The sequence below is a fragment of the Oceaniglobus indicus genome (assembly GCF_002751875.1).
Lineage (GTDB): Bacteria > Pseudomonadota > Alphaproteobacteria > Rhodobacterales > Rhodobacteraceae > Oceaniglobus > Oceaniglobus indicus.
In genome coordinates, this window is record NZ_NMZM01000014.1 from 1 (window position 1) to 41,736 (window position 41,736).

Annotated in this window: 48 protein-coding genes and 1 pseudogene; 38 read left to right on the forward strand and 11 right to left on the reverse strand. The window is 60.6% G+C overall.

Annotation, left to right across the window (positions count from 1 at the left end; all coding sequences use genetic code 11):
* The 3 genes from CFP68_RS16665 to CFP68_RS16675 form a co-directional block, all read left to right on the forward strand.
* Positions 1–553, forward strand: a 553-nt coding sequence (locus CFP68_RS16665; protein WP_099828090.1) for a DUF736 family protein, incomplete at its 5' end; no start/stop codon positions are given.
* A 155-nt stretch (positions 554–708) separates the two neighbouring features.
* Entirely contained in the window at positions 709–1,245 is a 537-nt protein-coding gene (locus CFP68_RS16670; RefSeq protein ID WP_241524140.1) for a hypothetical protein, read from the forward strand.
* Positions 1,246–1,393: 148 nt separating this feature from the next.
* Entirely contained in the window at positions 1,394–1,975 is a 582-nt protein-coding gene (locus CFP68_RS16675) for a rhomboid family intramembrane serine protease (RefSeq protein WP_099828107.1), read from the forward strand.
* A gap of 213 nt (positions 1,976–2,188) precedes the next feature.
* On the opposite strand, the gene CFP68_RS16680 is transcribed toward CFP68_RS16675, so the two are convergent.
* Entirely contained in the window at positions 2,189–2,539 is a 351-nt protein-coding gene (locus CFP68_RS16680) for an ArsR/SmtB family transcription factor (protein ID WP_014132722.1), read from the reverse strand.
* 63 nt (positions 2,540–2,602) lie between these two features.
* On the opposite strand from CFP68_RS16680, the gene CFP68_RS16685 reads away from it, so the two are divergent.
* From CFP68_RS16685 to CFP68_RS16695, 3 genes and pseudogenes are all read left to right on the forward strand, one after another.
* On the forward strand, positions 2,603–3,454 hold the full coding sequence (locus CFP68_RS16685) for a cation diffusion facilitator family transporter (RefSeq protein ID WP_038068544.1): 852 nt from the start codon (positions 2,603–2,605) through the stop codon (positions 3,452–3,454).
* Between the two features lie 172 nt (positions 3,455–3,626).
* Positions 3,627–4,136: pseudogene (locus tag CFP68_RS16690) on the forward strand (tyrosine-type recombinase/integrase); the annotation flags it as partial.
* A gap of 60 nt (positions 4,137–4,196) precedes the next feature.
* Positions 4,197–5,813, forward strand: coding sequence for an ISL3 family transposase (locus tag CFP68_RS16695; RefSeq protein WP_420915830.1), 1,617 nt, complete (start codon positions 4,197–4,199; stop codon positions 5,811–5,813).
* A gap of 144 nt (positions 5,814–5,957) precedes the next feature.
* Here CFP68_RS16695 and CFP68_RS16705 read toward each other — a convergent pair whose 3' ends face one another.
* The 5 genes from CFP68_RS16705 to CFP68_RS16725 form a co-directional block, all read right to left on the reverse strand.
* A complete protein-coding gene (locus CFP68_RS16705; protein WP_027240785.1) occupies positions 5,958–6,875 on the reverse strand; it encodes a cation diffusion facilitator family transporter in 918 nt (305 codons plus the stop codon).
* Complete coding sequence (locus tag CFP68_RS16710; RefSeq protein WP_027240784.1) at positions 6,865–7,620, reverse strand: transglutaminase-like domain-containing protein; 756 nt, start codon at positions 7,618–7,620, stop codon at positions 6,865–6,867. Before CFP68_RS16710 ends, CFP68_RS16705 begins: the two co-directional genes overlap by 11 nt.
* A gap of 95 nt (positions 7,621–7,715) precedes the next feature.
* Positions 7,716–8,315 carry a cation efflux transmembrane domain-containing protein gene (locus tag CFP68_RS16715; RefSeq protein WP_027238636.1) on the reverse strand — a complete coding sequence of 200 codons (600 nt, stop codon included), beginning with the start codon at positions 8,313–8,315 and terminating at the stop codon, positions 7,716–7,718.
* Positions 8,316–8,513: 198 nt separating this feature from the next.
* The gene (locus CFP68_RS16720) at positions 8,514–8,840 is read right to left on the reverse strand and encodes a YnfA family protein (protein ID WP_056037240.1); all 327 of its coding nucleotides are present in this window, start codon (positions 8,838–8,840) and stop codon (positions 8,514–8,516) included.
* Between the two features lies 1 nt (position 8,841).
* Positions 8,842–9,270 (reverse strand): MerR family transcriptional regulator, encoded by a 429-nt coding sequence (locus CFP68_RS16725; RefSeq protein ID WP_027238634.1) that lies wholly within the window; start codon positions 9,268–9,270, stop codon positions 8,842–8,844.
* Positions 9,271–9,429: 159 nt separating this feature from the next.
* On the opposite strand from CFP68_RS16725, the gene CFP68_RS16730 reads away from it, so the two are divergent.
* From CFP68_RS16730 to lnt, 10 genes are read left to right on the forward strand one after another with little or no spacing between them, the layout of a single operon-like run.
* Positions 9,430–10,044 (forward strand): SCO family protein, encoded by a 615-nt coding sequence (locus CFP68_RS16730; protein WP_193825239.1) that lies wholly within the window; start codon positions 9,430–9,432, stop codon positions 10,042–10,044.
* A gap of 5 nt (positions 10,045–10,049) precedes the next feature.
* Positions 10,050–10,472, forward strand: coding sequence for a disulfide bond formation protein B (locus CFP68_RS16735; protein ID WP_009807981.1), 423 nt, complete (start codon positions 10,050–10,052; stop codon positions 10,470–10,472).
* On the forward strand, positions 10,469–11,128 hold the full coding sequence (locus CFP68_RS16740; protein WP_027238632.1) for a DsbA family protein: 660 nt from the start codon (positions 10,469–10,471) through the stop codon (positions 11,126–11,128). The genes CFP68_RS16735 and CFP68_RS16740 overlap by 4 nt, the downstream gene beginning before the upstream one ends.
* 23 nt (positions 11,129–11,151) lie before the next feature.
* Positions 11,152–11,619, forward strand: a complete 468-nt coding sequence (locus CFP68_RS16745; RefSeq protein ID WP_027238631.1) for a copper chaperone PCu(A)C — start codon at positions 11,152–11,154, stop codon at positions 11,617–11,619.
* Positions 11,619–12,245 (forward strand): SCO family protein, encoded by a 627-nt coding sequence (locus tag CFP68_RS16750; protein ID WP_009807978.1) that lies wholly within the window; start codon positions 11,619–11,621, stop codon positions 12,243–12,245. The genes CFP68_RS16745 and CFP68_RS16750 overlap by 1 nt, the downstream gene beginning before the upstream one ends.
* On the forward strand, positions 12,242–13,615 hold the full coding sequence (locus CFP68_RS16755) for a M23 family metallopeptidase (protein WP_099828092.1): 1,374 nt from the start codon (positions 12,242–12,244) through the stop codon (positions 13,613–13,615). Before CFP68_RS16750 ends, CFP68_RS16755 begins: the two co-directional genes overlap by 4 nt.
* Before the next feature lie 3 nt (positions 13,616–13,618).
* Positions 13,619–14,074, forward strand: coding sequence for a DUF411 domain-containing protein (locus tag CFP68_RS16760; protein WP_009807976.1), 456 nt, complete (start codon positions 13,619–13,621; stop codon positions 14,072–14,074).
* Positions 14,075–14,086: 12 nt separating this feature from the next.
* Positions 14,087–14,869, forward strand: coding sequence for a ZIP family metal transporter (locus tag CFP68_RS16765; RefSeq protein WP_027238629.1), 783 nt, complete (start codon positions 14,087–14,089; stop codon positions 14,867–14,869).
* 28 nt (positions 14,870–14,897) lie between these two features.
* On the forward strand, positions 14,898–15,356 hold the full coding sequence (gene lspA, locus CFP68_RS16770; protein WP_099828110.1) for a signal peptidase II: 459 nt from the start codon (positions 14,898–14,900) through the stop codon (positions 15,354–15,356).
* 50 nt (positions 15,357–15,406) lie between these two features.
* The gene (lnt, locus tag CFP68_RS16775) at positions 15,407–16,930 is read left to right on the forward strand and encodes an apolipoprotein N-acyltransferase (protein WP_206601932.1); all 1,524 of its coding nucleotides are present in this window, start codon (positions 15,407–15,409) and stop codon (positions 16,928–16,930) included.
* Here lnt and CFP68_RS16780 read toward each other — a convergent pair.
* Entirely contained in the window at positions 16,911–17,423 is a 513-nt protein-coding gene (locus CFP68_RS16780) for a L,D-transpeptidase family protein (RefSeq protein WP_009807972.1), read from the reverse strand. The two genes, lnt and CFP68_RS16780, sit on opposite strands and share 20 nt — an antisense overlap.
* Before the next feature lie 63 nt (positions 17,424–17,486).
* Positions 17,487–19,841, reverse strand: a complete 2,355-nt coding sequence (locus CFP68_RS16785) for a heavy metal translocating P-type ATPase (RefSeq protein WP_099828093.1) — start codon at positions 19,839–19,841, stop codon at positions 17,487–17,489.
* Between the two features lie 182 nt (positions 19,842–20,023).
* On the opposite strand from CFP68_RS16785, the gene CFP68_RS16790 reads away from it, so the two are divergent.
* Complete coding sequence (locus tag CFP68_RS16790; protein WP_027238624.1) at positions 20,024–20,308, forward strand: hypothetical protein; 285 nt, start codon at positions 20,024–20,026, stop codon at positions 20,306–20,308.
* 48 nt (positions 20,309–20,356) lie between these two features.
* Here CFP68_RS16790 and CFP68_RS16795 read toward each other — a convergent pair whose 3' ends face one another.
* A complete protein-coding gene (locus CFP68_RS16795) occupies positions 20,357–21,019 on the reverse strand; it encodes a L,D-transpeptidase (RefSeq protein ID WP_027238623.1) in 663 nt (220 codons plus the stop codon).
* 104 nt (positions 21,020–21,123) lie between these two features.
* Here CFP68_RS16795 and CFP68_RS17995 point away from each other — a divergent pair, with 104 nt between their 5' ends.
* The gene (locus tag CFP68_RS17995; RefSeq protein WP_145953478.1) at positions 21,124–21,318 is read left to right on the forward strand and encodes a hypothetical protein; all 195 of its coding nucleotides are present in this window, start codon (positions 21,124–21,126) and stop codon (positions 21,316–21,318) included.
* Positions 21,319–21,598: 280 nt separating this feature from the next.
* Here CFP68_RS17995 and CFP68_RS16800 read toward each other — a convergent pair whose 3' ends face one another.
* Positions 21,599–22,678 carry a hypothetical protein gene (locus tag CFP68_RS16800; RefSeq protein WP_099828094.1) on the reverse strand — a complete coding sequence of 360 codons (1,080 nt, stop codon included), beginning with the start codon at positions 22,676–22,678 and terminating at the stop codon, positions 21,599–21,601.
* Positions 22,679–22,905: 227 nt separating this feature from the next.
* Between CFP68_RS16800 and CFP68_RS16805 the strand changes: the two genes are divergently transcribed.
* The 7 genes from CFP68_RS16805 to CFP68_RS16835 all read left to right on the forward strand — a co-directional run bounded on the left by CFP68_RS16805 (position 22,906) and on the right by CFP68_RS16835 (position 28,900).
* Positions 22,906–23,787 (forward strand): recombinase family protein, encoded by an 882-nt coding sequence (locus tag CFP68_RS16805; RefSeq protein ID WP_047997796.1) that lies wholly within the window; start codon positions 22,906–22,908, stop codon positions 23,785–23,787.
* A gap of 282 nt (positions 23,788–24,069) precedes the next feature.
* A complete protein-coding gene (gene repA, locus CFP68_RS16810; RefSeq protein ID WP_099828095.1) occupies positions 24,070–25,257 on the forward strand; it encodes a plasmid partitioning protein RepA in 1,188 nt (395 codons plus the stop codon).
* Complete coding sequence (gene repB, locus CFP68_RS16815) at positions 25,257–26,327, forward strand: plasmid partitioning protein RepB (RefSeq protein ID WP_099828096.1); 1,071 nt, start codon at positions 25,257–25,259, stop codon at positions 26,325–26,327. The genes repA and repB overlap by 1 nt, the downstream gene beginning before the upstream one ends.
* 155 nt (positions 26,328–26,482) lie before the next feature.
* The gene (locus CFP68_RS16820; protein ID WP_099828111.1) at positions 26,483–27,532 is read left to right on the forward strand and encodes a helix-turn-helix domain-containing protein; all 1,050 of its coding nucleotides are present in this window, start codon (positions 26,483–26,485) and stop codon (positions 27,530–27,532) included.
* Between the two features lie 417 nt (positions 27,533–27,949).
* The gene (locus tag CFP68_RS16825) at positions 27,950–28,159 is read left to right on the forward strand and encodes a hypothetical protein (RefSeq protein ID WP_145953479.1); all 210 of its coding nucleotides are present in this window, start codon (positions 27,950–27,952) and stop codon (positions 28,157–28,159) included.
* A gap of 77 nt (positions 28,160–28,236) precedes the next feature.
* A complete protein-coding gene (locus tag CFP68_RS16830) occupies positions 28,237–28,491 on the forward strand; it encodes a type II toxin-antitoxin system prevent-host-death family antitoxin (protein ID WP_241524142.1) in 255 nt (84 codons plus the stop codon).
* The gene (locus CFP68_RS16835) at positions 28,484–28,900 is read left to right on the forward strand and encodes a hypothetical protein (protein ID WP_240453984.1); all 417 of its coding nucleotides are present in this window, start codon (positions 28,484–28,486) and stop codon (positions 28,898–28,900) included. The genes CFP68_RS16830 and CFP68_RS16835 overlap by 8 nt, the downstream gene beginning before the upstream one ends.
* Positions 28,901–28,928: 28 nt before the next feature.
* Here the strand turns inward: CFP68_RS16835 and CFP68_RS16840 are convergent, their stop codons facing one another.
* Positions 28,929–29,222, reverse strand: a complete 294-nt coding sequence (locus tag CFP68_RS16840; RefSeq protein WP_099828099.1) for a hypothetical protein — start codon at positions 29,220–29,222, stop codon at positions 28,929–28,931.
* Positions 29,223–29,574: 352 nt separating this feature from the next.
* On the opposite strand from CFP68_RS16840, the gene CFP68_RS16845 reads away from it, so the two are divergent.
* From CFP68_RS16845 to CFP68_RS16905, 13 genes are all read left to right on the forward strand, one after another.
* A complete protein-coding gene (locus CFP68_RS16845; protein WP_241524143.1) occupies positions 29,575–30,045 on the forward strand; it encodes a hypothetical protein in 471 nt (156 codons plus the stop codon).
* A gap of 40 nt (positions 30,046–30,085) precedes the next feature.
* Complete coding sequence (locus tag CFP68_RS16850; RefSeq protein WP_099828101.1) at positions 30,086–31,027, forward strand: ArdC family protein; 942 nt, start codon at positions 30,086–30,088, stop codon at positions 31,025–31,027.
* A gap of 69 nt (positions 31,028–31,096) precedes the next feature.
* Entirely contained in the window at positions 31,097–31,486 is a 390-nt protein-coding gene (locus CFP68_RS16855) for a DUF3768 domain-containing protein (RefSeq protein WP_099828102.1), read from the forward strand.
* 157 nt (positions 31,487–31,643) lie between these two features.
* Positions 31,644–33,626 (forward strand): ParB/RepB/Spo0J family partition protein, encoded by a 1,983-nt coding sequence (locus CFP68_RS16860; protein ID WP_099828103.1) that lies wholly within the window; start codon positions 31,644–31,646, stop codon positions 33,624–33,626.
* A 73-nt stretch (positions 33,627–33,699) separates the two neighbouring features.
* A complete protein-coding gene (locus tag CFP68_RS16865; RefSeq protein WP_037911611.1) occupies positions 33,700–34,293 on the forward strand; it encodes a hypothetical protein in 594 nt (197 codons plus the stop codon).
* Positions 34,293–34,949: a DUF6927 domain-containing protein gene (locus CFP68_RS16870; protein WP_099828104.1), complete on the forward strand. Its 657-nt coding sequence runs from the start codon at positions 34,293–34,295 to the stop codon at positions 34,947–34,949. Before CFP68_RS16865 ends, CFP68_RS16870 begins: the two co-directional genes overlap by 1 nt.
* Before the next feature lie 104 nt (positions 34,950–35,053).
* Complete coding sequence (locus tag CFP68_RS16875; protein ID WP_044353023.1) at positions 35,054–35,353, forward strand: type II toxin-antitoxin system RelB/DinJ family antitoxin; 300 nt, start codon at positions 35,054–35,056, stop codon at positions 35,351–35,353.
* Positions 35,340–35,615 carry a type II toxin-antitoxin system RelE/ParE family toxin gene (locus CFP68_RS16880; protein ID WP_071974127.1) on the forward strand — a complete coding sequence of 92 codons (276 nt, stop codon included), beginning with the start codon at positions 35,340–35,342 and terminating at the stop codon, positions 35,613–35,615. The genes CFP68_RS16875 and CFP68_RS16880 overlap by 14 nt, the downstream gene beginning before the upstream one ends.
* Before the next feature lie 106 nt (positions 35,616–35,721).
* On the forward strand, positions 35,722–39,984 hold the full coding sequence (locus CFP68_RS16885; protein ID WP_099828105.1) for a strawberry notch family protein: 4,263 nt from the start codon (positions 35,722–35,724) through the stop codon (positions 39,982–39,984).
* 122 nt (positions 39,985–40,106) lie between these two features.
* A complete protein-coding gene (locus CFP68_RS16890) occupies positions 40,107–40,493 on the forward strand; it encodes a DUF6878 family protein (protein ID WP_067260971.1) in 387 nt (128 codons plus the stop codon).
* A gap of 1 nt (position 40,494) precedes the next feature.
* Positions 40,495–40,956 (forward strand): DUF6915 family protein, encoded by a 462-nt coding sequence (locus CFP68_RS16895; protein ID WP_099828112.1) that lies wholly within the window; start codon positions 40,495–40,497, stop codon positions 40,954–40,956.
* A 100-nt stretch (positions 40,957–41,056) separates the two neighbouring features.
* Positions 41,057–41,359 (forward strand): hypothetical protein, encoded by a 303-nt coding sequence (locus CFP68_RS16900; RefSeq protein WP_099828106.1) that lies wholly within the window; start codon positions 41,057–41,059, stop codon positions 41,357–41,359.
* Between the two features lie 124 nt (positions 41,360–41,483).
* The coding region (locus tag CFP68_RS16905) for a DUF736 family protein (RefSeq protein ID WP_145953480.1) at positions 41,484–41,736 on the forward strand (253 nt) is incomplete at its 3' end.

Here is a 41,736-nt window from a genome sequence, read left to right on the forward strand (position 1 = left end):
CGGCACGGCCTGGAACGAGACCGGCAATACCAGCGGCAACCCCTACATCTCGATGCAGATCGATGTCGGCCTCGGCCCGTTCCGGGTCAACGCGGTGCAGACGAAAGAGGCGCGCGCGGCCCAGAGCGACGCGTTCGAGATCATCCCGCTGGTCTCGAACGGCCTGATGAAATCCGGCTCGATCTCGGGCGAGCTCACCGCCATGGACGCCGACAACGCCTTCACCGGATACATCGCCAACATGATGTTCGATCTGGAGTTCATGCTGATCGAGAATAGCTACAAATCCGAGGAGACCCACCCCGATTACCGCATCGAGGTCAGCTCGCCCCGGGGCACACCGATCCGCGTTGGCTCGGCCTGGATGGCCAAAAGCAGCCGCACGGGCAATGACTACCTGTCGCTGCTGATCAACACGCCTGATGGCGACCTGCGCGTCAACGCCGTGCAGAACGAAGAACAGCGCGGCGGGCAGACCTTCTCGATCATCCCGTTCATCGACAGCGGTGAGCAGCCGCAGGACGCGGGCGCGGGGCTGTCGCTGGTCGCATGACCAACGCGCGAGATTAGACGATCCGCACCGAAAGGGGAGCCGTGGGATCACGGTTCCCCTTTTTCCATGTCCGCTTGCGTGAAGGACGCCACCCGCTTGCGATCAGGTGCAAATGCGATACAATAATATATTAACGCAATATCGAGGGCGGGCGCGTGGCGGCTAGATCAGGGACGGTTCCATGGTTCGAGAGCTTTGATGTTGAGGCAGAGGTTGAAGATCTCCTCGCCCATATCGAGCGCTGCACCGGATTCGCGCTACCCGCCCGACAACGCGCCGTCATCATGTCCCATGCAAGGTCAAAGCTCGACAGGACAAAGCAGGCATATCTGGAGGCCAAGGCGGTGGGAAAGCCGGTGTCCACATCGCGGCGTGCGTATCTGACCGACCTGCAGGACACGATCTTCATGGCGATCCCGGAAGAGAACCTCGCGCGGATGCCGCTAAGCGAACAGGTCCTGAACGACCCTTCATTTTACGCGGACGCTATGCACAGTGCCGCTGCGATCAGCAAAGATGAGCTTTTCATGGCGTTGTCCTCATCGCTGAACGATATGACGGTCCAAGACGCTCGGGCGTTTGTCTCGAAGCTGTGGCACAGCACGATCGATGACAATTCCCGCAAATTCGCCGAAGCCCTGAAGCGCCCCGAGCGTGAACCGCAGCCCTTTCGCCCGGGGAACACCGTGTAAGATCGGAGCCATTCTCTTGGCTTGAGCCGTACCGAAGTTGGCCGCCTCGAACCCCCTTTCCTGGAGGTGGCATCCTGTGCAGCGTGCGAAAGCCGTTGAAGGTGCTGTGGTGACGTCTACTGTCGCCAACATGATGAACCGGGATCACATGCGCGCCTTCTTGCGGCGCGCCGCAGCGCTTGCCGCTTTTGTCGCACTGCTCTGGGCGGTCCAAGTCGTCAATTGGATCACCGGCTACGGCTTGAACCCGGCCTTCGGCCTGATCCCCCGGCACGTCAGCGGATTGGATGGTGTCATCACCATGCCCCTCCTGCATGGAAGCTTCGCGCACCTTATGGCCAATACGCCGCCGCTCTTGGTGATGGGTGGGCTGCTGGTGGCCACGACCACGAGGGCCTTGCTGCCGGTGAACGCAGTGGTGATCGGCCTCGGCGGCGGACTCGTCTGGCTGTTCGGAAGCTCCGCCATCCATATCGGTGCGTCAGGGTTGGTCTTCGGCTGGTTTGGCTTCCTCGTCGCGCGCGGCTTCGTGGATCGCTCATTGATCACGCTGGGCGCGGCACTGGTGGTCGGTGTTCTCTATGGCTCCCTTCTCTGGGGCGTTCTTCCGGGCCAACCCGGCGTCTCGTGGGAGGCGCATCTCTTCGGCGCCATCGCGGGCGCGGACGCTGCGTTCCTAATCCGAACGCATGTACATGCGCCGCGCCTCGGCGGCGTCGATCTGGACTGAAGCCGTACGCCAGACGTGGTCGGCCCATTGCCGACCTTGAGACAGAGCGGTCTCGCTGCGGCGCAGTTTCACCGAAGCGGTCTTTCATGCGTCGCGCAGCATTTTCCGACGGCCGACGTCGGCTGAGCGGACAAAGCGCCATTTTGCTGCGGCTGCGCAAATGGCTGCTTTAGGCCTGGCGCACCAATAGAACATTGCAGCAGGACACGTCGGTTAATCCGTATAGCTTCGGCAGGCATCGACCCCTACGGCTGTCGAGGCAAGTAGTTGATCTGCGTCGCGGATGAGATCAGCGATCCGCCTGTCCGCAAGGCGATACCGGACGAACCGACCTTCGTTCCTGCGACTGACCAGACCGCAATCCAAAAGGCAGCGCAGATGGTTCGAGACATTGGGCTGACCAAGCCCTGTTTGGGTAACGATTTCCTGCACGCTGCGTTCGTCCGACAGTAGCGCATCGAGGATCGCAAGACGGCTGGGGTCGCCGAGACCCCGGAAGAGCTTTGCCCGCGGCTCAAGGGTGTCAGCTGCCGAAAGATCGTCTTGAATGTTTTGCAATGTCATATCATTATCCACTGATACGTTAGCGGCGACTTCTTTCGCACGCTACCTTCAAGAGGATCGCATATGAGCCGAGCAGATAACACCACATTGCCTACAACGTCTTTGCCGATCCGGATGCGGGTGCATGGCATGGACTGCGCCAAGGATGCCGCCGAGATCGAACGGGCCGCTCGGTCTGCGGGCGTGGCTGAAGGCGATGTGAAGGTGTCTGCCGCAACCCATGTCATGACATTGCGGATCGCCGAAGACGACTTGCCGAAAGTGCGTCCAGCACTGGACGCAACCGGCTATGGCTTTGAGCTGATCAAGAGCGGGGATACATCGTCCGATCCGGCTTACAAAGACCCGAGCTATCGCCGCGCGCTCTGGATCGTGGTCCTGCTCAATCTCGGCTACGGGGTGATCGAGATGTTCGGCGGGTTCCTGTCCGGATCGCAAGCTTTGAAAGCAGATGCCCTGGATTTTTTGGGCGACGGCGCAATCACCTTTCTGGGCCTGCTCGCTATCGGTTGGAGTCTGACATGGCGGGCGCGGTCGGCGATGATCCAGGGCGTGTTCTTGGGATTTCTGGGGCTTGGCGTTGTCGGCAGCACAATCTGGCGTGTCCTGAATCAGACGACACCAGAGGCCGGGTTAATGGGAGCCTTCGCCGTGGGCGCGCTGATCGTAAACATTCTTGCGGTGCTGCCGCTGCTAAAACACCGCAAGGGCGACGCCAACATGCGGGCCGTATGGCTGTTCTCCCGGAACGACGCCATCGGCAACCTCGCCGTGGTGATCGCTGCCGGACTGGTCGCCTGGCTCGGCAGTGCCTGGCCTGACCTCATCGTTGCTTTCGCCATCGCAGGGCTGTTCCTGCATTCGTCATGGATGATCATCCGGGATGCGCGGAGTGATCTGTCAGAAACCGAGTGATCTGGCGGAAAAGCTGACGTGCGAACCGGAAACCGACATTCGCCACTGCGCAGCGAGTCCGGAACTTTGGGCTCAAAGCCGACCTCGGATGCGGCGCAGCATCATATGGTATGATGTCTTGTCAACGTCGGGTTGTCGATGTGGGAGGGCGTGGTGGATCGGAGGATCCATCATGGAAACATCAAACTTACCGGCCATCCGCGCCTTACGCCCAGCCTGGAACAAAGGCCGGATCGTCGGCCAGAAAAGGCCGCTCAAGCCCAAACACGTCTGGGCGATCAGGGTGCGGCTGGAATTGGCCGAGAACCACCGTGATCTGGCCCTCTTCAATCTTGCCATCGACAGCAAGCTGCGCGGCTGCGATCTGGTGAAAATGAGGGTGGTCGATGTTATGGCATCCGGCCAAATCAGAGAACGCGCGTCGGTTCTTCAGAGCAAGACCCAGAAACCTGTGCGCTTCGAAATCTCCGAAGGTACCCGTGCATCGCTGGCAAGATGGATGCGGGAGCCGCTGATGGTCGGATCCGAATACCTCTGGCCTGGGCGTTTTCACGAACGGCTTCACATCTCTACCCGCCAGTACGCGCGCATTGTGCGTGACTGGGTGACATCCATTGGTCTGGAGGCAAGCGCCTATGGCACGCACTCGATGCGGCGAACGAAAGTCACGCAGATTTACAGGCTCTGCCTCACTTTGTGTGGCGGAACTATCCTGAAACTGGAAAATTCAGGAGGGATAGTTGTGAGTTCGAAGAAGCACTGGTCGCCTGGGGGCGAAGTTTCGATTCAAAGCGTCGAACGAAGTGATTCCGGCGGGTGGATTGTATCGGGCAGTCTGACACCAAACGGCATCTGCCCAGACTGTGGATTGCATTCACGCCGACGTCACGGCTGGCGGCGTCGGCGGCTGCAGGATTATCCCGCGCATGGAGACGAGGTAACGGTTGATCTCGCAATTTGCCGTTGGCGATGTCAGGCACCCGCTTGCCCACGCCGGACATTCTCAGACCAAATCGCCTCGATTGCGCGTCCATTTGCACGTCGTACTTCGCGTGTCGGGGAGATTGTCACCCATCTTGGGCATGCGACCGGCGGACGGCCAGCCGAGCGGTTGTTGCATCGTTTGGGCCTTGGAGTCAGCGATGACACGGTGCTTAGGCAGCTGAAGAACCGTGCCCAAGACAGTGGCGAGTCGCCGACAGTCATCGGGATCGACGACTGGAGTTGGCGGAAATCGCAAACCTACGGCACGATCATTGTGGATCTGGAGCGTCGCGTGGTGATCGACATTCTTGAGGATCGAGATGTCGTCAGCTGCACCAACTGGCTGAAGCGACACCCCGAGGTGGAAGTGATCAGCAGAGATCGCTGCGGTCTCTACGCCCAGGCAGCACGGCAAGGGGCACCGCAGGCGAAGCAGGTCGCTGACCGGTTCCATATCGTACAAAACCTGCGGCAGGCCATCGAGGAGCAAATGAACCTTCACGGCCGTGCGACCGGCAGGGCGCTGCTGTCCGACGCCGACAACATCACCGCAGCCGGCAGCCTTCTGAAGTCACGCCTGGCGCATAGGACGTCTCGGGAAGAGATTTTCACCACCATCCATGCGCTCCGAAATCAGGGGCTTTCCTGCAGCGAGATCGGGCGGCGAACAGGGTTCCCGCGTCGCAGCATCGCGAAATGGCTGCAGTTCGAGACACCTCCGGACCGCAGGCGGGCAGCTTTGAAGCGGACTTCGCCGTGGTACTTTGAAGAGTTCCTGCGCCAGAGCTGGAAGGACGGAATTCGAAACGGAAGCGCCCTGTTCCGTATGATCCAAGAGCGTGGTTACGAGGGGAGTCAGTCGCATCTGCAGCGGTTGCTGGCGGGTTGGCGCAGAGCCGAAAAGCAAACGAAGGGCCCCGCCGTGGAACACCAGATCCTGGAGCCGGTCCGGGATCCGGAAACGGGGCACGCGATTTCCCCGGTCATCGCAGCCGCGCTGTGCATCAAACCCCGCGGAAAGCTCACCCCGGATCAAGCGCGGAAAGTCGACGCGCTCAAGGCCGGTTCTCCCGCCTTCGCAACGATGCGAAGTCTCGCCATGCGGTTCAACGGTATCCTGCGCGGCCGCCAAGCAGACCCGCTCCCAGCATGGATCGACAACGCGATCGAAACCGATCTGGCGCCCATCGTGCGCTTTGCCCGCACATTGAACCGGGACTTCGATGCAGTCAAAAACGCCATCGAGATGCCATGGAGCAACGGCCAAGCAGAAGGTCAGATCAATCGCCTGAAGACGCTCAAACGCGCCATGTACGGTCGAGCCGGTCCAGAATTGTTGCGGGCGAGAATGCTACCGTTCCGCCACACAGATTGAGGCAGAGCCCATTTAAGGGCTACGCGACATATCTGTTTGGAGGCCAGATGCACTTGGACGGGCGGGCGATCGACCAAAAGAGCGCACCAATCAAAACCAGACCGGACAGCAGGCCTACGACCACTAGTATGCCTTGGGCAATCGTCATGAGCGGTGTCCGAACACCTGCGCCTCCTGATGCGCATTGTCGGTCGCTTCGAATTCAAGCGTGGAATGCTCGATTGAGAAACGTTCATGCAGCACCGATTTGACGTTTTCTTTAATTTTGTCGGCCTCACCCATCCGGTCGCGTTCGACAACAATATGGCAGTCCAATGCCGCAGTGTTCTCCTGCATTTGCCACAGGTGGACATGATGCACGTTCACAACGCCATCGACACTCTGGATCGCTCTGACCACGTCATTTCCATCAATATCTGGTGGGCTCCCAAGCATCAGGGTTCGAATTGGGCCCCCTATTTCGGTGAAGGACAGATACAGGATGTAGAGCGCGATGCCGATGGTGATGGCCGGATCCACCCAACGCATATCATAAAGTATAATGAGCGTCCCGCCGACTATGACGGCCACTGAAGCCAACGCGTCCGAAAGGTTGTGGAGAAACAGCGCGCGGATGTTCACGCTCCCCTTCTGCATCGAATAGGTCAGCATTGCGGTCAGCGTGTCGACCACAAGCGCAATTCCACCGAGAATGACGACGGTCCACCCCATGACTTCGGGTGGATCAATCATGCGCATGCCACCTTCGTAGATCAGGTAGAAGCCGATCACGATCAGGGTGGTGTAGTTGATCAGGGCAGCGACGATTTCGACCCGGCCATAGCCGAAAGTCATGCGCTCATCGGCCGGGCGGCGCGCGATCTTGCGCGCGGCGAAGGCAATGACAAGCGAGGCCATATCGGAAAAGTTGTGCAGCGCATCGGCGATAAGTGCTAGACTGCCCGACAATATGCCCCCGACGATTTGCGCAACAGTAAGTAGCCCATTCGCCCAGATCGCGATCGCAACCCGTCGATCCCCAGAATTCGGATCGATATTCGCGTGCCCGTGATCATGCGGCATTGGCAGGCTCCTCATGCGCGTGTGTCGCGCGTCGGTCAGTCTTCAGGCGGCCGCTGCGGAAACCACGTACGCGCGCATTCATCCAGTGGCGTATTATATGACGGTAAAGGGCACCACGCAGCCTTCCAAAGGATTGCTCATGGGACAAATAGAAGGCGTCGGGCGTATCGTACACGCCGAAATCTTGCACGATGCCGGTTTTCTGAATGTAGGTATCTTCTCCGTTCCAGGCGACGGGAGGTGCGCCAAGGCAATCTGTGCCCGCGCCATAACCGCAGAGACTGTCCGTGTCCGAGAACGATCTTTGCAGGACTTCGAAGAAAGCGTCATCCAGGATGAAGCCTTCAAGGTTGATCCAGGCCCCTTGAAATTCGATCTCTACCCACGAATGGAGAATTTCCTCTGGAGCAAGCGGATACACCAACTCTGGGACAACACCGCGCTGCAAGCCTTTGTGGATCGTAAACCCATGCAACCGGCAACGAACGCCAACACCACGCAGCAGCGCCATTAAGAGCGTGCCTTTCGTATTGCACTGCCCGTAGCCGTCGGAAAGTACCTCGGATGCGGGGATGTCGTCAGCTCGATTGTATCCGAACGAGATTTCATTTCGAACGAAATCATAGGCAGCTCCGATCCGATCGTATTCGGATAAGTCGCGCCAGCTGCGGCTCTCTATTAGATGCGCAAGAGGCGCGGCATCAAAATCCAGTAGTTTGGTGGGTGCAAGTAGGGGGTTGGTTATCTGCAACGGAGTCGCTCCTCGAATCGTCTTGGAACAGACTAGTCTCTATAGTTACTGCAGCTTCAACCCCTTCTTTTAGAAACGATCTCTCGCAACTACTTGTCCGTGTGAACTGCTTTGTGGTGTTCACCGTGTGCGTCGCGTAGGATATTGACGCCGCCCCAGGCCGCGATCCCGGCGATAATCACACCGACGACTAGGTCGGGCCAGTTCGTTCCCAGCCAGGCAACGAGGCCACCTGCGACCACGATTCCGAGGTTTGCCGCAAAGTCGTTCCAGCTGAAAGTATTGGCCGCGCGGATGTTGACGTCCGGATCTTTGAGCCGAGCGAGCAACCAGACACAAACTGAGTTGATGGCCGCCGCGCTCAGCGCCATGACGATCATAACGGTGCCAAGGGGATCCGACCCACCGACATAGCGGCGCCAAGCATCATAAAGGATCCCGATGGCGAACACGATCAGCAAGCAGCCCGAGACATTCGCCGCACCACGTTTCCATTTCGCAGACCGCGACAATGCAAACAGACTGATTGCGTAGACCAAGCTGTCTGAAAGGTTGTCGAGCCCGTTTGCGATCAGGGCACTGGAATCCCCGAAGGCCCCGGTCGCAAAAAAGGCCATGGCAAGACCCACGTTTAGACCGAGAACAATCCAAAGGGTGCGTCTTTCGCTTGCTCCTTTTCCTGCAGTCATACTTCCCATTCCGCTTGGTCGACTATGATCCTTCAACCTCTCGGGCAGATCAGAGTTCCGGATTGATTAATAATGGTCAGTTCCATTTACGACCGCCGGGAGCTGTCAGTCAGGCGTCTCAACCAAAGTAGAGTATAGCCCTTTTTATGGGGCGATGAGATCGCGATTTGAGACGGTTTCAAGTTCAAACCATAAAGTTCAATTGGTTCGTGGCGCGGCCAGTATTATAGCTGCGCCGAGCAAGCAAACGGCTGTGCCAAGCGTATCCCACCTGTCCGGTCTGTGACCCTCTGCAAGCCACATCCACAGTACCGAAGCCGCAATGTAGACTCCGCCATAGGCGGCAAAGGCGCGGCCCGCAGCAACCGTTTCGACTTGCGCCAGAAGCCACCCGAATACCACCAAGGCTACAATACCGGGTACGAGCCAGGCCGCGGATGCGCCGAGGCGCCACCAACTCCAGATCGCGAAACACCCGGCGATCTCGGCCAAGGCCGCAAGCGGATAGGCAAGCGCGGCAGGCATCTCAGGCACCGATCTCGTCGTGTTCGGTCAAACATTCGGAATGATCCCGCAACACCTCAAGCACCTTGCAATCGGCGGTACGTCCACCGCTGCATTCGTGAACCATGCGTTTCAGTTCGGTGCGCAGCGCCTTCAGACGGGCCATGCGCTGCTCCACCTGCTTTAGCTGGCGACGCGCAATCGCGTCGACTTCTTCGCAGGGCCGATTGGGCTGGTCGCTGAGGTCGAGCAGCTCGCGGATCGCATCAAGCGAGAAGCCGAGTTGTCGCGAATGGCGGATGAAGGACAGTCGGTCGAGCTGTGCATTGTCATAGCGCCTCTGTCCGCCTTCAGTCCGGCCAGGTTCGGGCATGAGCCCGATCTGCTCGTAGTACCGAATGGTCTGCACCTTTGTGCCGGTCTTCTTTGACAGAGTGCCGATCGTGAGCATCTTCGCCTCCATGAAAAGTTACAGTCTGTGTAGGTTTTGCCGCCTCAATAGACAAGTGCCGGATTCACAGACGCGTGAGTTTAAGCCACAACGTGATTTCGCGCTTGAACCTCTAGTAGCTAGAGGATGTAAACGCGACAATAATCAAGAATCAAAATCATGCGCGCAGGTTTGTCCCTTACATCGGCACAGAAATTTCTTTGGGTTTTGGCAGGCGTCGCGTCGCTTGCCTTCGTATGGCTTTTGCTCTGGTCGGACTATCGCGCTGACCGCGCCCGAACCGACAACGATCCAGCGTTTGTCGCTGCATTCGAATTGACGGACCACCAAGGTGTGGTTCGCACGGAAGAAGACTTTTCGGGGCGTTGGATGTTGGTATTTTTCGGCTTCAGCAACTGCCCCGATGTCTGCCCGACGACACTGTCTGAGGTCGCGGCGGTGATGGACGGTCTGGGCGACAATGCCGCGAGGGTCCAGCCGATTTTCATAACCATCGACCCCGAACGGGACACGCCCATGGCACTCGCCGAATTCGTTCCGCTGTTCGATGCGAACATCATCGGGCTGACAGGTACGCCCGAACAGATCGCCGCTACATCCGAAACGTTTCCGATCTTCTTTGAACGCATCGAAGAGGCTACAGCTCCGGATGGCTACACAATGGGCCACACGTCACATCTGTTTCTATTCGACCCCGAGGCAGGCTTTGCAGACTCATGGCCCTATGGCACGTCCGCTGAAGAGATTCTCGCCGATCTGGAAGAGAGGATCTGACCGACATGAACCGCGTACCCGCAGAAACCGCCCTCGGGCTGGCATGGATCGTTGCCCTCGTCGCCTCGCTTGCTGTACTTTTCATCGGCGAAGTGATGGGGCAGACACCCTGCGTGCTGTGCTGGTTCCAGCGCGCCTTCATGTTCCCGCTCGCGATCATTCTCGGCCTCGGCCTTTGGTGGCGAGACGGCAGCGTCGGGCGCTATGGCATCGCTCTGGCGCTTGGTGGTGGCGTGGTCGCCCTGTGGCACATGGGCCTCTACGCGGGCCTGATCCCCGAACGCATCCAGCCCTGCACGGCCACCGGCCCCTCTTGCACCGATGATAACCAATTGGTCTTCGGCATTCCGATCCCGCTGATGGCGCTGGTCGCCTTCGCACTGATCGGGTTCCTGTCGGCACTTTCATTGAAGGAAACACAAACATGAATCGACGCGGCTTAATCCTGTCCGTTCTCGCCCTCGGCGTTGCCGGTTTCGGCGGAGCCACTTGGTACGCGACTCGCCCCGGCCCCGCGGCCGAAGCAAAAACCGTTGCGCCGGAACTCGCGGACGCGATGATCCGCTCTTACTCGCCCATCCTCGGACCTGCCGACGCGCCCGTCACGATTGTCGAATTCTTTGACCCGGCCTGCGAGGCTTGCCGCGCCTTCCATCCGATCGTGAAGGACATCATGGCACAGCATGGAGATGCCGTCCGCGTCGTTGTCCGCTACACCGCGTTTCATGGCGAGGCATCCGAGGAAGCGATCCGCGTGCTCGAGGCAGCACGCATGCAAGGCGTTTACGAGCCGGTGCTCGAAGCCGTTCTGCGGGATCAGCCGAGATGGGCGTCGCACGGCGCGCCTGAGCCCGGTCTGATCCTCCAGATCGCCGCCACTGCCGGACTCGATGCAGAGGCCGCGCGCACGCAAATGCTGGCACCGGATGTCGTTGCGATCCTGAATCAGGATCGTGCGGACGTCGAAACCGTGGGAGTTCGCCAGACTCCTACTTTCTTTGTAAACGGCAAGTCGCTCGATCCATTCGGGGAGGCAGAACTGCGTCGATTAGTGGCCGCGGAAGTTGCCGCCGTGCAAAGCTGAATGGAAAAGGCAGGACCAAAACGATGAAAAAGATTATTATGACGGGCACACTGGCCGCGCTCTTGACCTTTGGAGGGCTCTCAGTACCCGCACTAGCCGGACCCGTGGATGTCGTCGTCGAAAGCGCCTGGTCCCGCGCCTCCATAGGGATGAACCGCCCCGGGGCCGTCTACATGACGATCCGCAACACTGGCGACGAGCCGGTGACGCTGATTGGTCTTTCAACACCCCTCGCGATGATGCCCGAGATCCACGAGACGAAGACCAATGCCGAAGGTGTGAGTTCCATGAGCGCGGCAGGTGAGATCGCGATCGCCCCGGGCGAGAGCGTCGCGCTTGAGCCGGGCGGCCTCCACGCGATGTTGATGCGGCTACAACAACCCATGACGGAAGGGGAAACCTTTCCGCTGACCCTACTTTTTGTCGACGGGGGCGAGGTGACAGTCGAGGTGCCGATCCTTGGCATCGCCGCACGCGGACCGGAAGACTAATGCGACGAAGGACGATCGCAGGATACGGCGCGGCCGGTGCCGGTGCAATTGCCTTGACGCTCTTCGTCGGTTGGTGGCGGGTCGACGGACCCGGTGCGCCCGAACCTATCGAGCAGCGGCCTATGGCTCTGACCGAGATGGATTTCCGCCTGACTGACCATGAAGGCAACGAGGTCGGGCCGGAAACCCTGATCGGGCGACCGACGATGGCGTTCTTCGGTTTCACTTACTGCCCCGATGTCTGCCCGACCACGCTCTCGGACATTTCAGGTTGGCTCGACGATTTAGGAGACGAAGCCAAACAGTTGAACGTGGTTTTCATCACGGTCGATCCCGAGCGCGATACCGTCGAGGCGATGGCAGAATATGTCAGTTATTTCCACCCAGCGATCCGCGGCTGGACGGGACCGGAGGGGCAGATTGCGCGCATCGCGGACGGCTTCCGCGCTGCCTACGAGCGGGTGCCCACGGAAGGCGGCGACTACACGATGAACCACACGGCCAGCGTCTTCCTGTTCGGTGCCGCTGGACGGTTCGTCACCATGATTGACTATCATGAACCGAGGGAATTCGCGGTACCGAAGATCCGCCGCGCGTTGGAAGAAGAAACGGAGGGAGCGACATGAGGCTCAGAACTTTTGCGGCAGGTGTCGCGCTTGCGGGGACCGTTTCGGGGGCGGCTATCGCATTCTTCGATGTTCTGTCGAAAGAACCCGTGCCGCCAGAACTTGCCCAGGCAGGTAGCTGGATGCCCCAGCGTCCTGAAGCTCCCCGGAGCCTGGATATTCCGTTGTCGCTGCCAGCTACGGCGTGGGTGGAAGATACACCCGGCTTCGGCCCCTTGCCCCTGCTGCAGGCCGCTGTTGTTGACAGGCCGATGCAGGCCATCGAACCGCCCCTGTTGACTTGGTCTCGCGACATCTCTTCTGGTGAAACGCTCGACTCCTTGCTTTCCGAAGCCGGTCTTGCGGGAGACGACCGGGCGGAAGTCGCCCTTGCACTTGGCGCGGAATACGATCTGCGACGGTTGCGGCCGGGGAATTCGGTCACTGTTGTTTCGACTATGGATGGCAGCCCCCGCACCGTCTCGCTCGCCGTCGAGGACGGGGTGCGGATCGAGGTGCTTTTTGGCGAGCAGGTGTCCACGCAGGTCGTGGCGCCGGATCCGGAGATCGTAACCCTTGCTGGGGAGGCCGTGATCGACACCTCGATCTTCGCGGCACTCGACAATGCCGGCATCCCCGCCCGATTTGCCGTGGACCTTGCGCAAATGCTGGGTGGAACCGTGGATTTCCGCCGTGAGATGGCTGGAGGCGAGACACTAAGGCTTCTCTGGCGCGAGACGCGCGTCGGCGATGACAAGATCGGACAGCCGGACCTCGCCTTCGCCGCACTGGAAATCGGCGATTCGCTTTACGAGATCGTTTGGCCGGACGACGGCAGCGGTCAGGCGACGATCTACGTCGATGGCGAGGTGCTTCGCGTCTTTGCACAGCCAGTCGAGGGCGCGCGCCTCAGCTCGGTGTTCGGGCGCCGCACACATCCGGTCTACGGAAACGTCCGGATGCACACCGGCGTCGATTTTGCCGCGGCAAGCGGGACGCCGGTACGGACGACGGCACCGGGCCGGGTCAGCTTCATCGGCTGGCGAGGCGGTTATGGACGCGTGGTCGAAATCTCCCATGGCTCCGAGACCATGACGCGCTACGCGCATCTCAGCGCCGTGTCGGAGGGCCTAACACAGGGCCAACGCGTGGCGGCGGGAGATTTGATCGGCCGCGTTGGCGCAACCGGCACAGCAACAGGTCCCAACCTGCACTACGAAGTCCTCGTAGATGGGCGTCCGACTGACCCTCTCTCTGACGACAGGCTCGCCGAAGCCGCAGAGAACGAGGTGGATGATGCCGCCGCGCTGTTGCGTCTGACCGAGGCGCGCGCGCTTCTGACTGAAAACCTTGACAGCGAAATTGCCCAGACGACAACCGAAAGGCTCTGACCCATGAAACGCATGACCCAAGCTCTGACCATCGCGCTCGCCCTGTTCCCGGCGGCCCAGGCCCTCGCAGAGGCAACAGCGATAGACGTCCGCAAGACCAACGGATGCGGCTGCTGCCTGTCCTGGATGAACCATCTCGAGGAAAACGGATTCGCGCCGACGGGCGAGAACATGTTTGGCGGGTCGCTGGTTCGTTTCAAGCTCGACAACGGCGTGCCGCAGCGCATGGTCTCCTGCCATACCGCGCTCATAGAGGGCTACGTGATTGAAGGCCATGTCCCGGCCGCTGATATCCGCCGCCTTCTTGAGGAACGCCCGGACGCCGTCGGCCTCGCCGTTCCGGGAATGCCCTATGGCTCGCCCGGCATGGGGCCGGAAGAAAACCGTGAAGCTTATGATGTCTTCCTCATCCGCGAGGACGGGTCGACCGAAGTCTTTTCAAGCTACGCCGAAGGATAATCTGGCCCGCTTATGGAAAACCTGTCTCCGATAATGCTCGGCTTTCTCGGAAGCCTTGCCGCCGGATCGCTCACGGCAGTCGGAGCAATTCCCGTGCTGTTCGGGCGCATCCCGTCGCGGGCGACGCGCGATCTGTCGCTCGGCTTCGCTGCCGGCGTCATGCTCTCAGCCTCGTTCTTTTCTCTGATCATCCCGGCGTTGGATGCGGCGGAGCCGATGTTCGAGAACGGCGCGATGCCTGCGGCCATCGTTTGCGTCTCGATCCTTTTGGGCATGGGGGCCGTTGCATTGATGAATGAAAGGCTGCCGCACGAGCATTTCAGAACGGGACGCGAAGGGCCCGAAGCGGCGTCCTTACGGCGGGTCTGGCTGTTCATCATCGCGATCACGATCCACAACTTCCCCGAAGGCCTCGCGGTCGGAGTTGGCTTCGGTTCCGGAGGTATGGAGGGCGGTCTGCCACTCGCTATCGGCATCGGGCTTCAGAATGCGCCTGAAGGGCTGGCCGTCGCGGTATCCCTCTTGGGCGAAGGATATCCGAAGCTGCGCGCATGGGGCATCGCCGCGCTAACGGGCATGGTCGAGCCGATTGGCGGTTTGCTCGGGGCGGGCATCATCACACTGTCGGAACCGCTGCTGCCATGGGGCTTGGCCTTTGCCGCAGGCGCCATGCTCTATGTCATCAGCCACGAAATCATCCCCGAAACCCATCGCAGCGGCCATCAGAACAAGGCAACGCTCGGCTTGGCCGTCGGGCTCGTTTTGATGCTTTTTCTCGATGTTTGGTTGGGGTGACGCAATGCCAGTGCATAAACTATCTCCGGTGATCGGTATTTTTGCGGCGCTTACCGCTTTCGTAATCGATCAGATCACAAAAGCCATTGTTGTGGCGAATGCGGCCTCCTTAAGCACTGGAATCGCCGTGTTTCCAGGTTTTAACCTTGTCTTTTATCGCAATGATGGCGTCACTTTCGGACTACTTGGCGGCGCACCATGGTGGAGCCTCATAGCTCTCGCTCTTGCCATCTGCGGCTGGCTGGGGGTTATGCTGTTTCGCGCCGAAAATGCGGTTGAAACGCTCGCTTTCGGAGCGATCATCGGTGGAGCCTTGGGCAATGTTATTGACCGTGTGCGATATCGGGCTGTAACGGATTTCCTGGATTTCTACATCAACTCAACGCATTGGCCTGCCTTCAACATGGCCGATGTATTTGTCGTCAGTGGCGTGGGGCTCTTGCTGGCCGCACCCTGGATCAGCGCGCGGCGTCCGATCAAGTCGTGAAGCCGGTAATTCTGAACTGCTTCGCTCTGCGCAAACGTCTGCTCTCGCGGATGACGCTTGGTTTCGCCGCCGGGGCGCTGACCGTCCTAACCTTCCCGCCTTTCTCGATTCTCCTGCTTGCTCCCGTTGCCTATTCTGCGTTGTTTGTCGGTCTTCGCGACCTCTCCTTCGGGCGTGCCTTTCTCGTCGGCTGGGCGTTTGGTCTCGGCCAGTTCGGTTTCGGGATTTCGTGGATCGCGGAAAGTTTCTACGTCGAGGCCGAGCGTTTCGGGGCGCTGGCGATCCCGGCCCTCGCGGGATTGTCCGCAGGTCTTGCGATTTTCCCGGCCATTGCCGCCGTGCTCTTCGTCGAAATCGCGCGGCGCAGAGCCATGGGCAGTCTCCTGGCCTGCCTCCTGTTCGCGACCTCCTGGACCGCGGCCGAGTGGTTGCGCGGTCACGTTCTGACAGGTTTTCCGTGGAACCTCGCCGGCTACGCTCTTGTTGATTACGCCGCCCTTCGCCAGCACGCCGCCTGGGTGGGAAGTTATGGGCTAAGCTTTCTCACCGTGTTCGTAGCGGCACTCCCCGGCGCGGCTCTCATGGCGGTCGGGCGACAACGATTGATCATCTCGCTCATGCCGCTGGCCGGCATCGTGACGATGTGGGCCATCGGCACGCTTCGCCTCCAGTCGGATGCGCCACAGCCACCGGATGTCGACCTGCGCATCGTTCAGGGCAACGTACCCCAAGAGGAGAAATGGGCGCCCGAGAACCGCGAGGCGACCTTCGCGCGCTATATCGAGCTTTCAACCCAGCCCGGCGATTTCGACGTTCTTCTCTGGCCGGAAACCGCCTTTCCCGGTTTCCTCGATGAGGATGCCCAGGCGCGATCCCGTATCGCGGCTGCGCTTCCGGACGGCAGCGTGCTGCTCACCGGAGTGCCGGACCGTGTACCGAGTGAGGATGGCACCCGATATTTCAACACCGTCCAGGCTTTTGACGATAACAGTGAGATCCTGACCGGATACGCGAAACACCATCTCGTGCCCTTTGGCGAATACGTGCCATTCCGCGGCTGGTTGCCGATCGAGCGGCTGACGGCGGGGCTGGGCGATTTTACGCCCGGACCGGGCCTGCGAACGCTTGCGCTTCCGGGTATGCCGCTGGTCGCCGTGGCGATCTGCTATGAGATCATCTTCCCAGGCCATGTGGTCGACGACCTGTTCCGGCCTGACTGGATATTCAACGCGACGAACGATGCCTGGTTCGGCACAAGTATCGGACCCGAGCAGCATCTCGCATCCGCACGTATGCGCGCCGTCGAGGAAGGCCTTCCTGTCATCCGATCCGCCAATACGGGCATCTCTGCGGTCATCGACGCGAACGGAGAGATCGTTGCGCGGCTCGATACCGGGGAAAGGGGCATCATCGACGCTGATCTTCCCTCAGCGCAGCCGCCTACGCCATATGCGCTTTTTGGGGACTGGATGTTGCTGGCGCTCATCTTGGCTTCGTGGAGCTGGGCTCTGGCGGCCAATGCGACGGCTAACTACCGCCGAATGAGAAAGACCGTCATGCAAAGATGTGGATAGGCGTTCCGTCCTTCACCATTGCATAGATGTCCTCGATCTGCCGATCTGTGACTGCGATGCAGCCAGCTGTCCAGTCGCGGATGTCCGTCGGGTCGATGCCGGGGCGTGGACCACCATGGATGAAGATGTCGCCGCCGGGGGAAAGGCCCTGCGCTGCGGCAAAGGCGATGTCGGCCTCATTCGGATAAGAGATGCCAACTGAAAGATGATACGTACTTTCAGGGTTGCGCTTATCGACTATGTAGGTGCCCTCCGGGGTCCGACCGTCTCCCTCGAATTGCTTGTGACCCTGAGGAGCGAAGCCCAGCCCGATCGGATAGGTTTGCAGCACGCGATCGGATCCGTCGAGAACAAGCAAACGCTGTCCCTTGTAGAGCCGAAGTCGCGTCACTTCGGGTCCGTCATAGCTGCGGAACTTGCCGGCACAGCCCGACAAAAAGGCCGCTAAGCCACCCAACAGGACGGCGCGGCGGGGAAATCGGATGGTTTTCACTGCTCGATGCCTCTTTCGTGAGGTCTGATATGGAAATAATGTTACCTTGCAAATGCCGCGTGATCAATGTCCGTGGGCAAGCGCGGCCTTTGCGATCTGTGGCCCAACCTGCTCGCCACCGGACGGCGGTGCCTTGGCCTCTTGGCTGTTGAGCAGGCGCAGGGCGTTCGCCACCACCAGCAATGACACACCCACGTCGGCTGCAATAGCGCCCCACATCGATGCCATTCCGAACGCGGTAGCGACAACGAAAACTCCCTTGGTCGCCAAGGAAATACCGATGTTCTGATGGATAATCGACATTGTCCGGCGCGAATGACCGATCAGCCAAGGCACCTTGCCGAGGTCGTCGGTCATAAGGGCAATGTCCGCCGTCTCGATTGCCGCGTCAGAACCAACCGCACCCATCGCGATGGCATAATGCGCGCGCGCCATTGCGGGTGCATCGTTCACCCCGTCGCCGATCATGGCAACCATGTCGTGAGTTTTGACCAGGTCTTCGATGGCTGTCACCTTGTCTTCGGGCAGAAGCTCAGCGCGCACCTCGTCGATACCGACCTCGGCGGCAACGGCGCGCGCTGTTCGCTCGTTGTCACCGGTCAGCATGACGATGGTCTTCACGCCCTGCGCGTGAAGTTGCGCCACGATGCCCTTGGCATCAGGGCGGATGCGATCGCGCAGTTCAAGAATGCCCGTCACACCGGATTCATCGCCGACAGCGACAAGGGTGCTGCCGGCGCCTTCGATCCGCTCCCGCAGATCCTTCGGAATGGCGTCGCCGAAACCCTTCTCCTCGGCAAACCGGTCCGACCCCAGCCAGATCGACCGTCCGTCAGTGCGTCCTTCAAGTCCCCTGCCGGGAATGGTGCGGGTATCCTCTGCGGCGGACACCTTGACGCCGTCGGCCTCCGCCCGCGCGAGAATGGCACGCGCCAAAGGGTGCGACGAACGTGCCTCCAGTCCTGCGGCGAGGGTCATCAGATCTTGCGCTGAAGCCCCGCCCAGCGGGTGCACCGCCGCCACTTCCGGCTGGCCCATGGTGATTGTGCCGGTCTTGTCCATGGCCAGCGCCGTCGTCCTGCCCGGCGCCTCTACATAGGCACCGCCCTTGATGAGGACGCCCGCCCGCGCCGAAGCGGTGAGCGCTGCGACGATGGAGACAGGGGTCGAGATGACCAGAGCACATGGGCAAGCGATCACCAGCAGCACGAGGGCATTGTAGAACCAGTAATCCCAGGCTCCGTCGAAGATAAGCGGCGGCAGTAGCGCAATTGCGACGGCGAGAGCCATGACGATAGGCGTGTAGATGCGGGCGAACTTTGCCACCCACTGTTCCACGGGCGCGCGGCGGGCATGAGCGTCGCCGACCATGCGGATGATCTTGGCCAAGACGGTATCCGAGGCGGCCTTCGTGGCGCGCACCGTTAGTGTACCTTCGCCGTTGATCGTGCCCGCATAGACCTCGTCTCCGGCCTCTTTGGGTATCAAAGCACTTTCGCCGGTGATCGGCGCCTGGTCGACCGCGCCCGCGCCACCCGTCACCAGGCCGTCGAGCGGGATACGGTCGCCACCGCGTACAATAAAGCTTGAGCCTACGGCGACTTGCGCCGCCGGCATGTCGGTCTCGCTTCCGTCATCGCGGATCACGCGCGCGGTGGGTGGCGCAAGATCCAGGAGCGCCGACACCGCGTTCCGCGCGCGCCCAACGCTCCAGCTTTCGAGAAAGAGGGACAGCGAAAAGAAAAAAGCCACTGTCGCTGCCTCGAAGAATTCACCGAGCCCGATGGCTCCGGCGACTGCGACAACCATCAGCAGGTTCATGTCGGGCGACAGCCGACGTGCGGACGACCATGCCTTCGGTGCCACAAGCCAAACGCCGAATAGGATAGCAACTGCAAAAAGCCCTGCCTCGGCCAGCGGCATCGGCGCTTCGCCGTGCCCCGCGAAGAGGCCGAGCGCCCCGCCCATACCTGTCTCGACGATGTGCCAGAGAAAACCCGCCGCCCAGAAGCCGCCGCTGAGAGCCGTAAACAGCCGCTGTCGTGCAAGATGGGCCGCTTGGTCGACCGACGCGTTCTCGGCATTCCACGGCTTCGCGGTCATGCCGGTGCTCGCGACAAGTTCCGCAACTTCGTCGTCCGATACACTCTTTGCGCTGTCGAGAATGGTCATCCTCCCGTTGATCACATCGAACGCGAGATGCTCGGCCCCGCCGATCTGCGGGCCGATTACCTTATTCAAGATCGCGACCTCCTCGGCGCAATCGAGGCCGGACACCTGAAAACTGCGCCCGCCGGTTGGGGCGGGCGTCGTCGGTGCGATGTCGCCGCACGTTCCGGCGCTACCACAGCAACTGCCGCCGCTTGCCTGGGCGTCTTCGGCGTGATCGTGATCGTGGCGGTGGGTGTCGGACGGCATGAACGGACCTCTGGATTCGGGTGCTTTGTCATGACATAGCCCCTACAGTAGCTAGAGCTTCAAGAGAAAAGTTCGGTGGTATTTCCGTTTGTTTTCTTGCTAGACGGTCCGACGACAGCCTCAATCACGGCGTTAGGCATAGAAAGCCGATACGAAGAAAAACAGAAAAGAAAGGAAACTCGATGCAGGTTTTGATGCTGAAGCAAAAAATGATGGTTGCGGTGGCGCTTTTGCTCACGACAGGATGCGCCATCCAGCCGACAGGGCCGAACGACACGGCAGACCAGACGGGCAACGTTCCCGAAGCCGTGGTTGCGATGGCTGCTCCGGATCAGGATGTTGCAACGGCGCGCCTCATGCCGGAAGACGGCTGCTATTGGTACGAACACAGCGGGCCGGTCGAAACGACGCTGCTGCCGTTGCGTACGGCGAACGGTAATCCGATCTGCGTGGCACGCGAAGCTTGAGGACGCGCCACACGTTGCATCAACGCGCCTCAGACCTACGCACCACACTCAACTTCGCGCGGTGACACTGTCCTCCGCTGAGTACAAATGTGCCGTCGATTCGATCTCAACGTTGGGATAAAGTTCGTTAATGTGAGCCATGACCATCCGCACGCAACCCGAACTGGCTCGACCGCCGATACTTCGCGGATAGGGCGTGCCGTGTATTCGAAGATAAGTGTCGCGGTCTCCGACGTACAGATAGATGGCTCGTGATCCCAAAGCGTTTTCGGGGCCGGGTTCCATCCCGTCGGCCCATCGTGCGTTTTCCGGATCCCGCTCGATCATGTTCTGGGTCGGCGTCCAATGCGGCCACCTCACCTTGCGTTTGATCGTGTAGACCCCGGGCTCATATAGGTTGCCCCGGGCAATGGCCACACCGTAGCGCATTGCGGTCCCGCTCTCCTCGATATGATAGAGATACCGCGCGACTGCATCGACATGGATGTCTCCTGGCACGAGTCCGGGTTTCGCGACCACGCGCTGGGGCAAAAAGCGCGGGTGTAGGCCCCAAGGGTTTGACGTAGCCGGATCGAATCCGGGCGGCGTGACTTGCGCGTCCCATTCAGCTTTCTGTGCCTCGGCGGGCCAGGTATCGGCCAACAGGGGGCTGGAAACAGACGCGGAGAATAGCGCCGTTGTTGTTTGAATGAAGTGTCGTCTTGTCAGCATGTCTTACCCTTTCGGTTCCCACCAGCAATCTATGGCAAGAACGGTATCTGTTCACTTTGATTAGATAAGACTTCTAGTGGCTAGAGGTTCAAGGACATATTTTCGTGAACACACACGATCCTTGTGATCCGCAATTTACCATCCGCTACTACGAAAAGATCCGCGCGGCGCCCAGCCTGACCCGGCCTGTTCCCGAGTCCACGGTTGCTGCAGAGTCAGATCCTGTCGAAGCTGGCGATGGAGGAGGGCCATATCGCCCGCTTCGCCTGAGCCGCGAACGGCAGTATGGTGAACTTTGACTTGCACGGTGACGGGGGCAAGCAAAGCAGCAACGACAAACAGGGCCGCGCGGTGTTCAAAATACCGGGCGTCTTGCTCGCCGCCTTCACCAGTAATCATAGATGGTGAAGGCACAACCGCACGGAAGCGCCGGCCACAGCGACCTTGCGCACTGGCGAGGAGTATCTCCAACTTCGAGCACCTTGATTACCAAGGTTCCGGCGGGCTTTGCCTCCTCCTACCGGAACTTTGGCCGACTGGCACGCACCCGTCAGGATACCGAGCGATGACGCTCATCTCTTAGGTCGTGGTGCGCCACATCCGATATCGTCCCTGCCCAGTCACCTCGCGGATCAGGCCTCGCGTTTCCATCCAGGCGAGGTTTCGCTGGACGGCGGCGCGGCTGGCACCGGTCAGGGTCTCGGCCATTGGGGCGGAGACGACGGGCCATTCGGTCAGCACGGCGCGCAATGCTGGTGGTGTCTTCCCAGAGAGCGGGGCCATCATGGTTTCCGCCCGAGCTGACCATGCCTGGATATCGTCGAGGTGTCGCATTGCTGTCAGGCATGCTGTTTCCATTCCCTCGAGCCAACGCTCTAAGCGCTCAGCCGATGGGCCACTGGCGCGCAGCCCCCCTGCCCCGCGTGTAGCCAGAGGCGCAAAGATGGCCCCCCCATTCGAACTCGGGCCTTCGCTGGCGGCAATGCGTGCGGCGGTAACCGCCGCTTCCATCCGGTCGCCCTGTTGCCCGAGGCCCGCAAGGCTCCAGAGGTGAAACCCCATGCAGGCGCGTGTGATCGGGTGCAGGTCGGCGGCTTGCGCCATCAGGTCAAGCCAACCGCCCGCGCGATCCGCAAAGGGCTCGGCTTCATCCGCCATGTTTTCGGGGTCACGGCGATCGAGGAAAGCGGACAGGTCCACCTCTGGGCCGGGACCGCCTGTCAGACGCCGCACTGCCCATCCGACACGCGCGAGCGCTGCGGTGTCGTCCTGCACACCGGACAAGCGCATGGATATCCAGAGCGCCAGCCGATCCGGTCCAATTCGGTCGCCCACAAACCAGCTGAGGTCTGCCGCCTCCATCAGCGCGAGCCTGTGCCGCCAGCCTTCCGGGCCACGGTGCAGCCGATCGTCTAGCGCGCCGGTCCGGCCAGCCACACGGGCGAGATGGGCGGCATTGCCCGCCTCTGCCTTCCGCCAATCGTCGAGGACTGCGGTTTCACGCAGATCTACCCTCGGTCCGGGCGGAAGATAATCCGGCTCCACTTCCATCGGACCGGGCAGGAACCACAGGTCGTCCTCAGACGTCTCTTCAAGCCCCTCCGAATCCACTAGAGGATCGTCAAAACTATCATACTGCGCAGATACTTGAGGCTTCATATGAGCAAAATACGGCACTTTTGCATTTTACCCAAGTGTTTTGTCAGGGTGCGCCCACACACCTTATATAGCACGCGCGCGCGGTGGTCTGCGAGATCTCTCTGATCACGCTCAGCGTATGGAAACCAAGGGATTTTTGATGAGCAGCATCACAGAGAGCGCCCTTGCATCTGTTTACAAACGGTCGTTTAGTAACGGTATATGAAATTGCAAACGGCCCCGTTTTCATGCCCCTGATAGGCTACGCGCGCGTTTCAACAGAGGATCAAACCCCCCTGCCCCAGTCGCAGGCCCTGAAATCCGCGGGCTGCGCCGAGATCCATGAAGAACAGGCCTCGGGCGGCAATCGTGCGCGGCCGGTGCTTGCGCGGGTGTTAGAACGCATCGGCAAGGGCGACACGCTGGTTGTCGTGCGGATCGACCGCCTCGCGCGATCCCTGTCGCATTTGCTGGAGGTGATCGAACGGCTGGAGGCCAAGGGTGCGTTCTTTCGTTCCATTCAGGACCCGATCGACACCGGATCCCCGCAAGGCAAGTTCACGCTGCAGGTCTTGGGCGCTGCGGCCGAGTTCGAGCGCGCCCTGATCCGGGAACGCACCAAGGCCGGCCTCGCCAGCGCGCGCACAAAGGGCCGCGTGGGCGGGAACCCTGGGCTGCGTGCCAAAGACCCTGCTGCTCTTCGCAAAGTGCGGCTGGCGCGACAGGACGGCTACATGGAGCGTTTGAACGAGACGGCACAAGATTGGGTGCCCCACGTGCGCCGGTTGCGACCCGACTTGGCTTGGGAGGACGTGCTGCGCATCATCAACGGCCCCTTGCCCGAGGCGCGTCGCTGGACCCAAAGCCGCCTGCTGCGCGCTGTGAAGGCCTATGTCCGCGACGGCTTCCTGCCTACCGAGGTGCTGGCCCGCGCCGGGCGCCGCGAAACGGACGATCGCTTGCCCGCCATTATTGCTGGCATCAAGGGCGCAGATCCTGACATCACGCTTCAAGCGATCTGTGAACGGCTGGAATCTATGCGCGAACGCACGCCCCGTGGCCGAACGAGATGGCAGCCCTCATCGGTCAAGATGCTGTTGGAGCGAGCCGAGAGACTGGGAATGATTTAAGAGACTCAGATTCGTTCTTTGGAAGCAAAACCGCCTATGTGAATCGGGTACATCTTGCGTTTAAGAGATGGCAGCGACACAAGCACTTGACGCGCTGGATCCGCGAAATAAGATAAGTCATTGTAAATAAATGATTTCACCGGATACCGGCCCACCATTTGAAAAAATCCTTGCCTGTCAAACGCTTTCCTGACATTTTTGCGGAAGAACGCTAACCATCAGTTTCCGGCGGTTTTGCGTTCCTTCTCAAGATAGACCCGGAAGACGGGCGGCGGGACGGGCATGAACGAGCAGCGGATCAGAATGGATCAAAAGATCCAAACGATGGCGACACGTCTAAGCAAATCGCTTGATGTGAATATGCGCAAGTCGTTTCTACCTGATGAACGAAAGGCTCTCAGACGCTTCTCATCCACGGAAGTTGCCCAGATCCTCGGGGTAAGCCAAGATTTTTTGCGGAAGATGTTTTTCGAGGACAAGCTCGATCTCGGTGAAATCGAGACAGACGCCCGCGGCCGCAGGTTCTACACTGCAGAGCAAATCGATATAGCGCGCCACGAAATAGCCCGGTCAAGCACCAAGTTCCAGCATATCGTTCCTCGTCGTCGGGATGGGGAGCATATCCAGATCATTTCGATCGCCAACTTCAAAGGGGGCGCTGGGAAGACGACAACGGCGATTCATCTGGCCCAAAAGCTTGCCCTTGATGGTTATCGAGTTCTGGCAATCGATCTCGACCCACAAGCCTCCATGACCACCATGTTCGGTTTCCGGCCGGAAATCGACTTCCCTGAGGCCGGAACGGTGTACGATGCCCTTCGGTACGAGGACCCTATCCCATTTAGAGACGTTGTGCGCAAAACGTATTTCCACAACCTCGATCTAGCCGCGGCCGGCTTGTTGCTCTCTGAGTTCGAGACCGAAACCGCACACGCCCTTCGAAACAATATCAGGCCGCCGTTCTATCAGCGGCTTGCCCTTTGCATTAATGAAGTCGAGACAGACTACGACATTGTCGTCATCGACTGCCCACCGCAACTCGGGTTTACCACACTATCGGCTTTGGTAGCGTCGACATCCCTAGTCGTCACTGTCATTCCAAGCATGCTTGACGTCGCCTCGATGGCCCAATTCCTGCAGCTCACATCCAGCCTCATGGCAACAATTGCTGATGTGGGCGCATCGCCCGACTGGGACTTCATGAGATTTCTAATCACTCGTTTCGAGCCCAATGACGGCCCCCAAACCCAGATGGCGGCTTTCCTGCGGACCATGTTCACGGATGACGTTCTTACTCAGCCTTTCCTGAAATCCTCCGCAGTCTCTGACGCTGGGCTCACGCAACAGACACTGTTCGAGATCGCCAGAACGGATTTTCATCGCCAGACGTACGATCGGGCTATCGAGTCCATCAACGGGGTTGTGGCGGAGGTCGAAGGGCTCATCAAAACGGCATGGGGGCGTAAGTAATGGCCCGCAAAGTCACATTCGACATTCCCGAGGATGAAGAAAAGCAGCAGAGCTCGTCGATTTCTCCGACTCGAACCCAGTCACGAGCCCCTGCCCTTTCGGGAATGGCCCGTTCTCTTCAGGATGCGGCACAATCTTCAATTCAAGAAATCAGTACCGACCTTATTGATGATTCCGAGTTCCAGGATCGTCTGGCCCTGGATGACGAAGATGACATCAGGGAACTGGCTGAAAGCATTGACAAGCAGGGACAGCTTATCCCGATACTTCTGAGCCCCGAAGGGGGGCGGTACAGGATCATCTATGGGCGCAGGCGATTAGCGGCCCTTCGACTTATTGGCAAGCCCGCAAAGGCTCTCATCAGAGGCTTGGATGAGGATCAAGCGATTCTTGCACAAGGCCAAGAAAACAGCTTCCGAAAAGACCTCAGCTGGATCGAGAAAGCCCTGTTTGCACGTTCTCTCATAGAGTCCGGCAAGGATGAGGGACTGGTCTGTGACGCCCTCAACATCGATCAGAAAGCCAGGAAAGCCGGTGACAAGCTCACGGGACTTGCTCGCATGAAACAAGTCACTTCCTGTATTCCGACTGAACTCATTCAAAAGATCGGGGCGGCACCCGGGGTTGGACGGGATCGTTGGTATGCTGCCGCAAAGTCTTATGAGAGCCTTGGCTTCTCTGGAGATGAAGGGTTTCCGGCCGGAAACCGAGAATTCCATGATGCTCTCATGGAATCCAGAGGTTCAGGCAAGACCTCCGACGAACGCTTTGCGATCTTCGAAGGGCTCCTGAAACAGCACAAGCCCCCTGCCCCATCGGCAATCAAGACAAAACTCGGGATGGTGAAGGTCACCAAAAGAAACGTGATCATCACCGTCAAGAACGGAGATGACGGGCTTCATAAGTGGATCTCTGAGAATCCAGAGGCCGCTCTTCTCGCGTTGGCGAACGCGAAGGCCGCTGGTCCAGGGCAGATCATTACCCCGGAGAAAATGGAACCCATGGGTAACCCAGTCTCCGGCAGGGATCAGGATCTTGATGGTCCTGACATAGACGATAACGAAAACTGAGCAGAAAGGAGGACAGGCCAGAAAAGGAAAGACCCCCCGAAAGCAGTGCTTCCGAAGGGCCTCGATTAGCTTAGACACCTGATTGATACCCCGAAGCCGAATCGTTTTCAACACCGTTCGCGGTGAACGGGGAAGCTTTTTCAGCCGACATCATCATGAGACAGGTATTTTCTCACACACCCGCCTTGGCGGAACGATCTTCTGTACCCGGTACGAACCCGTACAGGGTCATCGAGCCGATCCGAGCGCTTCGCAAAGAACTCGGTCTGACACCAAATGACCTGGTAACACTGCAGGCCTTGATCAGCTTCATGCCGAAGAAGGCCGGACAAACAGCTCCAATGACTATCGTCTTTCCCTCAAACGCATCATTGTCTGAGAGAACGAACGGCCTGAACGAGAGAACGATTCGACGGTGTATCGGACACCTCGTGGATGCCGGGCTGATCCAGCGCAGGGATAGCGCAACCCGCAAACGGTTCCCTCTTCGCTACGGTGGATTGATCAGAGATGCCTTTGGCTTCGATCTGCAGCCAATGTATGATCGGGAAAGAGAGCTCACCGAACACGCAGAACAGCTTGTGGGCGATCAGGAAAAGCTACGGTCGCTCAAGGCGGAGGCACTGGCTCTTCGTGTCGAGGCTTTGCGCCAAGCAAAGGATGTTGAGACTGTCTCATTTCTCCAAAACGTACGAAACATCCTACGCCGTGCAACTCTCAAAGCCGACGAAATCATAGAGCTTATCAAGAGGCTGGCAGAGTTGGTCGGAGCGACCATCAGAGAGTTTCCGGCCGGAAACCATGACACTCAGGAAACAATGCCCGACCAAATGTCCGGCGACGACGGACAAAATGTCCGGCACGTAGAACCCACAAGATTGAATATAAAAAAGGATAGAGCAGATGCGCAATGCACCTCTGGTTTTCAGGAACGCCGAGATCCGACAATTATGGCTTGGACGGACCTGAAAAACGTATCGGACTTCTTCCCGGATGAACCAAGAGATCATCAATCAGTTCTCGAAATATTGGCCGATGTCGGAAAATTGCTAAGAATAGAACAAGGCAGGATCATAAAACACCTTAGAGAACGAGGTCCAGGGCAGCTCCTTATTGCACTCGACGAATTAATTTTGAGAGCCAGCACAGGACAGGTGAAAAACAACAACGCCTACCTCGACGCTATGATGAGGCAAGGAAACTGATGCTCTTGCCACATAAACTCGACCGGCTGGTGAGTCTGCTTAGCCATCGAAGATCAAGAGACAAATGCGGCACACTTCAAACCATACGATCATCAAGAAGAAGAATGGTGGTTTGAAGGTTAACCCAGATCACCCGCGTCAGGTGCAGGTCTGGGATGTGATCAACTTATCATGAAACAAGAAGCCATTCCAGGTTTGCTAGATGTTCACAGACGCCTCGGCCCAGGTGGCCAACCTTACCGCCGTCTTTGTCTGTGTTAATGCTTATAACGCTGAGGGTGGCACAATGCTGCTCGATTGGCTGGTGACGGATGAAGAAGCGACCCATACCAAACTACTCTCCGAGTATCAGGCCTTGGAAAACGAGTACGCTAGACAAGATGAACTCCCCCCGAGATCGATACGCAGCTTGGCGTGTTGGAAGCAGAGATCCAAAAGATCGAGATCCGGCCGATAGCCTTCAATCCGACAGACATCGGGCGGGCAGGGGCCTTCGTCATGTTTGACCGCTACGGCGCGTTGGCAGTCTCTCGCGGCTACGACCACCTGACCTCGGACGAGTCCATTGAAGACGGCAACACCGCCTATGAGTACACCTACACTGAGACCGTGCGGCGGTTCGGATGACACATGGAAGGGCTCAACCCATCTCTTGCAGAATATCCAGAATGTATGTATATTCTGGACAAATGGAGACCCTGATCATGCATGAGCTTCCCGAGTTCAAGGCGGCCGACCTGACGCGGCACACAAGTGACCTGTTCGACGCGGCCATTCGGTCGCCGATTGCGATCACCAAACATCGCAAGCCGAAATTCGTGCTGATGAGCATGGACCAGTACCAGCACCTCACCCGGGGGGCCACGCAACAGGCTCATATGGTTGACGAGATGCCCGAGGATCTCAAGGCGCTGATGATTGAAGGGCTCGAGCGGGACTTGACGCGGGCGGATGACTAAGCCTGCCGCTGGAGAGGTTTTCCGCTATCCGTTCCTGTGGAAACGCGAACAGATGGCGGGCGAGACCGAGGGCCGCAAGACGCGGCCTGTCTGTATCGCCGTCACTGTCGCCAAGTCCGATAGCGAGACCGTGGTGTTCATCCTGCCGATCACCACGCAGCCGCCCTTGCCATCGCGCAAGTTCATCGAGGTGCCACAGATCGAGTCGCAGCGCGTGGGGTTGGAAACCCATGTTCGCAAATGGGTCATGCTGGACGAGATCAACACCGATATTCTGGAGCGGTCCTATGTCTGGGAGGACCGCACGCCCATCGGCACGTTCAGTTCAGTCTTCACATCCAAAATCCAGTCCAGCCTGATCGCGCTTGCCAGGTCGGGCGGGGCATCCGTTGTCGATCGGCTGAAGTAATCTCGATCACTGCAGGGTCTGCCCAGCTTCACTTGTTCCCATCGATCCACTTCGACATCAGCTCCTTGTCGCGGAAGCATTCGTCCGGCACGGCGCGGCGCTTGATGCGGGCGAGGCGCTCGGCAAAGGCGACCTGCTTTGATGTCGGGCGGCTGTCCTGCGCGCCTGGGTTCAGTTTGGCTTGTGCGTCGATCCAGGCGCTCAGGGACCGCCGATCTTGCTGAACCTCCCACGGCAAAAGCGTCTGGTTGCGCAGGGCCAGCGACCGCGCATAGGCAATCTGCTTTGGCGTCGCGGGCAGGGCGTAAGTGGTGCTTTCCATCAGGGAACTCCCTTCTTAGCTGGGCTTTCAGTATAGAACATAACGGGAACAAATACAAGCCGCCTGCAGAAATCATGGGGTTTGAGAGGAAGAGGAGGGCCGGGGGAGGTCAGGCCTGAGGATGCCCGAAAGAGGGTGTCCGGGCCTGATCCTGTTCCTCATTGGGGTCTGATGCCAGAAAGTGCAGGATCCTGCGTTCTCATGAGCTTCGCATTTAACAATCTCCGGCATCAGATCCCTAACGAGTGAAAGTGTCCTTCGGGTTTTGTGACTGACGGATGAGGGCCTTTGGGGTCCCTCAGATGGGTCCGGGCCGGATTCCGGTCTGTCTTTCCTGATGAAGGGCATTCCGATGCAAACAGGTGTTTTGCGCGTGTTGCGCGCGACCGCTGCCTGGTGGTGGCGACACAAGGAACTACGCCGAACCGGCCAGACGGGGCAGGCACAACGGCTCGAGCGCGAGACTGTCCTGCGTGACCTCGGCTATCTGAAGCAGGCGGCGTCATTGCCAAACGCGCATGTGATCTGCGGAGAGGGTGGAACATTCATCCATCTCGGTTGGACCACCGTGTCGACCTTCGCGCCCATCGAGCGCTTTCCCTTGGCCGCTCTTGCGGTCGCACGTGGCACGCCGTTCATCGATATCCGACCCGTCACCGATCTCATCACCTTCGCGAACCTGCCGCGGGTGGCGCGGGACGGATCGGTCGACCCTGACTCTTCGGGTCCCGGCCAGTCCGTGTCGCTGACCACCTACATCGACATGGTCGAAGCCCTCGGTGCCAGGATCGCCAACGATCCGCGCCCCTGTCGGTCAACCTAGTCACCACTCCCTCTCACCAAAACTCGAAAGGAGGCCAGCCATGGCCCGATCCCGCACGCCCAAATTCGATGCCTCAGAGGTCATCACAAACGAAATCATCCGCATCATCGAGCGCGGCGTCCTGCCGTGGCGCAAGCCATGGACCGCAGGTGGCAGCTCTCGTCCCCTGCGCGTGGGCGGAGAACCCTACCAAGGGGTGAACAACTTCCTGCTGACGATGCGGACCGTGATGGCGGGCCACAGCTCTCCCTTCTGGATGACGCTGCCGCAAGCCAATGCGTTGGACGCAAAGGTCCGCAAGGGCGAGAAGTCCTCTGTCGTCGTTTATTACGGTCAAAGCCGGAAAGACGCGGGCGCATATGAGCATGACCGCAGCGACGGGGATGATCACTCCGAGGAAGCCCGTATATTCCGCTTCCAGAAATCCTACCGCGTGTTCAATGCCTGCCAGATCGAGGGCTTGCCCGACAGCTTCTTTCCGGACCCGGAGCCCGTGCCCGAGCATCCGCCGTCCGAGCCCATCCCGCACATGCAGGCGTTTTTCGATGCCATCGACATCACGACCGTCTTTACCGGCACGGAAGCCTACTACCTGCCGCCCGTGGACAAGGTCTACATGCCGTCGATCACCCGGTTCCACGACCCGCGCAATTTCTACGGGGTCTGGGCCCATGAGCTGGCCCATGCCACGAAAGCCCCGCATCGGCTAAACCGCGATTTCGGGCTCTCGAAGTTTGGCAACACGGCCTATGCCCGCGAAGAGATCGTCGCCGAACTGACCTCGGTTTTTTTGGGTCAGACACTCGGCTTCACGGCCCATACGCTCGAGATGAATGCCGCCTACCTGCACAACTGGTTGCGTGTCCTTCGCTCAGATAAGGGCGCGATCTTCCGCCACGCCGCGGACGCGCAACGTGCCTGCGACTATCTGATTGCCAGATCAGAGACGGGCAGGGCCGGGGAGAACGCTGAGGCCGCTTGAGGGGTGTGCGTCAGCAAGAGTGAAAGAAGGCTTTGGGAAGGGTGTTTCAACTTCTCAAAGGAGAGCCCTATGACCATTACTGCACAGCCCCAGCCAGACCGTCCGGATCCGACCGTGATCGCGGTGCAGAACGACGCGTTTCGCAAACTTGCATGCCTTGGGGTGCCGCCCGCGCAACCCATCCAGGGCCGCATGCATGTCACCCGCTCGCTTATGGAGGCCGGCGATGGCTTCATGGCCGAGGCGGTCAAAGCAACCGGTGAGTTTGCCACGTTCGAGCCTGAGAATGATCCCGAGGGCTGGCACGATTTCGGGGCGGTCGATATCCGGGGAGAGACCGTGTTCTGGAAGATCGATCTGTATGAAGCAGGCTCGGATTTCCGCTACGGGGCCGAGACCCCGGACAACCCCGCCACCACCATGCGCGTGCTGACCATCATGCTGGCGCGCGACTGGTAAAGGGGCAGGGGACGCCCCCCCCCCCTGACATCTCAGACGATGAAGGCCCGCTGCCCCTCAAAAGGCAAAGCGGGCCTTCTGTCGTTTTGATCCCCGAAGCCGGGGATTGGTCGCGCGCGAGCGCGGGCCGCACCATACCCATCGAAAAGGACATCCTATGACCGCAAGTTTCAAACCCGTCTCCGTCGCTATCGGCGATCTGACCGCCCATCCCGCCAACGTGCGCAGCAACTCCCCGGAAACCTATGACCCCGAGAACATCGCGCATCTCAAAGCCAGCATCGCCGTTCTGGGCCTGCTCCAGCCGCTCCTGGTCCAGAAGCTTGACGGCAAATACGCCGTCCTCGCTGGTGGCCGGCGCCATGCCGCGCTGAAGGAGCTGGTCGCTGACAAGGTCGCGAAGGGGTTCACCGCGAAAACCAAGATCGACTGCCGCCTCGTGCCGGACGATTGCGACGTCACCACGGCACTGTCGCTCGCCGAGAACATCACGCAGGCCCCCATGAATGCGATTGACGAGTTCGAGGCCTTCGCGCGGATGATGGAGGTCGACGGTCAGACGCCTGAGACCATCGCAAAGACTTTCGGCACGACCGTTGCCGCCGTGAAAGGCCGGTTGCGCTACGGGCTGATCCACCCCGATATCCGCGCCGCCGCTCGGGCGAAGACGATCACGCTCGACACGATGAAGGCCTTTGCCGAGCACCCGAGCCAGGAGGTTCAGCGCGAGGTCTACGAGGCGCTCACCAAGGAAGACAGCTATCTGCAGGCCTATACCGTCCGGCAAGCGCTCAAATCTCGCGGCGTGCAGGTCAGCGACGATATCGGAGCCTTCGTGCGCGCGGACTACGAGGCGCGTGGCGGTGCCGTCGCGGCTGACCTTCTGGAAGAGCATTCCGTGCTCGAGGATGCGGCGCTGGTCGAGACCATCCTGCTCGAGAAGCTCGGGGTCGCCGCCGAGGAGGTTCGCGCGAAACTGGGCTTTGCCTGGGCGGATGCGATGGTCCGCTACGATTACGCGACCATGGCGGACTATGGCCGGGTCTATCCCGGCCCGATCGAGCCGGATGAGGCTGCCCAGAAGCGCATCGATGAGATCACCGCCGAGCTTGAGCAACTGCAACTCGAGACGGAGAACGAAGAGCTCGATGAGGACGCCTACGCCGTGCTCTGCGACCGAGTGGAGGCTCTGGAAGAGGACGCCCGCGACCTGCAGGAGGCCTATAGCGCCGAGGATCTCGCCCGTGCAGGCGTGATCGCGTCCTGGTCGGGCGGGCAGGTGACGCTCCATGTGGGCCTCTTGCGCCCGGAGGACATCGTGAAAGAAGAGGGCGCGCGCGCCGACTCAGCCAACACGACCGGGGAGGAAGCCCCCGACGCCGGCGAAATCACCTACCCGGCCTCGCTGGCCGACGATCTCAAGACCGAGCGGGCCATGGCATTGGGGGCCGCGATGGCGCTGCATCCGGAAGCCACGCTCGATCTGACGCTCTTCAAGCTGGTGAGCGACGTTCTGGCCAGCGGCATGGCCGTGACGCAGGCGATCAAGATCGATGCCCGCAAGGAATACCGCAGCCATGCCAAGATGGACGAGATCGACGAGACCTCGCTCGAGCAGGTGGCGGCGGCGCATGATGCGCTTGATCTCTCCTGGCTCGATGACACCCGCGCGCCCGCCGATCAGTTCGCGGCGTTTCGCGCGCTGGAGGCCGGCGAGAAGGCCAAGCTCGTGGCCTATGCCACGGCCAGCACCACGCAGTCCTGCTTCGCGCGGGACCGCCAGCGCGACAGCCTGATGCATGCGTTCGAGATCGAGATCATGCCCGACATCCGCGCCCACTGGACGCCGAATGCGGCGCTCTTCAACCGCTTCAAGAAGGCTTGGCTCCTGAAGATCCTCGGCGAGGATCTGGGATTGGCCCAGGAGGCGGTGACGCTGGCCTCGTCGAGCAAGAAAGAGATCGTCGCCTTCTGCGACAAGCTCTTCGCCGAGCCCTTCGCCACGCTCACGGACGCGCAGCGCGCTGCCGTGGTCGCCTGGTGCCCGCCGATGATGCAGACGGCCGGTGTCGCCTGTGATGAGGCGGAGCCCATCGAGGAATCTCCGGAGCCTGACAGCGAGGTCGCGCAAGCGGCCTGAGTCCTCACGCGACCCGCGCGAGGCATTCCCCGCGCGGGTCGACCCCTCCCACACCCAACGGAAAGACATCCCCATGGCTATTCTCAAGTTCTCTGCCTCCGCTGTTGCGGCGCAAATCGCGCATGCGCGCGCCTGCAAGACCTTCCTGCCCAACTGGAACGGGCCCGTGGACAGGCCCGCCCTGATCCTCATCGTCGGCAATGGTGTGCATCTGCGCTCGAACGGCATCGATGGCACGACCACCCGTATCGTTACCACCGAGCAGGCCGATCCTTCCTTCGCCTTCGCCGACGGCATGAACCCGTTTCGGGACACCGACTGGATGGCGCAGCGCCGCATGGCGTTTCGTGATCTGACCGGCCAGTTCTACACCGACATCCTGGATGACGTGCAGGTGCTCATCGACCGGGGGCGAGGGGCCATCCGGCTCGCCACCGATGGCCACAGCATCCGCGTCTTCGTGCGCCGGGCCTCGGATTATCTCATCGGCGGAACCTACGAAGTGCCCTCGGGCCTCGGCGGCACCTTCCGGGTTATCCTCAAGGATGCCTGCGACACCTTCGCGATCGTGCAGAACTGCGGCAACTGCGAGGACTTCGACGCCATGCAGCCCTATCGCGTGCCGCTCGATGCGCTGATGGAAATCGATGACCGGAGGGTGGCGTGATGGGATGGCTCTTCTACACCGACGGCCGCGTCCAGACCTACGCGGATGAGAAAGCAGAAATCACCCGGCTCTGCACCTCTCATGGCGACACGCGCAAAACCGAACTGGTCAAGGCCTGCAAGGTCGGCTCAACCTGGTATGCGGCGGCAAAGGTCACCAATCTCGACGGCACCCCTGTCGAAGACACGACCTATGTCACCGATGCGGATGGCTCCATCACTTTCGGGGCTGTCTTCCTCACCCGATACGATGACGGCTGCTGGGGCTACAAGGACATGGAGGAAAGTGCTGGCCCGAACGAATCTCGTGCTCCGCTTGGGCTGATCGAGCTTCTCTCCGACCTGAAAGACCCGGACAGCTACGCCCAGGACTGGCGTCAGCGCTGCCGGAATTGGGCTGCGATCCCGGACTACGAGGAAGGCGACAAGATCAGGCTCGCCACGCCCGTGACGCTCACCGATGGCAGTACATGCCAGATCGTCACCGCGACGCACTACAGGCGGGGCCGGCAAAAACGCCGCTGCTACCGCATCGAGGAAACCGGTGGGCTCGTACGCCTGTCGAAGGCCTCGCTTGCGGGCTCGGAGCTGCTCAGCTCCGCAAAAGGCGAGGCCAGTCCTGTGCTGGCGGAGTTCCTGGCGGGGCAGGGTGGCTGAGTTTCCCGCTGAGACAACACCACGGGACCACGCGCGCACATACTGCCGACTTGAATTCGTATCTCAAATGAGATACAACACTTCCATCAACTGGAGGACCATCCATGCCTGCCCAAACATCCATGCTTCATGTCCGTGTTGACGATCAGCTGAAAGCACAGGCTTCGGACGCACTTGCGGGCGTCGGTCTGACGCTCTCCGACGCGGTGCGTATTCTTCTGACCCGCGTGGCCGCAGAAGGCGGCTTGCCTGCCGGATTGACCGCTGATCCGGATGCCTATGACGCCTGGTTCAGGGCGAAGGTACAGGAAGCGCTGGACGATCCAAGGCCCACAACGCCCCATGCCAAGGCGATGCAAGACGCCCAGGCATTGATTGACGGGAAGCGCCTTGCCAAATCTTGAATGGAAAGCCACGGCCATAGCCGACTTGCTGGCAATCATTGACTACATCTCTGACGACAACCCGGATGCCGCCCAAGTTCTCAAAGACGAGATTGAACACAAGACGTCCCTCCTTCCAGAACGCCCTCAGATGTACCGCGCGGGCCGTGTGGACGGGACTAGGGAGATGGTTGTTCGGCCGAACTACATCGTGGTTTATGCTGAAAGCCCTGAGATGGTGACCATTTTGCGCGTTCTTCATGCTGCGCAGCAGTGGCCATGATCGGGGTGCAGGCCCCCCGCTAAGAAATTGCCCGCTCTACGCCTTCAAAGTGTAGAGCGGGCTTTTTGTCCTTTGGAACTCAGCCCCTGATCCAAAGGAATTTCCCATGTCCAAGCCTCTCTCAACGCTCCCCAATCCTGTTGAATCCGACGCTAACCTCACCTCTGCCCTCGCGCAGATCGGCGCGGAGGTCGACAACCAGCCCCTGCGCAGTTCAGCGCTCGCGCGTATCATGCGCGAGACGTTCCATGGCAGCGATGCCGGCGGTGCCTGGGACTGGCGCATGGCATATGACCTGATGCAGGCCGCGGCTGTTCAGGTGCTGCTGCGTGGGGACGGCGCGGCAGGTGACATCGCCGCTGCAAAGCTGCTTGCCTCGCGGCTCCTGACGGAAACCCGCCGCTCCGAGCAGCAGATCCGGCTGCAGCAGTTTTCCACGCCGCTGCCATTTGCGGCGCTGGTCTTGCAGGCCACGGCGATCCGCAAGGGCGAGACCGTTCTGGAGCCCTCGGCGGGCACCGGTGCACTGGCCGCTTTCGCCGCCCGGGCCGGTGCCACGCTTGTGCTCAATGAAATCGACCCCTTTCGACAGCGCCTCCTGCGCGCGGTTTTCGGCGGCGAGGTGACGGGCCATGACGGCGAGCATATCGACGATCTGCTTCAGTCGCCGGTTCTACCCGACGTCGTGGTGATGAACCCGCCCTTCGCCTCCTCGGTCGACCGCTCCCGAGACAAGCACATCGCGGCCAAACATCTCGTTGCGGCTGCAAAGCGCCTGGCACCCGGCGGACGGCTGGTGGCGATCATGCCGCCAGGATTCACGCCCGAACGCGATGCCGCGCATTGGTCCCGCGCCTGCGGCCTCCTGACGCCGCGACTGGCGTTGACGATGCCGGGGCAGGTCTACCGCAAGCTCGGCACCTCTGTCGAAACCCAGCTGATGGTCTTCGACAAGGTGCAGGAGGACGGCGAGATGATCCGCGTCCCTGTGCGGGATCTGGATGAAGCCTTGGCATATGTCGATGCCGTGGCCGCAACCCGGACCGAGATGCGCCCCGCCCAAAGGGCTGAAGCGATCCCTCATGCTCGGCCAACCGTTCCATCATCTGCCCCGCGCAAGACCGCTGCCGGTGTTGTCACCGCCTCCAAGCACCGGGCCAATGTCGTTCGCCCGCTCAGCTTCACAAACTTTGATGCTCCGCGCGACAACATGCCGGTCTCGGATATCTATGCGCGCTACCGCCCGCAGCGGATCGAGATCGCGGGCGCACAAGAACATCCCACGCCGCTCGTCGAGAGCATCGCCATGGCCTCGGTTGCCCCGCCCATGCCCTCAAACACGGGCAGTGATGACTTGCGCCTGCCCGCCCGGTTGATCGAGGAGGGACATCTCTCCGAGGCGCAGCTCGAGACCATCATCATGGCGCATGATGCCCATGGGCGCGACCTGCCCGGTAGGTTCACCATCGATGACGACCAGCCCAAGCTGACGCGCGCCGATGATGACCCGGATGCACGGGCCTATCGCCTTGGTTACTTTCTCGGCGACGGCACCGGTTGCGGCAAGGGACGCGAATGCGCAGGGCTCATCCTTGTCAACTGGCTGGCCGGGCGCAGGAAGGCGATCTGGGTCTCCAAATCCGCCACGCTTATCGAGGACGCGATCCGCGACTGGACCGATCTCGGCGGCTCGCCTGCCGACATTCAGCCGCTTTCCAAATGGAAACCGGACCAGCCCATCCCGATGGGCGACGGCATCCTCTTCGTCACCTACGCCACGCTGCGGTCCGCGGGCAAATGCAGCACCACGCGGCTCAGCCAGATTCTCGACTGGATGGGCGCGGGGTTCGACGGCGTGCTGGCCTTCGATGAGGCCCATGCCATGCAGAACGCGGCCGGGTCCGAGCAGGGCAGGGGGGTCAAACCCTCGCAGCAGGGCCTTGCGGGCCTGCGGCTGCAACTGGCAGCACCCCGCGCCCGCGTCTTCTACATCTCGGCCACGGGTGCCACGAGCGTGCACAACCTCGCCTATGCCGCGCGGCTGGGGCTCTGGGGGCAGGGCCCCGAATACCCCTTCCCAAGCCGCGAGAGCTTCGTTTCTGCGATGGAAGCCGGCGGTGTCGCCGCCATGGAGGTGGTTGCCCGCGATCTCAAGACGCTCGGCCTCTACACGGCCCGCGCCCTCAGTTTCGACGGCGTGGAGTATGACGTGCTCGAACACGCGCTCACCCCTGCCCAGATCGAGATCTACGACGCCTATGCGGGCGCGTTTCGGACGATCCATCACAATCTCGAAGCGGCGCTGACAGCGACCGGCGTCAACGACGCCTCTGGCGAGACCAATGCCTCGGCCGCACGCGCCTCGGCCAAGTCCCGCTTCGAGAGCACGAAGCAGCGTTTCTTCAACCATCTCCTGATGGGCATGAAGGCCCCGACCATCATCCGCGCGATCGAGGATGATCTGGCGGCGGGCAACGCATGCGTCATCCAGGTTGTCTCGACAGGCGAGAGCCTGCTGAAACGCCGGCTCGAGACGATGGACCCAGAGGATGAGCTCGTCGAGGGCGCGCTGACGCCGCGCGACTATGTTCTTGGCTACCTCGAACAGGCCTTCCCGATCCATGCGCAAAAGCTTGTCGAGATCGACGGCAACATGGTGGCTGAACCCTTGCGCGACGCCAATGGCGCGCTGGTTGTCTCCCGCGAAGCGCTTGCCCTGCGCGATGCGGCCATGATGGAGTTGATGACGCTGGCGCCGATCCCCTCGGCGCTCGATCAGATCCTCTGGGCTTTTGGCGACGAGGCCGTGGCCGAAGTGACCGGAAGGTCGATTCGACCTCTGAAGGCGGACGATGGCCACCTCTTCATCGAGAAGCGCGCCGCCAGCAGCAATTCGTCGGAGACCCAAGCCTTTATGGATGGTGAGAAGGACATCCTGATCTTCTCCGATGCGGGCGGGACGGGCCGATCTTACCATGCGGCGCAAACGGCGAAGAACCAGAAACGACGCCGGCACTACCTGTTGGAGCCCGGCTGGCGCGCCGATGCGGCCATCCAGGGCCTGGGCCGCACCCATCGCTCGGCCCAGGTCAGCGCGCCCTTCTTCCGGGTCTGCACCTCGGATGTGCATGGCGAAAAGCGTTTCACCTCGACGATAGCCAAGCGCCTCGACCAGCTGGGGGCCTTGACCAAGGGTCAGCGCGAGACCGGCTCGCAGGGCATGTTCCGCGAGGAGGACAATCTCGAAAGCCCGATCGCGCGGGCGGCACTGCGTGGGTATTTCGCCGATCTTGCCGCCGGGCGCGCTGAGGCGATGAGCTACGAGAGCTTCACCGACCGGACGGCCCTGCGGCTGATCGACAAGGACGGGGTGCTCCTTGAGGAGCTTCCCCCGATCCAGCGGTTTCTCAACCGGGTGCTTGCCCTGCCCATCCACATGCAGAACGCACTCTTTGCCGAGTTCATGCGCCGGATCGCTGATCAGACGGAACGGGCGCGCGCGGCGGGCACGCTCGATCTCGGCGTCGAAACCCTGCGCGGCGAAAGGATCGAACAGGTCTCCACAGAGGATCTCTGGACCTGCCCGAAATCCGGTGCCGTGACGCGGATCATCGGGCTCAAGGTGACGGACCCGGTCCATGTCCTGGGCGCCGAAGAGGCCATATCTCGCAATCCGGACAAGCTGCCGATGGTCAATCGCGCCTCCGGTCGCGCGGCGCTCATCTCGGCGCGGCCCATGCAGATGTATGACGAGGACATTGTCACGCTGATGCGCAAGGCGGTGCGGCCAAACGGGTCGAGCTATCTCGAAGAGGCACGGTTTGAGTCCTCGGCTTGGGAAGAGATCGACAGGCCCGAGTTCGCACGTCTTTGGGGTGAAGAGGCTGCTGCCCTTCCCAAAACCACCACGACCAAGCTCTACCTGCTGACCGGGCTGCTGTTGCCAATCTGGAAGGACATACCGACCACCAATGAGCGCATTTACCGCGTCACGCCCGACGGGGCGACCGCGATGATCGGGCGCACGCTGAGCGAGGAAGGGGCGGCCGCGCTGCGCGCCCGCTTCCTCGTCTCAAACCCGCAAACACCGCAGGAGATGTTGACCACCGCCCTCGGCACCACCGCGCCTGTCGATCTGGGCCGGGGTCTCACCTTGACCCGTCGCCGTGTCGCAGGCGAGATGCGCCTCGAGCTGGGCGGCGCGGATCGGGGCATGATCGACGGCCTCAAGGCCCTCGGCTGCTTTACCGAGATCATCGCCTTCCAGCTGCGGGTGTTCCTGCCGCATGGTGACGGGATCGATACGGGAAGCATTCTGGCCCGGATCGTGGGGCAGGAAGCCGCCAGAGCGGCAGAACAAGCCGCCTGAAAAGTCAAAGCGGGCTTCCGGTCGGGCGTCGCGGATCTGGGTTTCACCGGTCTGCGCTTTCCGGGCGCGTGCAGACCAATGCCACGCCCGGTCCCCCCAAATTCAGACGAGAGGACAGACCCATGACCAATCCCCAAATCGACTATGCCGCAATGGCGGCTCAGTGGCGTGCAGAGCGCGAAACCACCTTGAAGGCATCCAGAGTGGAGCTGCTCGCGCAACTACGTGCGCTTGGCATCAGCGAGGTCACTGCCGAATATGAAGGCTATGGCGACTCCGGCAATGTCGAGGATGTGACGGTGCGGCCTGCAGAGGTCAACCTGCCGGAGCCGCTTGTCACAGAAGTTGGCGATTTCGCCTGGTCGCTCGCCTATCACCATCACCCGGGGTTCGAAAACAACGAGGGCGGCTACGGCACGCTGACCTGGGACATAGCACTAGACAGCATCACCCTCGATCACGCGGACCGCTATGTCGAATGCTCGCACAGCTATGATGAGGGTCTTTGAGATGGCCCATCCGCTTCATCATGCTGAAAGCTCTGCCCGGAAATTCGGCGGGGTGCCGTCCGACTATCAAGCCGTCCACGACTGGTTCGACGCCTCGAAAGAGCACCTCGCGCTCTTCACGCACCGAGCCATGCGCCATCATGCTCAAGGCCTGTTTGAAGCCGAACGTGTCTTCGGCCTGACCCTGACCAATAGCGCTGGTCGGGACATACCTGTGCGCTGGATCGGCGAGCAACATGTCCGCGAAGATTGCCAGGGCCGTATCCCGAGCATGGCGGACTGGCTGCGACGGATCCAGCCCGAGCCATGGATGGCCAATGGCCATATCGACCGGCATTCTGGCGATGAGCCCTGCGGCGACCCAAGGGTCGCCTGGGCCTCCGAGGTCGCCGCCGGAAGAACGGTTCTTGGCCTGAAGGATTGGATGGCGGCGCGCGCGACGCAAGCCACGCAAAGCGCCTGACAGCTCTTGGCCGTTTGCCAAACGAATACTGCATGGAAGCCCGGTTGGACGACCGGGCTTCTTGCGTCGTTTCCCCACCATTCTTCTTGAGGAGGTTCGCATGACACTCGAAGACATCAAGGCGGCCGTCGATGCCGGCCAGACCGTGCATTGGGCCAATACCGGCTACGTTGTCCACAAGGACCGGCTTGGGCAGTACCTGATCACCTATGTGCCGAACGGCAGCTGCATCGGTCTGACCGACCAGGAAGGGCAACGGTTGAACGGCAAAGAGGAGGAGTTCTTCATCGCGCGGTCGGAGGACAGCGTTGAAAATCCGGGCAACCAATCAAGACCGGACGGGCAGGGGAGGAGCGTAGCACCCGGAGGCGCGGGGGCATTCCCACTCGGACGGCAGCGCTGACCCGTGGGCGGGGCTGAAAGGAAAGCAGGCTTTCTGATTTGTGATCCCTCAAGGGGTCGAGAAAGCAATCCCGGATGCGTTGGCAAAAACGTCAGGCACCGGCCAATCCAAAAGGAACCATCCCATGTTCGCAGGAACCCTCACCCGCAATGTCGAGACCTCAGCCGCCGAGTACACCGGCATGATCCATTCGGCGCGCTTTGACATCGCCATCCAGCTCGAGGCACGGGCCAAGATGTCCGCTCGCAGCCCGGATTACGACGTGACGGCAGTCAACAAATCAGGCCGCAAGGTGCGTATCGGCACGGCCTGGAACGAGACCGGCAATACCAGCGGCAACCCCTACATCTCGATGCAGATCGATGTCGGCCTCGGCC

Excerpts from the sequence above, each read along its gene's own strand:
- CFP68_RS16840 (WP_099828099.1), bottom strand. The coding sequence starts at position 29,222 with ATGGAAAGCACCACTTACGCCCTGCCCGCGACGCCAAAGCAGATTGCC.
- CFP68_RS16830 (WP_241524142.1), top strand. The coding sequence starts at position 28,237 with ATGCATGAGCTTCCCGAGTTCAAGGCGGCCGACCTGACGCGGCACACA.
- CFP68_RS16885 (WP_099828105.1), top strand. The coding sequence starts at position 35,722 with ATGTCCAAGCCTCTCTCAACGCTCCCCAATCCTGTTGAATCCGACGCT.
- CFP68_RS16675 (WP_099828107.1), top strand. The coding sequence starts at position 1,394 with ATGCGCGCCTTCTTGCGGCGCGCCGCAGCGCTTGCCGCTTTTGTCGCA.
- CFP68_RS16800 (WP_099828094.1), bottom strand. The coding sequence starts at position 22,678 with ATGAAGCCTCAAGTATCTGCGCAGTATGATAGTTTTGACGATCCTCTA.
- CFP68_RS16680 (WP_014132722.1), bottom strand. The coding sequence starts at position 2,539 with ATGACATTGCAAAACATTCAAGACGATCTTTCGGCAGCTGACACCCTT.
- CFP68_RS16805 (WP_047997796.1), top strand. The coding sequence starts at position 22,906 with ATGCCCCTGATAGGCTACGCGCGCGTTTCAACAGAGGATCAAACCCCC.
- CFP68_RS16685 (WP_038068544.1), top strand. The coding sequence starts at position 2,603 with ATGAGCCGAGCAGATAACACCACATTGCCTACAACGTCTTTGCCGATC.
- CFP68_RS16860 (WP_099828103.1), top strand. The coding sequence starts at position 31,644 with ATGACCGCAAGTTTCAAACCCGTCTCCGTCGCTATCGGCGATCTGACC.
- CFP68_RS16730 (WP_193825239.1), top strand. The coding sequence starts at position 9,430 with ATGCGCGCAGGTTTGTCCCTTACATCGGCACAGAAATTTCTTTGGGTT.
- CFP68_RS16875 (WP_044353023.1), top strand. The coding sequence starts at position 35,054 with ATGCCTGCCCAAACATCCATGCTTCATGTCCGTGTTGACGATCAGCTG.
- CFP68_RS16750 (WP_009807978.1), top strand. The coding sequence starts at position 11,619 with ATGCGACGAAGGACGATCGCAGGATACGGCGCGGCCGGTGCCGGTGCA.
- CFP68_RS16765 (WP_027238629.1), top strand. The coding sequence starts at position 14,087 with ATGGAAAACCTGTCTCCGATAATGCTCGGCTTTCTCGGAAGCCTTGCC.
- CFP68_RS16890 (WP_067260971.1), top strand. The coding sequence starts at position 40,107 with ATGACCAATCCCCAAATCGACTATGCCGCAATGGCGGCTCAGTGGCGT.
- CFP68_RS16735 (WP_009807981.1), top strand. The coding sequence starts at position 10,050 with ATGAACCGCGTACCCGCAGAAACCGCCCTCGGGCTGGCATGGATCGTT.
- CFP68_RS16795 (WP_027238623.1), bottom strand. The coding sequence starts at position 21,019 with ATGCTGACAAGACGACACTTCATTCAAACAACAACGGCGCTATTCTCC.
- lnt (WP_206601932.1), top strand. The coding sequence starts at position 15,407 with ATGACGCTTGGTTTCGCCGCCGGGGCGCTGACCGTCCTAACCTTCCCG.
- CFP68_RS16725 (WP_027238634.1), bottom strand. The coding sequence starts at position 9,270 with ATGCTCACGATCGGCACTCTGTCAAAGAAGACCGGCACAAAGGTGCAG.
- CFP68_RS16850 (WP_099828101.1), top strand. The coding sequence starts at position 30,086 with ATGGCCCGATCCCGCACGCCCAAATTCGATGCCTCAGAGGTCATCACA.
- CFP68_RS16835 (WP_240453984.1), top strand. The coding sequence starts at position 28,484 with ATGACTAAGCCTGCCGCTGGAGAGGTTTTCCGCTATCCGTTCCTGTGG.
- repB (WP_099828096.1), top strand. The coding sequence starts at position 25,257 with ATGGCCCGCAAAGTCACATTCGACATTCCCGAGGATGAAGAAAAGCAG.
- CFP68_RS16855 (WP_099828102.1), top strand. The coding sequence starts at position 31,097 with ATGACCATTACTGCACAGCCCCAGCCAGACCGTCCGGATCCGACCGTG.
- CFP68_RS16720 (WP_056037240.1), bottom strand. The coding sequence starts at position 8,840 with ATGCCTGCCGCGCTTGCCTATCCGCTTGCGGCCTTGGCCGAGATCGCC.
- CFP68_RS16760 (WP_009807976.1), top strand. The coding sequence starts at position 13,619 with ATGAAACGCATGACCCAAGCTCTGACCATCGCGCTCGCCCTGTTCCCG.
- CFP68_RS16785 (WP_099828093.1), bottom strand. The coding sequence starts at position 19,841 with ATGCCGTCCGACACCCACCGCCACGATCACGATCACGCCGAAGACGCC.
- CFP68_RS16845 (WP_241524143.1), top strand. The coding sequence starts at position 29,575 with ATGCAAACAGGTGTTTTGCGCGTGTTGCGCGCGACCGCTGCCTGGTGG.
- CFP68_RS16900 (WP_099828106.1), top strand. The coding sequence starts at position 41,057 with ATGACACTCGAAGACATCAAGGCGGCCGTCGATGCCGGCCAGACCGTG.
- CFP68_RS16745 (WP_027238631.1), top strand. The coding sequence starts at position 11,152 with ATGAAAAAGATTATTATGACGGGCACACTGGCCGCGCTCTTGACCTTT.
- CFP68_RS16895 (WP_099828112.1), top strand. The coding sequence starts at position 40,495 with ATGGCCCATCCGCTTCATCATGCTGAAAGCTCTGCCCGGAAATTCGGC.
- CFP68_RS16865 (WP_037911611.1), top strand. The coding sequence starts at position 33,700 with ATGGCTATTCTCAAGTTCTCTGCCTCCGCTGTTGCGGCGCAAATCGCG.
- CFP68_RS16740 (WP_027238632.1), top strand. The coding sequence starts at position 10,469 with ATGAATCGACGCGGCTTAATCCTGTCCGTTCTCGCCCTCGGCGTTGCC.
- CFP68_RS16755 (WP_099828092.1), top strand. The coding sequence starts at position 12,242 with ATGAGGCTCAGAACTTTTGCGGCAGGTGTCGCGCTTGCGGGGACCGTT.
- CFP68_RS16870 (WP_099828104.1), top strand. The coding sequence starts at position 34,293 with ATGGGATGGCTCTTCTACACCGACGGCCGCGTCCAGACCTACGCGGAT.
- CFP68_RS16790 (WP_027238624.1), top strand. The coding sequence starts at position 20,024 with ATGCAGGTTTTGATGCTGAAGCAAAAAATGATGGTTGCGGTGGCGCTT.
- CFP68_RS16820 (WP_099828111.1), top strand. The coding sequence starts at position 26,483 with ATGAGACAGGTATTTTCTCACACACCCGCCTTGGCGGAACGATCTTCT.
- CFP68_RS16705 (WP_027240785.1), bottom strand. The coding sequence starts at position 6,875 with ATGCCGCATGATCACGGGCACGCGAATATCGATCCGAATTCTGGGGAT.
- repA (WP_099828095.1), top strand. The coding sequence starts at position 24,070 with ATGAACGAGCAGCGGATCAGAATGGATCAAAAGATCCAAACGATGGCG.
- CFP68_RS16715 (WP_027238636.1), bottom strand. The coding sequence starts at position 8,315 with ATGACTGCAGGAAAAGGAGCAAGCGAAAGACGCACCCTTTGGATTGTT.